Below are 57,671 nucleotides of genomic sequence, written 5' to 3' on the forward strand. Positions count from 1 at the left end.
GGGCTGACTGTGATGAATTCGCTGCTTGACTATCCGTACATGAGTACTAATCCACGGCATCAGGGACTAATTCTTCACAGCATTTACCACCAGCCAAACGGCTGGGATCATGTGCCGGCAAAACAGAAAATTGCCTGTGGTGAATCATCCATGTGGGGCGATTACCATGCCCGGGAAGCGGCTCTGTATTTGCAGCGCATAATTCACAACAAACCATATCTCACTTTTTGGGGATAAATAATTTCAAAATCGTTAAAACGAATCAATCGGGGGACAAACGTTTCCCGGAAAAAACCGTACAACTTTTTTGTTCTTCAACAAAAATTGCAAATAAAAATACTTTAATGGCAACTGCATTAACCGATTTATCAAAGCTTTGTGTACACACGCTAACCACCAAACCCTGGAATTTAAACCAGTGTATAAAACATTACAGCGAAGCCGGCATTCACGGAATTACAATCTGGCGAAATGTTTTGGAAGGGCAAGACCCGAGCAGCATCCGGACAATGTTAAACGACCAGGGAATGAATGTGGTATCAGTAGCTCGTGCCGGGTTTTTCCCATCGGTAAAAAAAGAAAAAAGGCAGGCAGCCATTGACGACAACCTGCAAGCAATTAGCGACGCATTTTTGGTGCAAGCCCAAATGCTGGTGCTGGTTTGCGGCGCAGACCCCGGCCAGTCTTTAGAAAAATCAAGGGAACAAATAAAAGAAGGAATAATCCGGATTCTGCCCGAAGCACAAAGCGCAGGCGTAAAACTGGCCATTGAGCCGCTGCACCCCATGTACGCCGGCGACCGTTCTGCCATTAATTCGCTGGAGCAGGCCAACCAGATGGCAGAGGAAATCAATTCTGAATTTGTAGGAGTAGCCGTGGATGTTTACCATTTGTGGTGGGACAACAACCTGCAACGCGAAATCAAGAGATGCGGAAAAAATAAAAATCTGTTTGCTTTTCATGTTTGCGACTGGAACGTGCCAACTACCGATTTTTTAAACGACCGCGGGTTAATGGGCGACGGGTGCATTAATGTTCCCCAAATAAGAAGCTGGGTGGAAGAGACCGGATTTTCAGGATACAACGAAGTGGAAATCTTTTCGGATAAATACTGGGCAATGGACCAAAAGGCGTATCTTGAAAAAATTAAAAATGCATACTTAAACCACACCTAAAGCCGAAAGCAAACGATGCAGGTTGGCTGAAGACAAAAGAATAAGAAAAGCAAAAACAACTGAAAAATTCATAGCATGATTCACAAAGTAGGGATTATTATGAACGGCGTAACCGGCCGTATGGGAACCAACCAACACCTGATGCGGTCGATTGTAGAAATAATAAAGCAGGGCGGCGTGCAAGTCAGTCCGTCCGAGTTCATTTTACCAGATCCGGTACTGGTTGGCAGAAACGAAATCAAGCTAAAAAAACTGGCAGAAATGTCGGGGGTTGAAAAATGGACAACCGATTTGGATTCTGTTCTGAATGATCCGTACTACTCCATTTATTTTGATGCACAAACAACAGGCCGCCGGGCCGATGCAGTAAAAAAGGCAGCCCGGGCCGGAAAACATATTTATTGTGAAAAACCGGTAGCAATCGACACCAAAACCGCACTGGACCTGTACCATATTTGCGAACAAGCCGGGGTGAAACACGGCGTTGTTCAGGATAAACTATGGCTGCCGGGACTAATCAAACTAAAACGCCTGATGGAAAACGGATTCTTCGGAAAAATTCTTTCCGTGCGCGGCGAGTTTGGATATTGGGTTTTTGAGGGGCATTCGATTCCGGCGCAACGCCCCAGTTGGAACTACCGAAAAGAAGACGACGGCGGAATTATTGTAGATATGCTTTGCCACTGGCGGTATGTCCTCGACAATCTTTTTGGAAACGTAAAAGGACTGTTTTGCATGGGCGCCACCCACATTCCCGAACGGGTGGATGAACAGGGACAACCCTACGTTTGCACTGCCGACGATGCAGCTTATGCTACGTTTGGGCTGGAAGGCGGAGTTATTGCCCATTTTAACTCTTCGTGGGTAACCCGCGTGCGCCGCGATGATTTGCTCACGCTGCAGGTAGACGGAACAAAAGGGTCAGCGGTGGCCGGCTTGCGGGAATGCTGGACACAACACTACGGAAATACGCCAAAGCCGGTATGGAATCCGGACATCAAACAACCCATCGATTTTTACGAAGGCTGGAACAGAGTACCTGAACAAGAGAATTACGATAATGCTTTTAAAGCACAATGGGAACTTTTTCTGAAGCACGTGGTAAAAAATGATCCTTTTCCGTGGAACCTGCTCGAAGGAGCAAAAGGCGTTCAACTGGCAGAAAAAGGACTGGAAAGCTGGGCAAAAAAAGCATGGGTGGAAGTACCCGAAATTTAACACACTAAAATCAGATAGCAGAAGCAAATAAAAGCAAGCATTAAAAAGATATGAGAAAAACAGCACTTGTCACCGGGGGTTCGCGCGGAATAGGACTGGGAATAGCCAACGAGTTGGCGAACGAAGGATTCAACCTGGTTATTAACGGAGTGAGGCCAGAAAACTCGGTTCAAAGCGTACTGGACGAGCTTTCCCGTTTTGGGACCAAAGTTATTTACGTGCAGGGAGACATCTCCCAAAAAGAGGATCGGCAAAAAGTGTTTCAGACGGTCACAAATAAGTTTGGAGCATTAAACGTACTGGTAAATAATGCCGGGGTTGCGCCCCGCGAACGAAAAGACATTCTTGAGGCTTCGGAAGAAATTTTTGACGAAGTACTGGGAATCAATCTCAGGGGACCATACTTTTTAACGCAATTATTTGCAAATCAGATGGCCGGCATCAAAAAAGAAAATCCCGATTTTGAATGCTGCATCATAAATGTTTCTTCAATTTCGGCAACTGTTGCTTCTGTTAACAGGGGAGAATATTGCATTTCCAAAGCAGGAATTGCAATGGCTACCAAGCTGTGGGCCGCCCGGCTGGGCGAATTTGACATCCCGGTTTACGAGATTCAGCCGGGAGTAATAGCAACAGACATGACTTCCGGAGTAACCGAAAAATACAACCAGCTTTTCGACCAGGGGCTGAGTATTCAAAAACGCTGGGGAATGCCCGGAGACGTTGGAAAAGTTGCTGCCGCAATGGCAACCGGAATGCTGCCTTATTCTACCGGCCAGGTTGTTATGGTGGATGGCGGAATGACGGTGCAAAGGTTGTAAAAAAATATTCTGCCAGCAATTTACTGAAGCGCAACAATCTGTAAAATGCAAACAAAGAAATAACTTCGCGGGATGTAATAAATGCGCCGACTGTTTGACCAATAACCCGATTTTGGAAAAGAAATTTTTACACATAATTGGAGAAAACCAGGGCATCATTCACAAGGTCTGCAATATGTATTGTGATGCAGAAGAAGATCGGCATGATCTTTTTCAGGAGATTGTTGCCCAGTTGTGGAAGTCTTTTCCAACATTCAGAAACGAATCGAAGGTAACAACCTGGATGTACAGGGTGGGATTAAATACCGCCATTACGACTTTCAAAAAAAGCAAACGGCGGCCCGACAGGAATTGGCTTTCCTACGAAAACTTTCAGGTAGCCGACGAAAACCACGAGGCAGAAACCGAAGAAAGCATAAAAATGTTGCATCGTGCTGTTGCCCAACTTACAGGCATTGAAAAATCGATTATTCTGCTGTTCCTCGAAAACAAAAAGTACGAAGAAATTGCAGAAATAACCGGCATCACCCAAAACTATGTGCGGGTAAAAATGAACCGAATCAAAAAGAAACTTAAAATTTTGATGGATAAGGAGGAATAAACGATATGGAACTTAATGAATTGAAAAAAACCTGGGAACAATTGTCGCCCCGCAAAGAGTTGGACGAAACCCAACTGAGGGAGATGTTGCGCCACAGAACGAGGAACCTGCTCGACCGCATTGAGCGAAACGTTCGCATTGGTTTTGTTTTGTTGTTTGTTCTGATTGCATTGTTTCTTCTCGACGACTTTGTGCTCACTCCCATGCTTATAAAAGAGATGAGCGTTAATATTGAAATACCTGTTTGGCTGACTTTTCTGAGCGCTTTTAGCAACGTGCTTATTTTTGCAACTTTCATCTATTTTATGGTACAATACTTTAAAATAAAAAAGCGGCACGACATTTCGGGGAACATGAAAGAAACCCTGGAAAAAATTATCAGTGCCATGCAGATTTATCAGAAGTTGTTTTACATGGCGCTTATAACACTTTCTTTTGCAATGGTTCTGCAATTTATTTCCGGAATGAGTTACGGCATTGAAAACCAGAATATAGATATTTCGCAAGTGCCACTTTACAAATGGATTTTTGCATTGGGGGTATTAATTTTTACGGTAGGAAGCATTTACCTGCTTTGGCGTTGGGGTTTTCGTAAACTGTACGGAAAATACATTGCAAAACTCAGGCAAACGTTACGGGAACTAAACGAAATCGATAATTAACACCAAAATAGACCCTACTCTCCCAATCGGTTATTACTTTTGTCAATTCATATTCAATCATAAAACAATGGCACTCATAAAGTCTATCTCAGGAATTCGTGGAACAATTGGCGGAAAACCGGGCGAAGGCCTCAGCCCGATCGATGTAGTTAAATTTACAGCCGGGTATGCCGCCTGGGCAAAACAGAACTCAGCAAATGATAAACTCAAAATAGTGGTTGGCCGCGACGCCCGTATTTCGGGAGAAATGGTAAGCTCACTGGTTATTGCCACATTGGTTGGCATGGGTTGCGACGTAACAAATATCGGGTTGGCAACCACTCCTACCACCGAAATAGCGGTAACAGAAGAAAATGCCGACGGCGGATTGATTTTAACAGCGAGCCACAACCCCAAACAATGGAATGCCCTGAAGTTGCTTAACTCAAAAGGAGAATTTTTAAATGCCCAGGAAGGCGCTTTGGTGCTCGATTTGGCAGAATCAGGAAACTTCACTTTTGCCGAGGTAGACGACCTTGGAACAGTTGTGAAAAAAGATTACACAGCTATTCACATTCAGAAAGTGCTTGACCTGAAACTGGTAGACAAAGCCGCCATCGAAGCAGCCGGCTTTTCGGTTGCCATAGATGCCGTTAACTCAGTTGGAGGAATTGCCATGCCCAAACTGCTGAACGCACTGGGTGTTAAAAATATTATTGAAATTAACTGCGAACCCACCGGCCACTTTGCACATACTCCCGAACCGTTGCCCGAAAATCTGGTGGAAACTTCGGAAATCATAAAAAAGAACAATGTAGATGTTGGCTTTGTGGTAGACCCCGACGTAGATCGGCTGGTGTTTATTAACGAAGACGGCAGCATGTTCAGCGAAGAATACACCTTGGCTGCGGTTAGTGATTATGTTCTGGGACAAACACCCGGCAACACAGTATCCAACCTTTCTTCGAGCAGGGTGCTGCGCGATGTAACGGAAAAACACGGGCAGAAATACAACGCTGCTGCAGTTGGCGAAGTAAACGTAGTTGCAAAAATGAAAGAGACCAACGCTGTAATTGGCGGCGAAGGAAACGGAGGAGTCATCTATCCGGCCAGCCATTACGGACGGGATGCACTTGTTGGTACCGCACTGTTCCTTACCTTTCTGGCAAAAAGCGGAAAAAAATGTTCGGAGCTGAGGAAAACTTATCCCGACTATTTCATGTCGAAAAATAAAATTCAGCTTACTCCCGAAATTAACGTAGACGGGCTTCTTCTCCAAATGAAAGAAAAGTATGCCAATGAGCAGGTTAATGATATTGACGGTGTAAAAATTGACTTCGCCGATTCATGGGTTCATCTACGAAAATCCAATACCGAACCCATTATTCGGATTTACTCAGAGGCCAAATCTCCGGAAGCTGCCAACCAGCTTGCGTTAAGAATTATTGACGAAATAAAGGGGTTGCTTTAAACAGCCCCTTAACTTACTTGTTTTCAGAAAACAACATTCTGTTGGGATGAAAGTAGGTTAAATAATCAATAAACCCGGTTCCGTTGTGTTGACCCCGCCATTCCCGACATGGGAATTAGAATATCTTTGTCTTTGAAAACAATTATTATTTCGCTATAAATTAGAGAAATAGAACTATTTTAAAAGCCATGAAACGAGCCGCACCAAAGTCATCAATAAACAAAACCAGACTGTTGCGGCAAGTTTAAATTGAAAAATGCCATTGCGCATAAATTATTTTCAAAAACAATTAAAAACACCCGACGATGAAAAAAAAGAAAAACATAGCCATTGTTGCACACGACAACCGGAAAAAAGATATTATTGAATGGGCTGAATTTAACTGGAAAGAGCTGATACAGCACAACCTGATTTGCACCGGCACCACAGGGAAACTGGTAGAAGACGCTCTGGCTGTCAAATGCCTGGAAGAAAGCGTGGTTCCGCCAACGGTATCCCGGCTGAAGTCTGGCCCGCTGGGAGGAGATCAGCAGCTGGGCGCCCTGATTGTTGAAGGCGCAGTAGATATTCTGATCTTTTTCTGGGACCCGATGCAGCCACAACCGCACGATGTTGACGTGAAAGCGTTGTTGCGAATAACTGTTTTGTACAATATTCCAACAGCTTCGAACCGCTCTACCGCAGACTTTCTGGTTTCGAGCTCGCTGTTTCACGAAAACTACCAGCCGATATTAAAAGATTACGAGCACTACATTAAACGAGACGTAAATTTGGACTAGCGTAATAGTCCGCGAATTACACAGGCAGCTTTCCACATCCGAACAGGAATTTAAAAATCGCAGATAAATTCCTACTTTTGCTGCCTGAAACAAATGTTGAATTCCCGCAGGTTCCATCACCCTGCGGCTAAAATTAAAAAAATGCAAAACGAATTATTATGGCTGGCCATGTTGCTGGCAAACTTCCTTTTCATTATTCTGGCGTACAGACTATTTGGCAAATGGGGCCTTATTATGTGGATTCCCGTTTCGGTAATTGTGGCCAACATTCAGGTTGTGCAAACGGTACAACTGTTTGGACTGGCGGCAACTCTGGGCAATATTGTGTACGCTACTTCATTTTTGGTAACTGATATTCTTTCGGAAAACTACGGAAAGCAAGAGGCAAAAAAAGCGGTCTGGATTGGCTTTTTCAGCCTTATTTCCATGACGCTGCTAATGAACCTTGCATTGTTTTTTCATCCGTTGGAAGGTGATGATTTTTCAACGGTCAGCCACGATGCACTGAGCACGATCTTTAAGTTGATGCCGCGAATTGCCTTGGCCAGCCTGGCAGCCTACATGCTTTCGCAACGGCACGACGTGTGGGCTTTCCATTTTTGGAAAAAACGGTTTTACAAAGAAAACCAGTTGTGGCTGCGCAACAACCTCAGCACAATGGTTTCGCAGCTAATCGACAGTTCTGTTTTTGTATTGATTGCCTTTTACGGCGTTTTTGAAACAGAAGTGCTTTTCGAAATTTTTATCACCACCTATTTTCTGAAATGGATTGTTGCTGCTGCCGACACGCCTTTTGTTTACTGGGCCCGGCGCATTCACAAAAACGAAAGCTTTCTGGTAAAATAAGTTACTATGTTAAAAATTGATATGGTCGGGATGAGGGCCAATCCTCTTATTATTATCCAACCTGTCGATTTTAGCCATGTCTTCATCGGTTAATTCAAAATCGAAAATGTCGGCATTCGAGACAATTCGTTCGGGGTTAACCGATTTTGGTATCGCCACCACTCCTTTTTGAATATCCCAGCGAAGCACAACCTGAACCGGCGTTTTCCCGTATTTTACTGCCAGCGCCTGCAATACAGGAATATCGTTTACTTTCCCTTTCATTATCGGGCTCCAGGCTTCGGTCTGAATTCCTTTTGTCTGGCAGTAATCCAACAACTCAGGCTGAATAAGCCCGGGATGAAATTCCACCTGGTTTACGGCCGGCACCAAATTGCACTCGGGTAAAAATTCCTTCAGGTGGTGCACCAAAAAGTTGCTTACGCCAATGGCTCGTATTGCACCTTTCCCGTAAAGTTCTTCCATGGCTTTCCACGTTTCAACCGAAAGCTTTCCCTTTGGCCAGTGAATCAGGTACAAATCCAGATAATCTGTTTGCAGCCGGTTAAGACTTTCCTCAAAGGCTTTCAACGTGGTTTTGTATCCCTGGTCGCTGTTCCACACTTTTGAGGTCAGAAAAATTTTATCGCGGGGGACACCACTATTTTTTATCCCTTCGCCAACACCCTTTTCGTTTTGGTAAACTGCTGCTGTGTCAATACTGCGGTATCCGTTTTGGAGTGCGGTAATAACCGCATTTTCTACTTCTTTCCCGTCTTCAGCCCTAAAAACGCCTAATCCGAGCCAGGGCATTTCCACGCCGTTATTCAATTTTACTGCAGATGAAATATTCATAGTTATTTGCTTTGAAGATCCTCCAATTTACTATTTTTTTACCAGATCACCAGAATCTGGTTATTGCTCTTAAAAGGTTCAGTAATATTTTTTTATTTTGCTGCAGTTAAAATTTAATAGAATGAAAGTTTTCAAGTTTGGTGGTGCTTCGGTTAAAGACCCCGCTGCGGTTCGTAATCTGGCCAAAATTATTTCAGGGTACAACGAAGATCTGGTTGTGGTTATTTCTGCCATGGGGAAAACCACCGATTTGCTGGAAACGCTGGCTAAAGCTTATTTTGAAAGGAAAGATAATATACAAGACATTTTTAGTCAGTTCAAAAACTACCATACCGATATTTGCAACGACCTTTTCGGTGCAGGAAATATTCCTCCAATTGTATCAGAACAGTTTGATGAATTGCTGGAGAAACTGGACAAGAAACCTTCGCTGGACTTTAATTTCGAATACGACCAGATTGTTTCTTTCGGTGAGCTGACGTCAACGTGTATTGTAAGCGAATTTTTGAACAAGGAGGGCAAAACCAACCGCTGGGTTGATGCACGTACCGTAATACGCACCGACGACATGTACCGCGACGCAACCATCGACTGGGTACTAACCGAAGAATTTTGCAAAGAGACATTCAAATTTAACGGCCACAATTTATATATCACACAAGGTTTTATCGGATCTACACCGGCCAACTTAACCACAACTCTCGGGCGGGAAGGTTCGGACTTTACTGCCGCCATTATCGGGAATGTGCTAAATGCCGAAAGCGTTTCTTTCTGGAAAGATGTTCCGGGAGTTTTAAGTGCCGACCCAAAAAAGATGGAAGGGACAACAAAAATTGATTTGCTCTCCTATCGCGAAGCAGTGGAAATGACCCACTCGGGTGCGAAAATTATCCATCCGAAAACCATGAAACCTCTGCACAACAAGCAGATTCCATTGTACGTAAAATCATTTCTGGCTCCCGACAATTCAGGAACGGTTATTCACGAGATTGACCATAAAATTCTGCTCCCTCCAATTTTTATTTTCCGCGAAAACCTGGTCTTGATCACGTTGTCGCCCAAAGATTTTTCATTCATCAGCATCGAAGACATCGAACGCGTGGTAAATTTTCTGGCCGAAAACAGAGTTAAAGTCACATTAATGCAGCAGTCGGCCATCGACCTCAACCTGGTACTCGACGCAAAAGATGCCGACTGGGACTGGCTCATGGACGAACTTTCTCCCTACTATACAATTCGATACAACACCGGGCTTACCCTAATAACAATCAGGCACTACACCGAAGAGGTGCTCGACTGGATGGTTAAAGAAAAAGACATTTACCTGGAACAACACAGCAGGCTCACAGCACGAATGCTGGTAAAAGAGTAAAATATTTTTTTTGGGTTCAGGTCTAAATCTTTGTCCGTAACCGGATTCAAATTGTTTTTCTTTAGTGTAATTTTAGGGTGATATACTTTACCAATGAAGCAAAATTGCCTGACATGAAAAAGAACAGAATGCTGCCGCTAGCTATTGTATTGCTGGTAGTTATTATTGCCCTGCTTGTTGTGGGGAAAAAAGCCGGCTGGATTGGGAAAGAACTAGCCATTAGTGTTGCCACGCAGAAAGTGGAGAGCAAAACAATAACGGAATACATTAATGCCAACGGGAAAATACAACCCGAAACCGAAGTAAAAATTAGTCCTGACGTTTCGGGAGAAATTATAGAGCTGTACGTTGCAGAAGGAGATCAGGTGAATGCAGGCGACCCGCTGTGTGTTATAAAACCCGACATATATATTTCTGCGCTAAACCGTGCCGAAGCAGCTCTCAATTCATCCAAAGCAAGGCAGGCGCAAGCCGAGGCGCAGCAAATTGAGCGAGAACTGGCATTTAAACGAGCTCAGCAACTTTACCAAACCAACACCATTCCGGTTTCCGAATTTGAAACCGCCGAAGCAGCCTTTAAAGTAGCGGAGGCCGAGGTTCGGGCAGCCCGGTTTTCGGTAAAAAGCGCAGAGGCGTCTGTTGCAGAAGCGCAGGAACAACTTACAAAAACCCGTATTTATGCGCCCATTACAGGAACCATTTCTTCTTTAAATGTAGAAAAAGGAGAAAGAGTTGTGGGAACCAGCATGATGGTGGGAACCGAAATGATGGTAGTTGCCGACCTGGATAAAATGGAAGTTCAGGCCGAAGTAAATGAAAATGACATTGTAAAAGTTTCGCTGAACGACACCGCGCTCATCGAAGTGGATGCTTACCTCAACAGAAAATTCAAAGGAGTGGTTACCGAAATTGCAAATTCGGCAAAAGTATCGGGAACCACAACCGACCAGGTTACCAATTTCGATGTCAAAGTTTTGCTATTGCACGATTCGTATGCAGACTTAATCGATTCTACGGCAAGAAAACTTTATCCGTTCAGACCCGGCATGTCGGCAACGGTAGATATTCGCACCAACACCCGCGAGGATGTAATTTCTGTTCCCATCGCGTCTGTTACAACCCGCATTTTTAAAGACGACAAAACAGAAGAAACCACTGATTCGGACAAGGAAGTAAAAGCAAATGAAAAGCGGAACGAAGTGGTTTTTTTGCACAAAGACGGCCGTGCAAAACAGGTGAAAGTAAAAACCGGAATTCAAGACAATGTAAGCATTGAAATTGTTGACGGACTGGAAACAGGCGACGAGGTAATTATTGCGCCCTACAACGCCATTAGCAAAACCTTAAACGACAGCATGGCGGTTAAAGTGGTTTCCGAAGAAGAACTATTTAAAGGAGAAAAATAAATTATTCGACAAAATAATCTCTTGTGGCAATCTCTTTTATCCCGGTTGTCTGCACCTGATCAACCGTCAATTGCGACGCTTCCTCCACTTTTTTCCCGTTAAACAGGTAAGTTTTATTTAGCTGAAATGATTCCGGTTTTAGTTTAGAATAGGTCATTTCAAAACTATAGGAAACATCTTTAAAATAATGGGTATTCAAATTTCCTACTGCCAGTGATTTCCCTTGTCTGTTCTGCTTGTCAGAAGTTGCCATTCCTTCAATTTTTTTAACGGAATAATCATCTTTTGCAATGGTAATTTTTCCTTCGAAAGAGGTGGCATGAAAATCCTGAGAACCGCCAACAGTAGGCTCATCCTGACTAAATGCAATTACCCAATATGAGGCGCCGTCAATTTCCGGCTCATCTTCCAACGCCAAATTCAACCGCCACAAAATACCTGGATTCAAAACAGAAGTAGCAGACCGAACCCAGTCGAGTTCAAGCAGCTCATCAAAATTGGTGATGCCAGACGAGAAACTGTAATCGGGCTTATCTTTTGTTATCTCATATTTTCGCATTTTAAATGCGTCAGTTTTCGAAGGCTGTTTGTAACCGGTTCTGTCGTAAATAAGAACTTTGGCATTTTTCGTTGTTTTTAACGTGTCGTCGGTTACTTTTTCATTTTTGTAGGTACACACCAGATTGAATGGTCCTCCAAGGAAATTGTACGGAGTATTCTCAGAAGCCATCCTTAAAATTCGTAACAAAACCTTCGATTGAGCTTCAATATCAACGTCTCCAATATCGTACGACTGGGGCTCAAGTTTAACAACTACAAACTCTTTTTCGAACAGCTTTTGTACCGGAAACGTATCGTTTTTAAAACTCAACGCAGAAAAATATATTTGTCCGGAAGCCATCTCCACGGGAATTTTAAGCTCAAAATTTCCGTCTGCATCGCTGGCTGTGCCATACAAAGTGCCTTCAATTCCAATATTGGTGTACGCCACCGGTTCGTTTGTTAAATCATTGATTACTTTCCCTTTGATGCTTTGTGCAATTCCTGTTTCTGTTTGAGAAAAAGCATTGTACGAAAAGAATAGAGTCAGCAATATTATCAGATATTTGTTCATTGTTTTCAAATTTTGCAATAAAAGTAGTAAAATGATATGAACCTCTTCAATAATAACGTTACAATACCGTTTTATTATTTGTTATATTTGCTCAAAATCAAAAAGTATGGTCAAAAAACAATTCATATTCATTTTTTCTCTTTCACTGGTAATTTTTTCTTCTTGTGTTTCTAAAAAGAAATTTGTGGAAATGCAGGACGGACGACTGCGTGCCGAGGAGCAGGTGAGGCAACTTACTGCGGAAAACAATGCGCGTGCCGCACGGATTCAGACAATGATTGACGACTTTAAAAGCATGAAAAACGAGCTGATGGAAAGCAATGCCGTAAAAGACCAATACATTGATAATCTGAACAAAGAAATTGCCGGCCTAAATGAAAAACTGAACGAGCAGAAACAATCGTTGCAGGAACGAAACTTTACTTTTGGTTTTGAACGTGAGCGGCTTTCGGAAACCCTTGGAGAAAAGGACAGTAAAATCCAATCGCTCGAAAGACGAATTGCAGAAATGGACAAAGAACTGTCTGGCCAGAGTTCTACCCTCAGCGACAGGAACATTCGCATTACCGCGTTAACCGACCAAATAACTGCAATGGAAACAGAAAGAGGGAGAGCCGAAAAACAACGCGCCGAACTGGAACAGCAACTTCAGAAAATAAGGGAAGAAACCAATGCGTTGAAAGGCCAGTTGCAGGAAAAAGATGAAACAATAAAAAGGTTGCAAAACAACGTAACCCTGTTGAAAAAAGAGCTGGGAGGAGGAAACTAATTTTTCATTAATATTTATCTGAATATGAACAAGTTTATATTTTTTTTACTGGTAGTTTTTGGCAGCTTCTCCGTATCTGCCGGAAATGGTGGCTGGAAATCGTTATTTAACGGCAAAAACCTGGATGGCTGGAAAATTCACGGAACCGAAAAATGGTTTGTGGAAGACGAGCTTTTAGTATGCGAAAGCGGCCCCGACGAAGAGTACGGATATCTTTCCACAGAAAAATTTTATGACGATTTTGAACTCAAAGTAGAGTTTTTGCAGGAAGCCGACGGAAACAGCGGCGTATTTTTCCGCTCTACTTTCGAAGGCACAAAAGTAAGCGGCTGGCAGGTAGAAGTTGCTCCTCCAAACCATGACACAGGCGGTATTTACGAATCATACGGACGGGGCTGGCTGGTACAGATTCCAGACGAAAAAGAGAACATTCTGAAAATGGGCGAATGGAACAAAATGAAAATCCGCGCTGTTGGCGGGCACATTACAACATGGCTTAACGGACAGCAGATGGTTGACATTGAAGACGAAAAAATTGGGGAAGGAAAAGGTTCTATTGCTTTGCAAATCCATTCAGGAGGCGGCATCAGAGTAAAATGGAAAAATTTGAAAATTAAAGAATTATAAAATACTGTTGCTGGCTTTCAGCAAACAAAACAGAATACAAATACCGGGGACGACTTCTCCGGTATTTTTGATTTATAAAGTTTATAAGAAAGTCCGGACTAGAAAAACTATATTTGTTGTAAAAATTCAGTTATGGCTCCTGTTGCTTTTCGCGGGATGAAACCGTTTCCCCAATTGATGTTTTCAGCGTTTATCATTCTGGTCAGTTTTCTGGCTTTTATGCTAGTCTCCATGCTGTTGGCAATTCCAATTTTTGGTTTGTCCTCTATTCTCGACATCCCGAATATTAATGATTTAACCGACTCTTCGGGCATTAACGTACTTAAATATTTCCAGGTAATACAATCAATAGGTTTGTTTATTATTCCTCCGATAATTCTGGCGTGGCTTTTTCAGGGCCAAATATCCGACTACCTTCTTCTGAACAGGAAATCCAATTCGAAATCCATTTTTCTTGTGATGATTTTGGTGCTGTCGTCGTTGCCGCTAATCAACTTTATTGGAGAATGGAATGCGCAGATGCAGCTTCCCGGATGGCTTTCGGGAATGGAAAGCTGGATGAAAAATGCCGAAGAAAATGCCGCAGTTCTTACCGAGGCGTTTTTAAAAGTTGATAACATTGGCGGTTTGCTTTTCAACCTGTTTATGATTGCTTTGCTTCCGGCAATTGGCGAAGAGCTGCTGTTTCGCGGGGTGATTCAGCGCATTTTTTGTAACTGGACTAAAAGCCATCACTGGGGCATCTGGATTTCGGCAATTCTGTTTAGCGCGCTACACATTCAGTTTTACGGATTTGTGCCGCGCATGTTGCTGGGAGTTTTATTCGGATACCTGCTGGTTTGGAGCGGCTCGATGTGGCTCCCTGTTGTTGCCCATTTTTTCAACAACGGTTTTGCCGTAGTCGCTATGTATTTAATCGATAAAAACATTTTAAACCCGGGCGTAGAAGAAGTTGGTGCCACTCCGGAAAGCCGTTACTCAGCCATTATCAGCCTCATCTTGGTGTTCCTGTTAATGTTTCTGATAAAAAGGGAAAACCGCAACAATGAATTGCAGCTCGAAGAAACAACCGAATGAATAAAAACCGGCCTTTGTCTGGCATTTCTAAAAGAATGTGTCAAAAACACTTTCCCCGAAGAAAAACAGTGGCATAAATTACAACGCTAACTGAACTCAAAAAGAAGGTCTACCTGCATTCCCTGCGCGCGTAATTTCTTCTTTTCATTACGGCGAAATACATACACAAGACCGTACTCCTGGGCACGCTGCCTTTTCTGTTCAGGCGAACCATCACCTACATTTTCTTCAATTTCTGTCCACAACTGACTTATAAAATCATTGGTAGTTTTGCGTAACTGCTGCATTTTTTCGTACGAACGCAACGTATTCCGTTTCAGATTCTGTTGAAAAATAGCAGCTTCCCGAAAATCTTCCACCTTCACTTTCACCAGCGCAATAGACGGGTTATAAATAGGGCTTCCGCCGCGTTGCATCCGCTTTTGCTCTCCGTCAATTATCCGGTTGCCCCACTCCAAAACCTCCTGCTCGGCATTCAACAACGGAATTTTTCCATCCAAATCAGAAAGGCCATAATAAGACAGCACATCCTCTTTTAATTCTTCCCGTTCGATATTCATGTACAGCACTTGAATAAAATGGGAAACATACAAGCGGGCTTTTTCAAAAGCAAATTTGTACTGGCCGCTTTTCTCTGATTCGGTTTTTAAATCAAACTCATATTGTTTGAGGTGATTTTCAAAATTCGATTTGATATTTTTGAGATCAAACAACTGACTTTTTGAGAATGCCAGCTTCCCGGAGTCGCGGTCTTCAGTAGCATTCAGAGCGGCATCCATTGCACGAAGCCGTGCTTTGTCTGTGGTTGGCAATCGACGATACGGCATAATTCTTCCTTTTGTGTTATGCGAAGTTATTAAATACAAAATTCTATTTAACGTATTCGCACAAATAATTATACACAATAAATTGTGAATAAAGAGTATGACACCCGGAAAAAACAAGTTTCGCGTTAAATGCACATAAAATTTTGCCCTGCTGAGGGCGCCCTTTTATACCGGCACAACAACTTGAAAACAAAATGACCACTGAAAAAGCTAAGCACAGGGAAGGAATTTTTGTCTACTTTTGCCACAAACGAATCAAATATGAAATTAGTTTTTGCCACAAACAATCAACACAAACTGGAAGAATTACAAACCATTCTTGGCAATACGTTCGAGTTGCTCAGTCTGAAAGATATCGGTTGTTACGAAGACATTCCCGAAGAACAACCAACCATTTCAGGAAATGCAAGACAAAAATCGTTTTACGTGTTTGAGAAATACGGATATTCATGTTTTGCCGACGACACAGGATTAGAGACTGAAGCCTTGAACAGCGAGCCGGGAGTTTATTCGGCACGGTATGCAGGAGAATCCAAAAATTCTCAGGCTAACATGGAGAAGCTGTTAAAAAAGCTAGAGAATATCGACAATCGCAAAGCGCAATTCCGGACTGTAATTTCACTGGTAGAGAACGGAGAAGAGAAACAATTTGAAGGAATTGTGGAAGGTGAAATCACCAAAGAAAAACGCGGTGATTCAGGATTTGGTTACGATCCCGTTTTCCTGCCAACCGGGTACAAAAAAACATTTGCAGAAATGACTTTGGCAGAAAAAAACAAAATTAGCCATCGGGCAAGGGCAGTAGAAAAACTCGTGGAATATTTAAAAACGCAAAAAAAGGGAAACAGCTGACAGATAACCGACTCCTTAATTTCAGAGGAGCTCCTGCGTACTCATAAATAGTACAAAATGACTGATTTCATAAAAAAGCAACGGCCATTTCTTTTTATACTCATTGTTGTCATTATTGGATACTGGCAGGTTTCGTTGCTTTTTTATGCACTGAAATGGGATTTAATCGACGTTGTTTTTCCTTTTCGTTTCTATTTCTCTGAATGCTTCCGCTCCGGGCATTTCCCATTCTGGAATCCGTATCTGCAAACCGGAACACCGTTCTTTGCCGACCTGCAGGCGCCAGTTTATTACCCTGAATTGCCGCTCATCAGCTTGTTCGGCGGCTATGGAATTTACACCATGCACCTGCTGTTTATTGCATACCTTTTTATCGCGGCTCTGGGTATGTACCAACTGTCCTTCTTTTTTAATCGAAACAGGCTGGCTTCATTAATGGCAGGAATTGCTTATGCCTTCAGCGGATATGTAGTCAGCCACGGGCAGCATTTCTTTTTGTTGGTTGGAGCTGCGTGGATTCCTTTTGTTGTAAAAAACTATATTCAGCTTTTACAGGAAGGAGGAACCAAACGAACGCTGAAAACAGCAGTCTTCGTTTTTCTGATGGTTTCGGGAGCATACCAGGCATTATCAATAGCACTGTTTTATCTGCTGGTACTTTTGCTTGTTCTTTTTATTGCAAAAGAAATTGCACAAAAAAACCCGAAGAAAATTTTCAAAGCAATCAAATCAAACCTGTTCCTGTTTTTCGTGGTTCTGACTTTATTATTGCCGCTTATTGCAGCCACCCTCGAAATAATTGGCTCGGTTAACCGGCTTTCCGACGGAATAAGCCCGGAAAAAATAAGTCATTACGGACAAAGCCTAAAAACACTGGCTTCTTTTCTGCTGCCATTTTCAACATTAAAACACGAATACTTTGGAGATATCGACACCAGTTTGATAAACCACTATTTCGGGCTTATCCCCCTGCTTTTTTTCAGTCTTTCGCTTACAAAAAAACACACTGCTCCCGAGTACCTGATTCTTGCATGGGGACTGGTAATATTCGCGTCGTCTTTCCGGGAGCTTCCGGTCAGAGAATTTATGTTCTTGCATGTTCCGCTCATGAATCTTTTTAAATACGCAGCCTACATCAGCATTTTCGGATTACTGGCATTTATTTTACTGGCTGCCAATTATTTTTCTTTCGTTCAGCAAAATTTTGAACGAGAAAAAAATAAAATTCTGATTACCGGAGTTTTGCTGTGGAGCGTGTTGCTTTTCGCCATTGTTTTTTCATACAGCAAAACCTCAATTACCGAAATTAGAAATATACTCAGCCTAAACAGCTGGAATGAATTTATAGCTACAACAACTATTTCTCAAACCGTTCTGCTGCAAGCCATTTTGCAGTTTTTCATTGTCGGAATTTTTCTTGCAATTGTAATTTGGCGAAAACAAATCAAGTTCCCTTTTCACCTGATGGTTGCGGTGGTAATTTTTGACATGATGGCGTCAGCACAGTTAAACATGACTGTTTCGGTAGTTGACACCAGCCACAAACCATCGCACATGAAGAAAGACCTGGCTCTTTCTCCCAGATATTTTCCCGTTCCGGTTGACGACAAAATAATTTTCAACGACAAGCGGAGTGCTTTTTTCGCTCCATTCTGGAGAAACACTTATATTTTCTCGAAACAAATTTCTTTCGATGCTTTTTCGTCATTCGAATTGGATTCTTTTAATAAACTTGACGACGACTACCCCAACCTGAAAGAAGCCACAATAAACAACCACCTGTTCTATTTTTCCGATACAATTTTGCCATTGAGTCTGTTCGACGACAACAAAATAGACAAGCAAAAAAGTTCAAAATGGCTCTATCTTTCTGACGATGACTACGATTTACTTTCAAAAGAAGCAACGAATACAGACAGTACCAACACGGTTACCATTAAAGCTTTTTCTCCCAATAAAGTAATTGCAGAAACAACCACGCAAAGCGACTGTTTTCTGACCATGCTGCAAACCAATTACAAAGGATGGAAAGCATATATTGACAATACTCCGGCGCACATTTACACGTCGAACTTCAACTACAGAACCATCTTTCTGCCCAAGGGGAATCACTCGGTTAAGTTTGAATATAAAAACAACAAGGTTCTCATTCTTTATTATATTTCCAACCTGGCATTCATTTTAATTGTACTGTTTCTGGTCGGTCATTCTATGAAAAACAGAAATTATCCTCCCGGATTATTTTGGGGAATTCCTCTCGCTGTGACACTCCTGCTTGCCGTATTTATACCGATACAGTTTTCAGGCAGTCGCGAAAGCAAAAACGCTTCGGAAATTCATCACGGAATCAAAGAAAAAAAGGAAGCTGTTTATAACGAACAGAAAATATCAAAAGGAGAAGCGGCACACATCAAGCCAAGCGATGAATACTTTCCGATTGCAACAATCGAGAATCAAAAACTTCAGCTAAAAAAAGGCACATTGGTAATTACCGCCAAGGTATTTTCAGAATCATACCCCAGAGCACTAATTGTGAGCGACATCTCCCAAAAAGATGGCAAAAACTGGCAGGCAGCAAAAATAGAACGACAAATAGAAGGACTAAACACATGGAACGAGATTACATATTTTAGAAACTTTTACGATTTAAAAGATGAAGACATTATCAGCGTTTATTTGTGGAACCTGAATAAATGCAGTTTCACAATTAAAGACATTGAAGTAAGTTTATACCCTTAAACAATTTTTCTGGTTTGCTTTTCCTGTTTTCTGCCCCAACAAATCAGTAGAAAATACAAAATAGCAATGAGTGTATAATTTTTTACTTTTACCGGGAAATAGATAAAAATTCGTTCCGGTTTTTTATAACGCATTTTTTTTGTGGATACAACAGGGATTACCTGCTAAAATAAATAAAAAGGAGCAACGTTTAATTACTGAATTCAACAAGGCGATTATGCATAAAATTGTACTTACAATTACACTGTTACTTTGGACTCTAACCTCTTTCTCGCAGCGAGAGAAAGGCAGTTGGCAGGATTACCTCTCGTTTTCCGATGCCACAAAAATTGCTGTTAGCCCTACAAAAGTTTATTGCGCCACCACGGGCGGACTCATGTACTACGATTTGGAAGACAACAGCGTTAACAGATTCTCAGGAGCTATGCAACTCTCTGATTTTGGGATAAAAACCATTGCGTACAACAACGAAAATAATGTGTTGGTAATTGCGTACAACAACTGCAACATCGACCTGGTTTACAACAATAAAGTTCAGAACCTGCCGGATATCAAACGGAAACAAATTGCCGGAAAAAACATCAACAACATCTCTTTTTATGAAAACGAAGCCTACCTCTCTTGTAGTTTTGGAATTGTTGCACTGAACCTGCAAAAAATGGAAGTAAAGGACACCTACATTATTGGTGAAAACGGAGCTTTTTTGAACGTGAACGACACTGATTCTGATGCAGATTATTTATATGCTGCCACCAACACAGGAGTCTTTCGAGCCGACAAAAACAACTCAAATTTGTTGGATTACAACAGTTGGTCACCCATTGAAAACATTCCGAGAAACACGGAAAAGTTCAATCTGCTGGTAAACCACGGAGGTAAAATTATTGCCAATTATACGCCCGAGCAGTGGTACTCTGACGAAATGTACATGCTAAACGGAGACGTATGGGAACCTCATCCCGCGCAAATCAGATATGCTTTTGACATGCAAAGCAACGGACAATTTCTTGTTATTGCAAGCAGGGAAGCAGTTTTCGTTGTAGACAACAACAATAGAGTAGCAACAAAAATAGACAGCTATCAACTTGGTGATCAGTTAATCTCCCCCATCAACCCGAGAAGCGCTGGCATCACTAACGACGGTTCGGTGTGGATTGCCGACAGTAAGAACTCGCTGATTAAAGTTTCCGGAGGAAAATTTGAAGCCGTAAAACTCCCGGGCCCCTTGGATAACAAAGTCTACTCTCTTCTTCAAAACAAATCGGATTTGTGGGTTGCCCCCGGGAATCAAAGAAGCTGGGAGCGCCCTACTTTTCAGCGGTACAGGAACAACACCTGGCAACATTTCACAAAAAATGAAATTCCTGAACTGGATGGCTTTTTCAACATTCTTTCCATTGCGGTAAACCCAGCCGATGAAAACCATTTCTACGTTGCCAGCTGGGGCGGAGGTCTTCTTGAATTTAAAAACGACGCCTTTGTTGAAAGGTACACCAACCACAACAGCCCGCTGGAAACAGCTTTACCACAAGAACCCGACGAACCTTACGTCAGAATTGGAGGAATGGATTTCGACTCTGAAGGTAACCTTTGGATAACAAACTCTGAAGTAGCCAAAGTTTTGTTAAAACTCACTCCCGAAGGAAAGTGGGAGACTTTTTCGCTGCCGGATGTTGCCAATAGATTTAACATCGGAGAAGTACTGGTTACGCAAAACGACGACAAATGGGTTGTCGTTCCAAGAGGAAACGACGCGTATGTTGTTGATAAATCGGGAACTGCAAAAAAACGGCTGTTGGTAACTTCGTACTTCAATAACGGGCAACAGGAAATTTTTAATCGCATGAACGATATTTATTCGATTGCAGAAGATCTGGACGGTGCAATCTGGATGGGCACGTCAATGGGGGTTGCGGTATACAATAATCCTCACCGAATCTGGGATTCTGAAACGTTTTATGCAACTCAGCCCAGTCTCGATTTAGGTGACGGGCTCTACCACCCGCTCCTTGAATCCGAAACTGTAACAGCAATTGCTGTTGACGGCGCCAACCGCAAATGGTTGGGTACAAGCAACTCGGGCGTTTACCTGGTTTCAAAAAGCGGAGAAAAAGAAGTGCTGCATTTCACCACAGAAAACAGCCCGCTGATTTCTAACAACATTACCGATATTGCCATCAACCAGAATACCGGTGAAGTATTCTTCGGAACCAGCGAAGGGCTCATCTCATACCAAGGCGAAGCAATCAGCGGGAAAAAAGCATTTACCGACGTTTATGTTTACCCTAACCCAGTGCGCGAAACCTGGGACGGACCGGTTACCATAACCGGATTGATGGAAGACACCGACGTTAAAATTACTGACATCAGCGGCAACCTCGTACACCAGGGCACCTCGCTGGGCGGACAGGCAGTGTGGGATGGTAAAAACCTTAACGGAAACCGTGTAAGAACCGGTGTTTACCTGATTTTCTGTTCCGATAAATATGGCGAGAATACGCACATCGAAAAGCTTCTATTCATTCACTAATCATGCTTGCAGCAACCGAAGGAATAATTTTGCAATCCATAAAATACGGCGAAAACTCAGTTATTGTTAACATGTACACCCGGGAGTTTGGCCGTCAGGCATACTTTGTAAATATTACACGAGGCAAAAAGTCGAAAAATAAAACCGGAATTTTACAGCCTCTTTTTCTGGTCAGCCTTGTTACCTATCAAAAAGATTCGCGCGAGGTGCAGCGAATTAAAGAGATTAAAAACCAGCCTGTTTACCAAAACCTTCCGTTTGATGTAACCAAATCGGCACAAGCACTTTTTATTGCTGAAATACTTACAAAAACCCTCAGGGAGCAGGAAAGTGCACCAGAGCTGTTTCTGTTTATACAAAATTCGCTGCTGTTTCTGGATCTGGCAGAAAAGGGAGTCGCTAACTTTCATTTGTGGTTTCTGTTCAGGCTGACGGAATATCTGGGTTTTTTACCCAACACCGAGAAAACCGGATTCGAAGGCTGGTTCGACATGCGAAAAGGCGCAGTAACACCACACGAACCTCCTCATCCGTTCTTCTTTCATAAAGAAGCAACCGAAAAACTCTGCGAGCTTTCTTCGCTAAAAATTCAGGATCTAGGCCTGCTAAAACTTTCCCGGGAAATGCGTGCTTACCTTACATCAAAACTGACGGAATATTATCAATTGCATTTTGAAAGTCTGGGCGAAATCAGGTCGCTGAGCGTTTTGCACGAAATATTTACCCCCTGAAAACAAATGCTTCGTAAATAAAAACATCTGCCTTTTTCCATCCGCTCCAGCCCAGCCCGGCCTTGTCGCGTGAGCAGTGCCCGAGAAACTCGTCCAGAGTCCACCCGGTTTTTTGTGCAACCTGCGGAAGAAACGTGCCCGATTGTATTCCGTGTTTTATAAGAATGCCATGTTTCCCAAGCTCAATTTCGTCAATGCTTTCAATTTTCTTAAGGGTAGACAGCACTGAAATTTCAAGTTCCATATCATTTATCTCATCAGCCTCTATCTGTTCAAAACGAAAATCGCATGCTGCCGAAACCGCCATTCGCTGCACCAGATCATTCAGTATTTCATTTTTGGCAAAACTCCCGATACATCCACGCAATTCATTTCTTATATAAACACTTACAAATACTCCTGCCTGCTGAGCCAAAGCTCCGTTAACACCAGAAAGTTCCAAAACTTCACGCCTCCCGGTTTTCACAAAGCGAAAAATTGCATTCCGCGCCTTTTCGAGTAGCTCTTTCTGATCTTCTTTCGAAATATTAAATGAACCTTTTTCGTCACAAACTCCAATCGACCAATACCCAACTACACGATCTTTATCTCCATACATTTCGGCATCTCCCGAGTTTCTATACGCAATTTTCTGGTAGCGCACCTTTTCATTACGAGTTAAATACATCAATGTAAGAACTGAAGTCCAGCCACAAAGAGACGTTGCCAAATGGCCAATTTCTTTTCGTCTATTTTCGTCCAGAACCTCTAACAGCTTTAGCGGATTATTGCTGCAAATTGCCTCTGCTGTTCGCAAGTCATTTTCCACGGCATCGTTATATTGAGGATAATGCGAAAAGTCGGTGCTCACAACAAACAGGTTTTCGCTGCAAAACCAGGTAGCCAGTGCTTTCGCAATTTTCTCGCAATCAGAAATATTGTTTGTTCCTAAAACAATGGGAACCAATTTCAAGCCATCCCCAAAAAGATACTGAAGAAACGGCAATTGTACCTCAAGACTGTGTTCCTGTTCATGCGCCTCCGGGTTGCGGCAAAAAACATCACCGCTCTCCAGCAACATCCGGGCAACCTCTTTATCCACTGTGATTTCGCCCAGCGGAGTTTCGTAATTTCCGGAATCGAAAACAGCCGCTCCTCCAAATAAAAACTGATGGCTCGAAGCCAACACAAAAACGCGCTTAAATGATGCAGGTGAAGAAATCCGGGCATAAGCAGCAGCTACCACTTCGCCGCTAAAGATGTAGCCGGCATGGGGGACAATAACGGCACGAGTGTTTTCTCTACCCGAGTCCGATCCTGCCTGCAAAAAAAGTTCTGATAACTGTTTAAATAAAGCTGCTTTTGTTCCCGGGTAAAATTTGCCGGCAAACCGGGGTTCTCTGTTTTGACGTTTTTCTTCCCCTGAGTTTTTCATCACAAAAACTAATTTTCTGAAAAGGACTTTCCATTTAGCGGAAGCGTAAACCAAACAGTTGTGCCTTTATCCGGGACACTATCTATCCCAATCTTTCCTCCGTGAAACGAAACAAACTCTTTACACAAAATAAGCCCGAGCCCGTTCCCCTGTTCGTTATTGGTTCCCGGAGTAGTTATCCGGTTATCGACTTTAAAAAGCTTGCTTATTTTTTTCGAATCCATTCCCACCCCTGAATCTGCGACGGAAATTTTTACTGCACCATCAGATAATTCTGAGCCCACAGAAACGGTTCCTCCGCCGGGGGTAAATTTTATTGCATTGGATACAAGGTTCCGCAAAATGAGCAGCAGCATATTCTTATCGGCATAAATTTCCTGCACATCTGTAGAGGAACTCAAAGCGATGTTTTTAGTTCTTGCAATATCTGACGATGTGCGAATGGTCTCATCAACCAAATCTTCAAGTTCCAGTTTTACCGGGTTAAAACCAATCTTTCCGGTTTGCGACCGGGCCCACTCCAACAGGTTTTCGAGCAGTCCCATTGTATTTTTCGTGGTACTTTCAATGTCATCAAGCAATTCATTTGTTTCCCCGGAGGTAAGGCTGTCTCTGTTATTCTGCAACAGTTGTACAAAACTCAGGATTATTCCGAAACTTCCTCTCAGGTCGTGAGATATTATGGAAAAAAATTTATTTTTTGTGCCTATTTCTTCTTCCAGGCTTTCCTTCATTTCTTTGAGTGCGAGGTGAGTTTTAACACGCGCAATCAGTTCGCTGCCAATAAATGGTTTGGTAATGTAATCAACAGCCCCGAGATCAAACCCGGTAATAATGTCGTCAGCTTCTGATTTTGCCGAAAGAAAAATAACCGGAATATCTTTCGTTTCTACATTCTTCTTCAGCCTGCGGCACACCTCGTGCCCATCCATCCCGGGCATCATAATATCAAGAAGAATCAAGTCGGGCTTAACTTTAGCTATTGTTTTCAGCGCCTGTTCTCCACTCATGGCAACAGCCAGCTCGCATTCAAATTTTCTCAACAAAATTCCCAGAACCTGAATATTCTTTGGAACATCATCCACAATCAGAATTATTGGCATCTCTTTTTTCATCAGCTCGTAACGTTTCTTCCTCATTTGCGTGTCTGTTTGAAATTAGAAAATTTTCAGTTTAAAGTAAAAAAGCAATCTTCCTTTTTTGTCAGTCAAAGTCAAAGAATATTCGCATTCCAAAGCCGGTTAACTTTCTAAAAAAACCAATTCAAAGAAATGCTCTTTTTTTTGCAGGGGTACACTTTTTGCCGAAATTACTCTTTTACGTTAGTTCTTGCCAGTTATTTTCCACACAAATATAACAATCGCATTCGTTATCCGGCATAAAATGCACGTTCTATTTTGCCTCTTAGAATTTCATTTTCAACCATTTTTGAATTAATTTAGATGATAACTTTTAAAATCTCGTCTCATGAGTACCAAAAAACGTTCAATTTACCTTTTGCTCTTTATTGCCGTTTGGATTTTTGCTGCGGGTTGCGCCACACAAAATCCTGAACAGAATTTAAATCCTCCGGGATTTTGGAAAGGATTGCTTCACGGGTTTATCATCCTTTTCAGCTTTATCGCGAGCCTTTTTACCGACTACAGAATTTACGCTTTTCCTAATGCCGGTGGTTGGTACGACTTCGGATTTCTGTTTGGAGCCATGATCTTTTTTGGCGGTGGAGGGGCTTCATCGAAAAGATAAAAATTATTAACCACCACCCCCTGTTGCAAACAGTGCGCTGTGCAAAACTTACCCTTAAAAACGGGTGATAAAGCATTGGTTTTACATATATTTGCCACAGCATTTAATAAAAACACCTGAATTTTTCAGGCTTTTACAAAATGTTTTATCTGATAAACAGATAAGTACACCAGAAAATTAGAAATTAAGTACGATTAAAAATTAGAAAAGATGAAGCGGATAATATTAGCTGCAATTGTTTTAGGTTTGGCTTTTGCCTCATGTAAGTCGAAAAAAGAATTGGCTCAATCGCCATATACAACCGATCCTGCAACACAGCCAAAAGTGTTTACCGTGCCTGCAAGTGATACTCAAACGCAAGCACAACCGCAACCGCAGGCAAAACCAGAACCTGTGGCAGCAAGCAACGAACATGTTGCCATGCGTAAAGAACAGGTTTCTTTTACCAACCAGGAAGACAAAGTAAAAAACGAATCCAATAACTTTTTTGTTATTATCGGATCTTTCAGCCAGCTTAGCAACGCAAAAAACTATCGCGAAACACTTTTAAACAAAGGGTTCACCCCTATAATTTTACATAGTGAAACAGGTTACTACCGTGTATGCGTAAACTCGTATCAAAACGAGAGCGACGCTCGTACCCGGGTAGCACAAGTCCGCCAGACTTATCCGGAGTATTCGGATGTTTGGTTGTTGATTAAAGATTAATTCTAAAAAAATTATTGGAAAGCCGCATTAATGCGGCTTTTTTTTGCGCTCAACTTTCGCCTCATCCTTGAAAATGAACATTTTTTAGAAAATGAGTATTACATTTGTAACCCAATAAATAATTGGACGACCAATATTTTAGTATCAGTAAAATGAAAAACGAACAAAAGCAAAAATTACTGGATCAGCGCTACCTAAAAATGGCAATGATTTGGGCACAAAATTCATACTGCCAACGCAGAAAAGTAGGTGCGTTAATCGTAAAAGATAAAATGATAATTTCTGACGGCTACAACGGAACGCCGTCGGGTTTTGAAAACGTGTGTGAAGACGAAGACAATAAAACAAAACCCTACGTTCTTCATGCCGAAGCAAATGCGATAACAAAAGTTGCAAAATCGGGAAATAGCAGCGAAGGCTCAACCCTCTACGTTACTTCCTCTCCCTGCCTCGAATGTTCGAAACTCATTATTCAGGCTGGAATTAAACGCGTTATTTTTACTGAAAGTTATCGTTTGGAAGACGGAATAAACTTATTGAAAAGAGCAGATATCGAGGTTAAGCAAGTGAAACTGGACACATTAGAAGACGATTAAATGAATAAAAAAACCATCATTATAATTCCGCTTCTTGTTGCGATTTCTGTAGCGGCAGGAATTGTAATCGGAAATTTATTAAAGCAAAACAGCCAGCCGATTTTCAACCCCATCGGGCACTCAAAACCCAACAAGCTCACCTCCATTCTTCGGCTTATCGAGAGCGGATACGTCGATAGTGTGGACATGAACGAAATTATTGAAAATACCATTCCCGAGGTGCTGGAAAATCTCGACCCGCACACTGCTTACATTCCGGCTCGAAACATGCAGGAAGTACAGGAAGAAATGCGCGGAAACTTTTCCGGAATCGGCGTTCAGTTTTCCATTCAGGAAGATACCGTACGGGTTATTGAAGTGATTTCCGGAGGGCCGTCGAGCAAAGTCGGTATTTTGCCCGGAGACCGGATTGTTACTGTTAATGATTCGCTTATTGCCGGTGTTGATGTTCAAAATTCGACGGTACTGAAACTGCTGCGCGGAGAGAAAAACTCTTCGGTAAAAGTAGGAGTTGTAAGAAAAGGTTATAAAGACAATCTGGAATTTGAGATTACACGCGACGATATTCCACTTATTAGCGTGGATGTTTCGTACATGATTAACGATGAAACAGGTTTTATTAAAGTCACCCGCTTTGCTGAAACCACATACGACGAGTTTATGCAAGGCGTACAAAAGCTTCAACAATCGGGAGCAGAAAAGCTGATTGTTGATTTGCGCCAAAACCCCGGAGGTTCGCTCTCCAGTGTTTTGCAAATTGTAGACGAGTTTCTGAAAAAAGGCGAGCCTATTCTGTACACCGAAGGGCTGAACCAACCCCGGAAAACCTACAATGCATCAGGAAGAAACACCTGGGAGGCACTGAAAGTATATGTGCTGATTGACGAATTTTCTGCCTCGGCCAGTGAAATTTTTGCCGGTGCCATGCAGGACAACGACCGAGGACTGGTAATTGGCCGGCGTTCGTTTGGAAAAGGACTGGTACAGGAACAAATTCCGCTGATGGATGGCTCTGCGCTCCGGCTCACGGTTGCACGGTTTTATACCCCCAGCGGACGATGCATTCAAAAGTCGTACGAAAACGGCAACGACGAATATTACCACGACCTTTATTCCCGTTTCAGCCATCAGGAACAATTGTTTGCCGACAGCATCCACCTGAACGATTCACTGAAATACCAGACAAGTGCAGGCCGAACCGTTTATGGAGGAGGAGGAATTATGCCTGACATTTTTGTTCCGCTGGACACAACCGGGAACTCAGAATATTTTGACAAAATTTATCGGAAAGGGCTCATTTATACCTTTGCCTACGCTTATGCCGATAAAAACCGCGAAAAGCTTTCTCAACTTGAGACAGCTGACGATTTTGACATGTACCTCGACAAACAGAATATTCTGAACGAATTTGTTAATTACGCCCGAGAAAAAGGAATTCCGCGCGATGCAAAAGGATTAAAACTTTCGGAAAAAGTCATAAAAACCCAACTGAAAGCATACATTGCTCGAAATATTATTGGCGAAGAAGGGTACTACCCAATTATCAGGCAACTGGATAACACGTTGCAAAGAGCCATTGAAATTTCAACGCAAAACCTGCTGGTAGAAAGCGTAAGACGCGACAGTATCGATTCAAACGATTAAGCTAAGCATTCGAATAAAGTTCTGTGCTAAAGATTTTAAGAATACTCCACTCCAAAAACGGGTGGAGTTTTTTTGTGGAAACTATTCGCGTTAAAAAGAGGTGTCAATATTTAAATCGTACTTTTCTAAAAGGCCGGCGATACCACGCACTGAGAATTTTGCTTTTCTAACCCGGTTATTTTCCGGATCAATGGAATAATTGTACGAGGTACGAAAATCCGCTTTTTCAATAACAGTGCGCTCAAAAGTTGCTCTTGCCAGGTCGCAATTATCAAACAGCGAACCAGTCAAATCAGATGCAGTAAAATCAACTTCCTGCAACTGGGTATTCTTAAAAATTGTTTTCTTAATTTTTATTCCAAATAACGAAGAATGGTTCAGAATACAATCCTCAAAACTGAACGCCAAACCAAACGGATTGCAGTCATCAAATCGCAATCCCAACATTTTGCACTCTTTAAATTTCGCATCCCTGAATGTGGTGGTTGTCAGTTTGGCCAGACTTAGGTTACACCCCAAAAATTCGCAGTCAACAAAAATACAATCAGACAGGTCGCCGTTTGAAAAATCACAGTCTAGAAACCGGCAATCCTCGTACTCCCCTTTTAAAGGGTGACTGTTTTCAAAATCATCATTTTTAAACGTCTTCCCTTCAGTGTAATCCTTTTCCATTCTCTGTAATTTCTAAAAATTTCATTTCTGCTGCCTTCCCAATTTATAAGTCAGCCCTACTCTTATTCCTTCGTCCCACGTACGTTGATGGTATTTCTCCGGAGAAAAAGAGATAAGCGAATGTTCTTTGAAATACGGATTGGCATAAACTGAAAAGCCGGGACCAAAATCAAAATTGAGCCCCAGCCCCATCAAAAATCCGATCCCGGTGTGGTCGTCAATCGAATTGGCACCGGAAACATCAAAGTCAAGAAGTCCGCCTCCATTCACAAAAAAATACCGCAAAAAATTAATTCTCAAAGTAAGCGGGACTGAAATCAGGTTCATCTTTTCTTTGCGCGGAGAGTTGTTGTATTCTTCTCCAATAAACGGGGGATTAAAAATAGTATGATGCACGGAATACTCCAGACCTGTTTCGAACTCAAGCCAACTTTTTATCCCGTAAATGTAATTCACTCCAACAGAAAAAGAGCCGTCGTTATCGTATCCTCCGGTTCCATCCAAACCGGAAGGCCAATACACGAGGTTTTTACCAAACGGAGAAACATAAACCCCTATTTTTCCAACAGGAGATACTTCTGTATTTTCTTGCGCATTTAAAGGGAGACAAAAAAGCATAACTACAAACACCACCAAACATGAAGCAATCGTTTTTTTCATTTGTTTCAGATTAAATTTTGAATGCCTAAAAATGGAATTAGCATGAAACTAAAGTCATCTCGCCCGATGTAAACTCCATGCTGATACCACAGTCCTGTTTTTCAAATTTAGTTTTTACAAAAGATGCAATTCCCTCAAAAAGGTTGCGCAGCCCAAATGCCCTAGAAAAAGAAAAGTAATTGGCACAGTATTCTGTCTCCTGAAAAGAGGGTTCAAAAAAACACAACTCCGATTACACGATTCGAATAACTTCTCCCTCAACTTCAATTTCGTCGCCCGGCCTTAACTTTGCTCGTTTCCTGAGTTCAGGCACTCCGTTTAGAAAAACTTCGCCGCTTTCCACCAACATTTTGGCATAACCACCGGTTTCGGCAATTCTGATTAGTTTAAGCAGTTTAACAAGTTCAATATATTCTGATTCCAGAACAAATTCTTTCATTTTACAAATCTAATTTTTGTCGGATTCTTCTGGGAATAGCGTTTTTATGAACCATTATGGCCACTGTTTTCAGGCGGACATAATCTTCGGTGAGATTTAGGTACCCGCCAAATTCGTTACTTTCGGCACCCCACGAGTTTTTTGTATAGAAACCGGTTTTCCCGTTTTCGCCTTCCGAAAGGCCAACAATGTGCATTAAATGGTCGTCGGTTGTGGTGCGGTTATAAAAAGTTTTTTGGCGCAGTTTCTGGGTTACTTTACCCTGCTGTTTTTCGGGCAAATCGGCAATTCCCTTATTGTGCATAAATGTTTTTTCACTGGTATCGCCATCCCAGCAAACCGTATAATCGTTTTCCAATGCGCTCACCATTACCTGCACCAGTTCGTCGATGGGCAAATTGTAGTACAACGCGTGCGACCAGTTATCCGGGACTTCAAGTACAAAAGGCTGATAAAAGGGATGGTGCGAGTAGGAAGTCAACTCAACAAAGTCGTCAGGATCAATATCGAACTCTTCGCGGTATTTAACCGGAGAAAACCGGCCGTCCGCAGTTTTCACTTTTTTAGGCAATTTTCCCAGGTGTTTTTCCAGAACAGAATTGAGCTTTTCTACGTCTTCAACATCAAATTTATTCTGGTTATCATTCAACCTTTCAACCTTATTAAGCATTGTTTTCGCGAGCGCTCTGTGCTGAAAACGCCCGTCTTCCATTTTTCCGGGAAAAGCATCATTGGTAACCATCCCATGCACACGCAACACATCCATTACATCGTGCGCCTGGCCACCCTGTCCAAAATTATTGTTGCCGTGGTAAAGCAGGTATTTCTCCGCTTTATTCAGGTATGTATGGTATACAAAAAACATCTCCGAAAGGTCGGTTTCAGGAAATCCTTTTCGCATGATTTCCGACTCCAGAAAACTGGTAGCCGTAAAACTCCAGCATGTTCCGGTACTCCCCTGGCTAATAACCGGCGAATGAGCCACCACTTTCCGAAGGGTAAAACCTCCTGCCCCATCGTTTGCAGAAACAGAAAAACAATTTAGTACGGCCAGAAAAAGTAACGTTAAAAACAATCTCATAATCTTCAAAATTTACACATTATTAAGTTCTTCCCTAATTTTCTTAGGCAATTTAGATACAATTAATTTATACGAATCGTCAATTAGCTGTTTAATCATTTCATCTGAAACCGAATCATCAATTGAAACCGTATTCCAATGTTGTTTATTCATATGATATCCGGGCTTAATGGCAGGATATTGCTCCCGCAATTCCTGGTTCTTCTCCGGTTCGTTTTTCAAATTCACAAATAAATCTCCTTCCAAATCGGTGAGGCAAAACATTTTGCCGGCCACTTTAAAAACCAGCGTAGTTTCATCAAACGGAAAACTCTCGGTTACTCCCTTTTTCCCCACGCAATATTCTCTCAGTTCTTCAATATTCATAATCCAAATTTTTTCTGAACAAAAATAGTTTTCTCAACTAAAAATCCATCCCCGGCAAAAACTCAGGTTGTTGTTTTACAGGGTTGGATAAAAAGCATCTTTAAAGTGTTCCAGTTCGTGGCCTGATTTGAAAAAAATAATGGTAATCACATCAAAACGGGTTTCAAAATGAAGGTCTTTTTCTAAAATATAGGCCTCGGTTGCTTCCACAATTCGTTTCATTTTTGCTGTGGTAACGGCTTCTGAAGGGTGTTCATACCGAATTCCGTTTCGCGATTTCACCTCCACAACTACCAACTGCTTTCCGTCCTGCGCAATAATATCCAGCTCCAGGTGGCCAAAATGCCAGTTGATATCCAGAATTTTATAGCCCAGTTGCAAAACGTATTCCTGTGCAAACCTTTCGCCTAATTCCCCTATTTCTTTTGTTGAAACCAAATTGAACGTTGAAAATTTCTACTGATCTGCCGGGCACTTAAAAACCGACTCCTGCCCGGTTACGTTAAGCTCCCACTTTTTACCAAAAACAAGCGCCAGATTTTTCTGTTCATGTCCTGCCGGAAAATCGAAGCACACCGGAAAATCGTACTCTGCCACTGCTTCCAGAATTATCTCGGAAATTGTTTTTCCGAAGGGCGAATCGTTGTCTTTCATGTCGGTAAAATTTCCAAGCACAAGCCCCGCCATCTTTTCAAATTTACCGCTCAGTTTTAGTTGCAGCATCATTCGGTCAACGTGGTACAGAAATTCATTAATATCTTCCAGAAACAAAATTTTGCCATCGGTATTCAATTCGTAACCGGTTCCCTGCAATCCCGAAATAATGGAAAGGTTTCCTCCCACCAGCTCTCCGGTTGCCTGTCCCTGCCTGTTGCCGGCAGATGCAGGCACAGCGTACGATGCCCCACCGCCAGCCAATATTTGCATGAGCGACTGCAGACTTTCACCGGGCAGCCCGTCCGAATTTAAAAAGTAACGCGGCATAACTCCGTGCACCGAAGCCATCCGATTGCGGTTTAAGCCGGCGTGCAAAACGGTAATATCACTAAACCCCACAAGCCATTTCGGGTGCCTGAACAACCCGTCGTATTCCAGCTTATTGAATATGCGCACCGTTCCGTAACCGCCACGGGAACAAATTACTGCAGAAGTTTCAGAATCGTCGAGGGCTGTCTGTAAATCTTCCAGACGCTGCTGGTCCGTACCTGCAAACTGAAAATGACTATCGAAAACATGCCTTCCCAACTCAACACGGTATCCTTTGTCCAAAAGCCACTCAACAGCCGGAAGCACGAACTCTTCTTTCACTTTTCCGGCAGGGGAAACAATGCGAATTTTATCTCCGGGATTTAGATACGGTGGTATTATCATTGCTTGTTTTTCTTTCAAAATTAGGCATTTAATATAGTAAAAAGATCTTCAATACTTTCTGCCCAAAAATCAGGGTTTGCTTTTTCCAGATCCTCCCGCTTGCCAAAGCCGTAGGTTACAGCAACGGTGGAAAGGCCGTTTTCTTTCCCGCCGTCAATGTCAAAAACAGTATCTCCCACCATCACAATTTCCTTAGAGGAAGACACTTGCCGCGACTGAAGTAAATGAGAAATAATCGTACTTTTTGTTGCATTTTCGCCCTTATAGTCGGCACCTTTTAGCTGAGTTATATATTTATCAAACCCAAAATGTTCGCAAATCTGCAACGCAAATTTCTCCAGTTTAGCGGTGGCAATAAAAAGCTGCTTCCCCGAAAAATAAAGTTCTTCCAGCATTTCGGAAACACCGGGATAAGGATCGTTCTCAAGCAACCCGTGAACCGAGTAGTATTCTCTAAAATACTCAACGGCCAACTTTGTGTTGCGTTCATTTAATCCGAACTGTTCTTTGAAGCCCTGTTGCAGAGGCGGCCCCACAAAACCGGCGGGCAGTGTCCCGTCAAAACCATCTACCTGCATTTTATCCAGTGCATATTTTACAGAACTTGCAATGCCTCTTGTATTATCGGTAAGCGTTCCGTCCAAATCAAATATTATATGGGAAAAACTATTCATTGTATTCTCTCTTTTCCACAAAGGTAAATGAAATGAAGTTCCCGGCCAGTACCGTCCCGTTGCAACACAGAAAAGAGTAAAATTGGTAACATTGAGGTTCAGTGTTTTCCCTCAATTCCACTATCTTTGTGCCCTCAATCAAAAAGAACCATTTTTCAAGAAAAAGAAATTCGATATGGGTAAATTTAAACGGACTTTAATAACTACTGCGTTGCCTTACGCCAACGGCCCAATCCACATCGGGCACCTGGCAGGGGTTTACGTTCCTGCCGATATATACGCACGCTACCTGCGTCTGAAAAACGAAGATGTGCTTCTCATTGGCGGCTCTGACGAACACGGTGTCCCCATTACATTAAAAGCTAAAAACGAAGGAATTACACCGCAAGATGTAGTTGACAAGTTTCATAAAATAATAAAAGAATCATTCAAAACATTTGGCATCTCATTCGATGTGTATTCACGCACCAGTTCTGAGATTCACCATAAAACGGCTTCTGAATTTTTCAAAAAAATGTACGAACGCGGACAGTTTATTGAAAAAACTTCGGAACAATATTACGACGAAGAAAACCAACAGTTTTTGGCAGACCGTTACATCATCGGCACCTGCCCGAAATGCGGTTTCGAAAAAGCGTATGGCGACCAGTGCGAAAGCTGCGGAACATCACTCAGCCCTACCGAACTGATTAACCCCACATCAATGATTAGCGGAAACCAGCCGGTACTGAAAGAAACCAAACACTGGTACCTTCCTCTCGACCAGTACGAACCGTGGCTGCGCGAGTGGATTCTGGAAGAACATAAAGAATGGAAACCCAATGTTTACGGACAATGCAAATCATGGATAGACAGCGGATTACAGCCGCGAGCCGTTACCCGCGACCTCAACTGGGGAGTGCCTGTACCGGTAGAAGGAGCAGAAGGGAAAGTGCTTTATGTGTGGTTTGATGCTCCCATCGGGTACATTTCGGCCACCCGCGAACTTACGCCAGACTGGGAAAAATACTGGAAAGACCCGGAAACCCGTCTGCTGCATTTCATTGGGAAAGACAACATTGTTTTCCACTGTATTATTTTCCCAAGCATGTTGAAAGCCGAAGGCACATACAACCTGCCAGACAACGTGCCGGCCAACGAGTTTCTGAACCTTGAAAATGATAAAATATCCACATCACGAAACTGGGCTGTGTGGTTGCACGAATACCTGGAAGATTTTCCCGGAAAGGAAGATGTACTGAAATACGTACTTACCGCCAATGCTCCGGAAACCAAAGACAACGATTTTACCTGGAAAGATTTTCAGGCACGAAATAACAACGAGCTGGTTGCCATCCTCGGTAATTTTGTAAACCGGGCGCTGGTGCTTACCAACAAATATTTTGGCGGCAAAGTTCCGGAAAGAGGAACGCTTACCGACTACGACAAAGAAACGCTGGCATCTATTAAAACAATTAAAGCAGAAACCGAAAAAAGCCTGGACAGCTTCAGGTTTCGCGAAGCGTTGAAAAATGCAATGGATCTGGCACGCCTCGGAAATAAGTACCTGGCAGACGAAGAACCCTGGAAAGTTTTCAAAACCGACCCGAAACGTGTGGAAACGATTCTGAATGTGTGCCTGCAAATTACAGCCAATCTGACCATTTGCCTGGAGCCATTCCTTCCGTTTAGCATGGAAAAACTGCGTGGCTTCCTCAACATGGAAAAACTGGACTGGGAAAAACTGGGCAACACAGACTTGCTTCTTGCCGGCCACCAGGTAAGCACTCCGGAGTTGCTGTTCGAAAAAATTGACGACAGCGTAATTGAAGCACAGCTACAGAAACTTCTGGACACTAAAAAAGCCAACGAACTATCGGAAGCCAAAGCCAATCCGGCAAAAGAGAGCATCGAGTTCGACGATTTCGGAAAAATGGATATTCGTGTAGGAACTGTAGTTGAAGCAGAAAAAGTTGCCAAAACAAAAAAACTGCTGAAACTTAAAATTGATACAGGAATTGACAAACGAACAGTAGTTTCAGGCATTGCAGAATATTACCAGCCGGAAGATCTGATTGGCAAACAGGTTTCCATTCTGGTAAACCTGGAGCCCAAAAAATTAAAAGGCATTGAGTCGCAAGGCATGATCTTGTGCGCAGAAAATGCCGACGGAACATTATCAATTGTTACGCCGGATCAAAAAGTTAAAAACGGTTCGGAAGTAAAATAACAGGGAAACCCGGAAGTATCATCAACAGATACTCTTCAAAATAAAACAGAAAAGTGCCGGAGGCAAAAAACTTCCGGCACTTTTTAATTTGCCGAAAAACACAAATCGTATTTTGACAGAAAACACACTTCCCAAAATCCATCCTTTAACGTATTTTCCTTTACCTTTGCCCGAAATTGCCGGATATGGAATTCAAAAACTACACATACCTGTTACTGATGCTGGGATTGCTGGTTATATCGCTGGCTTTCAGCTTCGAAAAAAAAGTACGTTTTTACACCAAACTGCGGCATCTTGTCCCTGCTATCCTTTTTTCCGGCGCTATTTTTATTTTGTGGGACATCCGTTTTGAAAAACTGGGAATCTGGAGTTTTAACCCCGACTATTTGCTTGGGATTTACATTTTAAATTTACCCCTCGAAGAGTGGTTATTCTACCTGGTTGTTCCCTACTTCAGCATTCTCGTTTACGAAGTGCTGACTGTCAGATTTGCGAAATTTGAAAAACCCAACCTGTTCCTGGCCATCAGCCTTGTTTTACTGGCTGCATTCGCCCTGGCTGCATACTTTTTCCGCCCCAAAGTGTATACTTTTTTCACATTTTTCCTGCTCGCAATCTATTTTGGATACACCATTTTCCGCAACAAATTCAAACAACATTACACCAAATTTTATCTAACCTGGCTCATTTTGTTGATTCCTTTCGCTATAATTTACAGCACGCTAACCGCACTTCCGATAGTTGAATACAACGACACATACAATCTGGGCGTTAGAATTTTCACCATCCCAATCGAAAATTTCTTCTGCTTTTTTCTGCTTTTATTAATGAATACCACCATTTACGAATACATGAAAAAGCAACACTTCTTTTTGTAATTTTCATAGAATAACACGTAAAAGAAAATGAAATTTCTCTATAAAACAGGCATCTTTTTCTACTCGGTTTCTGCAAAAATTGCGGCGCTGTTTAATACAAAAGCCAAACAGTTTGTAACAGGCAGAAAAAGCTGGACAAAAAACCTCGCATCAAAAATTGAAACCAACGCCCGCTACGTTTGGGTGCACTGCGCATCGCTGGGCGAATTTGAGCAAGGCCGGCCATTGATTGAAGAGATAAGGAAACAATTTCCGGAGTACCGGATTCTGCTCACCTTTTTCTCTCCTTCGGGATACGAAATCAGAAAAAACTACGAGCTGGCAGATATAATAATGTACCTTCCGGTTGACACCCGCAATAATGCACGCAAACTCATCAGGCTGGTGCAACCCGAAAAAGTGTTTTTTATAAAATACGAATACTGGCACTTTTATATTGATGAACTGAAAAAGAAAAACATTCCGCTGTACATTGTTTCTGCCATTTTCAGAAAGGACCAGCAGTTTTTCAAAAACAGCATGTGGGGCAGGTGGTACCGGCAATTGTTAAAAAAAGTGGAGCACTTTTTCGTTCAAAACGAAGAATCAAAAAAGCTGCTTCAATCCATCGGGCTGAATAATTCTACAGTTACCGGCGACACCCGTTTCGACAGGGTTGCGGCCATTGCCCGCGGAGCAAAAGAAATTCCGATTGTTGAAAAGTTTAAGGGCAACAATTTACTGCTGATTGCCGGAAGCACCTGGAAGCCCGACGAAGAGCTGCTTGCAGCGTTTATTAACAAACACCCCCAACTGAGAGTAGTAATTGCCCCCCACGAGGTAACAGAAACAAATATGAACAGATTGGAGCAATTGTTGAAAACCTCGCACATTAGGTTAAGTAAAGCTGAAGAAAAAGAGATAAACAATTACCAGGTGTTAATAATTGATTCGGTTGGATTATTATCATCGCTTTACCGCTACGGAAACCTCGCATATATCGGAGGCGGGTTTGGCGTTGGAATCCACAATATTTTAGAAGCCGCTACATTCGGGCTTCCTGTAATGTTTGGCCCCAATTACAAAAAATTTAAAGAAGCGGTAGAATTAAAAGAACGCGGCGGAGCATATCCCATCAAAAATTTTGAGCAATTAAAATCGGTTCTCGGCACATTTTTGGAGACCCCCGCCGAGATGACAGAAGCATCAACTGTTTGCAAAAATTACGTAGAAGAAAACGTGGGAGCGACAAACTTTATCATAAAAAAAGTTTTTAACAACTAGAACTGTTTTGCACATATTTTGTTACTAAATCAATCCCTAAAAAATTAGTTTTTCCCAACCGAAAATTCGATAAAAAAATATACTTCATAACCAAGTGAAGTTTTCGGTTTTGGTGAACTTTTTCACCAAAGTAACAGGCCAATACACTAACACACAATACTATAACAACAGCAAGTTGATAACTTTTAAATAATTTGATATAAAAAGTATCCCAAGTATTTTGTTTCTGTCTTATCTTGCATTACGCAATTTCGAAGATGATATCTTCCACCAAAAAAAAATAAAAAAAACATTAAAAGAAATAAATAGAAACTGGACATTATGGCATTTGATGAAGTATCTTTAAAAACTACAACCGGTAAAAAAATCTATTCGCAGGAAGAAGCGATAAGTGCCTCCTTGGAATATTTCAAGGGAGACGATTTAGCAGCCAGGGTCTGGGTAAATAAATACGCCCTCAAAGACTCTTTCGGAAATATTTTCGAACGCACACCCGACGATATGCACCGCAGACTTGCAAAAGAAATTGCAAGGATTGAAAAACGATACCCGAACCCGCTAACCGAAGATGAAGTTTTCAAAGTATTGAAAGACTTTAAATACATCGTACCCCAGGGCGGCCCCATGACGGGAATCGGAAATGACTACCAGGTAGCATCGCTTTCCAACTGTTTTGTGGTAGGTAACGATGGCAATTCCGACTCTTACGGCGGAATTATGAAAATTGACCAAGAGCAGGTGCAATTAATGAAACGCCGGGGCGGCGTGGGACACGACTTGTCTCACATCAGGCCCAAAGGATCGCCGGTAAAAAATTCGGCTCTTACGTCTACCGGCATTGTTCCGTTTATGGAACGTTACTCTAACTCCACCCGCGAAGTAGCGCAGGACGGACGACGTGGTGCACTCATGCTTTCGGTTTCCATAAAACACCCCGACTCAGAAAGCTTCATCGATGCCAAACTCGAACAAGGAAAAGTTACCGGCGCCAACGTTTCTGTAAAAATTGAAGATGACTTCATGAAAGCGGTAGAAGCTGGCAAAACATACGAACAAGCCTACCCGATTAACGCTGAAAAACCAGTTTATAAAAAAGAAATTGACGCAGGAAGACTGTGGGGAAAGATTGTGAAAAATGCCTGGCAATCTGCCGAACCCGGCATTCTTTTCTGGGACACCATCATAAAAGAATCAGTGCCTGACTGTTATGCCGATTTGGGCTACCGCACCGTATCCACCAACCCGTGTGGCGAAATTCCGCTTTGCCCATACGACAGTTGCCGTCTGCTGGCCATCAACCTCTACTCCTACGTTGAAAATCCTTTTACAACAAAGGCTAATTTCAACTTCACACTTTTTAAAGAGCATGTTCATTATGCCCAGCGAATTATGGACGACATCATCGACCTGGAGCTGGAAAAAATTGACGCTATTCTGGCAAAAGTAAATGCTGACCCCGAAGGCGAAGAAATAAAAGCAGTTGAAAAAAGGTTGTGGGAAAACATCAGGAAAAAAGCAAAAGAAGGTCGTCGTACAGGAATCGGTATCACTGCCGAAGGCGACATGCTTGCTGCTCTTGGCCTTGGATACGGCAGCGATATTGCGACTGATTTTTCTGAAGAAATTCACAAAACAGTAGCAGTAGAATCTTATCGTTCATCTGTATACTTAGCAAAAGACCGCGGATCGTTTACCATTTTCAATGCTGAACGAGAGAAAAACAACCCGTTCATCAACAGAATAAAAGAAGCAGACCCGAGCATTTACGAAGACATGACCAAGTACGGTCGTCGGAACATCGCTTTGCTCACCATTGCACCAACCGGCACCACCAGTCTGATGACTCAAACCACTTCGGGAATTGAACCGGTTTTCATGCCTGTTTACAAACGCCGCAGAAAAGTAAATCCAAACGACAAAGATGTTCGGGTTGACTTTGTTGACGAAGTAGGCGACCACTGGGAAGAATACACCGTTTTTCACCACAAGTTTAAAACATGGATGGAAATTAACGGATACGATATCAACCGTGAGTATTCACAGGAAGAACTGGACGAGCTGGTTAAAAAATCGCCCTACTACAAATCAACTTCCAACGATGTGGACTGGCTGTCGAAAGTACGCATGCAGGGAAGAATTCAAAAATGGGTAGATCACTCCATCAGCGTTACCATCAACCTGCCGTCGAATGTTTCGGAAGAATTAGTAGGACAACTTTATTTTGAAGCATGGAAAAGCGGATGCAAAGGCGTAACTGTTTACCGCGACGGATCGCGCTCGGGCGTGTTGATTTCAAATAATGGTGGCACAGAAAAGAAGAAAACAGGATTCCCGACCAAACGTCCTGAAAAACTAAATGCAGACGTGGTCAGGTTTCAGAACAACAAAGAAAAATGGATTGCCTTTATCGGCTTGATGGACAACAAACCGTACGAAATTTTCACCGGTTTGCTGGACGATGAAGATGGCATTTTGCTGCCACGTTCCATAACCAACGGATACATTATTAAAAGTTACGACAGCGACGGAAACTCGCGTTACGATTTTCAGTACTCCAACAAAAGAGGTTACAAAACCACAATCGAAGGGCTTTCGTATAAATTTAACCCGGTGTTCTGGAATTATGCAAAACTTATTTCAGGTACGCTGCGCCACGGAATGCCAATCCACAAAGTAGTGGAACTGGTAACCAGCCTGCAACTCGACAACGAAACCATTAACTCATGGAAAGCCGGAGTTGCCAGAGCGTTGAAAAAATACATTCCCGACGGAACACTGGCAGAAGATGCCTTGTGCGGAGAGTGTGGATCAGACGAAGTAGTTTACCAGGAAGGCTGTCTCACCTGCCTTTCATGCGGATCATCAAAATGCGGATGATAATTTATTTCCATAATAGACACCAGCGTTAAATACAAAAAGCCAGGCTTGAATTTCAAACCTGGCTTTTTTATTCTATTCAAAAAAAGAATAGAAAAATATATAAAACCTTACTGTTAGGCCTCAATCATTTTTTCATAATCCTCTGCAGAAAGAAGACTTTCGAGTTGTGATGAATCATTCATTTTCAGTTTAATCATCCACCCTTTTCCGTAAGGATCTTTGTTTACCAACTCCGGTTCATCGGCAAGTGCTTCATTTACTTCCACAACTTCGCCACCAACCGGCATAAAAAGATCAGACACTGTTTTTACAGCTTCAACTGTTCCGAAAGTTTCACCTTTATCCAATTCTTCGCCTTCGGTTTCAATTTCAACAAACACCACATCGCCCAATTCTCCCTGGGCAAAATCTGTAATGCCAACCACAACTGTTTCGCCTTCAATACGAACCCACTCGTGGTCTTCGGTGTATTTCAATTCTGCTGGTACTTTCATTGTTTCAACATTTTAAGTTTTGGTCAAAATTAACACTTTTTACTGAAATGAAAATTGTTATCCTCTTTCAAAACCCTGATTTATGTCTCATTTTTATAAACCACGCCTCCCAACCAAAAGTTTCATTTTGTAATATTGCAGTCTGAAAACTAATTTTTCAGAAAAAAGTCAAATACCGGCAAAACAAATAAAATATGTATTCAGAAAAAGTTACCTCAATAAAAGACCTTGGCAACGCAGCCAAAAAACTCATCGCACAGTTTCCCGACCAGCGCGTGTTTGCATTTTACGGGAAAATGGGAGCCGGAAAAACAACTTTCATCCAGGCCATTTGCAAGGCACTGGGAACTTCGGATAACGTAACCAGCCCAACATTTGCGCTGATTAACGAATACGAAACACAAAACGGCAGTTCCCTTTTTCACTTCGATTTTTACCGCATAAAAGACATCGAAGAAGCATTTGACATGGGCTACGAAGATTACTTTTACAGCAACAACTACTGCCTGATTGAATGGCCCGAAAAAGTAGAGGCACTCCTTCCGCAGAAATATGTGGAAGTAAAAATTGATGTTCAGGAAAACGGCGACCGCCTTATTTCGGCAAAATTTTGAAAATTTCGCGATACAACGTAACTTGCTAAACCATTTTATCGCTTAAATCCAATTGCTCATGACTACCCGTGAAGGAACAAAAGAGAACATTCCGGTTTCGAAAACCATGCTGATGCCCCAGGAAGAAATGCTTGAAATAAAAAGCAAGGGGCAGAAAATAAAAATCGGCATTCCGTCTGACATTTCGAAAGTGGAATACCGGGTTCCGCTCACACCACAGGCAGTGGATTTGCTCACATCGTACGGACACGAAATTCTGATTGAAAAAGGTGCCGGTAAAATGGCCAGTTATTCCGATAAAGAATACCGGGAAGCCGGCGCACAGATTGTAGAAAAAAAAGAAGAAACCTTTCAGTGCGACATAATCTTAAGAGTGGCTCCGTTCGACTGCGACGAAATTGACCAGCTTCGCGGAAACCAGACAATCCTGTCGAACATGCAGATTCAGGCACATTGCAGCGAATCCATTCAAAAACTGATAAAAAAAAGGGTAACTTCCGTTGCCTTTGAAAATATTGAAAACGAAAAAGGTTTCTCTCCTTTTGTTCACCAAATGAGCCAGATAGCCGGAGTAACTTCCATTACTCTGGCCAGCGAGTACCTCAGCAATACCCGAAACGGGAAAGGTGTTCTGTTTGGAGAAGTTACCGGAATTACTCCTGCCGAACTGGTAATAATTGGCACAAGCACAGCAGCAGAATACGCTGCCCGCGCAGCACTCAGCCTGGGCATTCTGGTAAAAGTTTTTGACACATCAATTTACGACCTCACAAAGCTGGAAGACAAACTGAACCAGCGAATTTTTACTTCGGTTTTTTACCCGAAAGTACTGCGGAAAGCGCTTATTTCGGCAGATGCCGTAATTGGCGCCATGCAATTTAATACCACGCCCAAATTTAAAGTTTCTGAAAACCTGGTGAAACAAATGAAAGAGGGCTCGGTAATTATTGACCTGAATGCCAGCCAGGGAGGATGTTTTGAGACCACCAGGTGCACCGATTTAACCAACCCTACCTACACAAAACACGGCGTTGTGCACTACTGTGTTCCCAACTCGCCGTCGATTGTTTCCCGAACAGCTTCCATTTCGTTGAGCAATATTCTGATTCCGATTTTGCTTGCAGTTGGCGACAGCGGCGGAATCGATAATTACATTAAGCACTCAAGAGGTTTCAGAAAAGGAGTTTACATTTACCACGGCATTTTAACCAACCCCGAAATTGGCCGGCTATTCAACCTTCCGGCAAAAGACATTGATTTACTGCTTGCCGTTTTTTAACCCTCTGTTTTTACAAGAATAGTCATCGAAACAGGGGTCAAAACAACTTCTTTGGACACAACTTCGCCCTGGCTCTCTTCGAAAAATTCATCGCCGTTCACCATTATTCTGAATTTTCCGTCTGGAAGAGAATGCGAAACCTCTTTCCGGCTTCCGTTAAAAAGCACAACAATATTTTTCCAGAAATCGCCAACTTCATCCCCGTTTAAACAGTAACTTACCGTACCGATTTTATATTCGGTGCAAAAACTAAGGTTTTCCTGAATCCTGCTCGTGTCAGTCATTCTGAATGCCGGGTGCTGTTTCCGCAACTGAATCAATTTCTGAAAATATTCAAAAACATCGTAATATTCCTTTTTACGGCTCCAGTCGATCTGATTCACAGAATCAGGCGATTTGTAAGAGTTGTGATGCCCGCCCTTGGTCCGGCAAAACTCCATCCCCGAATGAAGGAACGGAATTCCCTGAGAAGTAAGCAAAAGTGCTCCGGCCAGCTTAACCATTTTCCTCATCTCCTCGTCCGAAGATTTGGGGCAACTCAGTTTCAGCTTATCCCACAACGTATAATTATCGTGGCAGGCCACATAGTTAATGCACTGCGCAGGCTGCCCCGCCCAGGCTACGTGAGAACTCTCCACATAATCGTAAACAATCTGCGGGTGATGCACTGCCGCCGCCACACCAAATTTCACTGCTTCTTCGTGCAAATCGAGGCCGCTCACAAAACCTTTGCTCTTTTTACTTCCGTGGTCTCCCTTTAACGCATCGCGAAAATCGTCGTTAAACGCAGCTATTCCGGGCAACTTCGAAATGTTCTTTTTCACAGCCCTGAACTCTTCTGCCATGGGGCTGGAATCGGCAGTCCACCCTTCTCCGTAGAGCAACAAACCGGGCAGTTCATTTCTTATGGCACGCATGGTTTCCAAATCGCAAACACCCATTAAATCAAACCGAAACCCGTCAACATGAAATTCTTCGGCCCAGTATTTCAGCGAATCCACAATGTATTTACGCACCATGAAACGCTCGGTTGCCAGTTCGTTTCCGCAACCCGAAGCGTTTGCAAACGACCCGTCAGGTTTTTGCCGGTAAAAATATCCGGGCACCGATTGGTTAAAAACCGATTCTTTGGCAAAATAAGTATGATTGTAAACCACATCAAGCACCACCCCAATTTCTGCGGAATGCAGCGCCTGCACCAACTTTTTAAACTCTTTTATTCGGACGGCCCCGTTGTATGGATCTGTTGCGTACGAACCTTCCAACGAATTGTAATGAAGAGGATCGTACCCCCAGTTGTATTTCTCGGACGGTTTTTCCTCGTCAACCGTAAAAAAATCGTTAACCGGGAGCAGGTGAACATGTGTAATTCCCAGCTCTTTTAAATGAGACAACCCCGTAAATAAACCTTCCGGCGACCGGGCTCCTTCTTCGGTCATTCCCAAAAACTTCGCTTTATTCTGAATTCCTGAAGATTCGGAAACGGAAAAATCACGAACGTGGGTTTCGTATATCACCGCATTGGTAAAATGCGTCAACTTTGGTTGAGAGTCGTTCTCCCATCCATCGGGGTTAGTTTTTTCCGGACTGAAAACCATTCCCCGCAAACCATTCACGCCAACACACCGGGCATAAATATCAGGAGTTTCGTCCAGCCATTCTCCGTCGTTAATACGAAGCGTATAAAACTTACCTTCGTAATCGCCGGTTAACACGGTTGACCAGGTTCCATCGCCGTTTGCCAGCAGTTGCGTTTTGTAGAACGCTTCTCCGGATTCACCGTCTTTATACAACCTGAACTCCACTATTTTGGCCGTAGGGGCCCAAATCTTCACCGAAGTTTTTTCCGGTGTCCAGAAAACACCCAAATCGCTTCCGGTGTAATCAGGATAAGTTGAAAAATCGATATGATTAAATTTCCAGTCTCTCATTTAAACATTAAATAACGTCTTGCGTAACAAAACTTTTCTGTGCCCCAGGCTTTTTCCGGTTACCTCAGAAACCCTTATTTTAACCCGCGGTGCTCGCTTCAGCGTTTTATCAAAACCGTAAAAACGATTCAAGTCGATGTTTAGTTTGTGCTCCTGTCCCACGCCAAGGTACAACGGGTAAAAACGGTTGTTATTGGTTCCTTTCAGTCTGAATTTGCGGCTATACCATAAACTACTAAATATTAACAGCGGAGCGTCAAGATCAACGTCAACATTTCCCGTGTTGGTAACCGTAAGCTCGAGTGCATCCGGATAATAGAGCCGGTCTTTGTACAGTTCCACCCTCACTTTTTTTCGCTTAAATAACGGCTTACCAAAATGCAGACTTCCGCTTTTTGCCTTCATTAATGCAAAAGCCAATAATCCGGCAACTGCGATAACAACCGCAACCCAAACCAACTTGTGCCCTTCCGGACCAATTTCGTTTTGAGCAAAAGCCGGCATAATAAAAGCCGGCACAAAAAGTATTGTTAACGCTCTTCTCATTTTTGAAATTTATGCAAAAGTAGCAGATTTTTCGGGTTGAATGGTTTTAAATTACATGTTGGAAAAAACCATACCAATGAGGTTGTTCTGTTTATTCTTCAGGATGCTTTTTTCGGGATACCATAAACAGACATCCATTTCCTGTTAATTAATTGTAAGGAAATTAGATCTTTCCGTCATTATTCAAGACAAAATACTTTTTTGTATTTATTTTGTCGACATTAATCGGTTTATAACTTAAATTTCGTTACTGATGAAACAGCTAATTTGTCCGATTTCAAACGAAATGGTAAACGAACGTCTTACCAGACTGAATGCTCTTCTCACCATTCTAGTGATAACAGCCGGATTCGTATTTAACTCGATGCTGTTTCCGTTATTTTTACTTGCCGATTTTTTCATCCGGGCGTTTGCCAATTCCAGGTACAGCCCGCTGAGCATTGCCAGCGCCGGGCTGGTGCAATTAATGAACTTAAGCAAGAAGCCCATTGACAAAGCGCCAAAAGTTTTTGCAGCACGGCTGGGATTCATTATGACACTGGCAATTGCAATCCTTTTTATTTTGAAACTCCACACCGTTGCGATGGTAGTGGCCGGCGTCCTCGTATTGTTCGCCACGCTCGAGTTCGCTTTTAGTTTTTGTGTGGGGTGCATCATTTACACCTACTTTGTTTTACCATTATACAAAATGAAATAATGCCATGACAAAAGACTCCCTGCTGGGGGTTTCTCTTTAACTACCTTAAAAAAGCAAATTTAACAAACAGCCCGGGGCAGTGCTCCGGGTTGTGCTTTTTGTACAACCAGTGAAAAGTAGCGCACATCAATTTCAGCACAAAACAAAACGCCAACAGCTGTTTTTAATTTCTGAAGGCCGTTCGTTTTCAACGCAATCTCGTTTTAATCATGAACTTTTGTGCCTGAAATTGCCCCCCTCGTTTCATATATTTTGTATGTTTGAAATATCTAAATCAATACCGTTTCTCCATGAAATTATCAAACTTTCTTTTCCTCCTCCTTTTTACCGGTCTGCTGTTCTCGTGCAATTCCTCTTTTATTCGAAAAAAGGGCACAGATCCTTCGTTAACGCTGAAGTACGACAAACCTGCAGATGAATGGACAGAAGCACTCCCCCTGGGAAACGGGCGAATTGGCGCCATGATCTACGGCGGAACTAAAGCCGAGACCATACAATTTAATGAAGAAACGCTTTGGAGCGGACAGCCTCACGACTACGCCCATAAAGGTGCATACAACTACTTCGAAAAACTCAGGCAACTGCTTTGGGCCGGGAAACAGGCCGAAGCACATGAATTGGGTAACAAGCATTTTATGTCGGAACCCTTCGGGCAGTTGAGTTACCTTCCCTTTGGAAATATTCGTTTAAACTTTCCGGGGCATGAAAAAGCAACTGGATACCAGAGAACACTTGATCTGGGAAATGCAGTTTCATCGGTTTCTTACGAAGTTGAAGGAGTAGATTTTAAGCGGGAAATTTTTGCATCGTCGCCCGACCAGGCACTGATTCTTCGGATCGAATCTTCGGAAAATAAAGCGCTCAATTTCAATGTAGGGCTTGACTCCCCCCACGCTGATTACAAGGTTTTTGTTGAAGGAGACGAAATAGTTTTGACAGGGAAAGCCAATAATTATCATGAAAAGCTGGGACGAGACGGCAACCCCTACCCCAACAGCAAACTCACTTTTGAAGCACGGCTGAAAGTAGAAAATCAGGGCGGAGGGCTGGTTCAGAACGACAGCTCTATTGCCGTGGTGAATGCGCGCGCTGCAACACTTTACCTTGTTGCTGCCACCAGCTTTGTTGATTATAAAAACATTGATGCAAATCCGACAGCGCGCTGCAATGAATACCTTTCCCGACTCGATGGAAAGCCTTTTCAAACCATAAAAGAAGAACACATTAGCGATTACCACGCTCTGTTTAACCGCGTGAGTTTAGACCTTGGAACATCAGAAATATCCAACCGCCCAACCAACGAGCGATTGGAATCATTTTACGAAGACGAAGACCCCAGCCTGGTGGCCCTGCTCTACCAGTACGGACGCTACTTACTTATTTCATCATCGCGACCGGGAACACAACCCGCCAACCTGCAGGGAATATGGAACGACCGGCTGGCACCGCCGTGGGACAGCAAGTACACCATCAACATTAACACCGAAATGAATTACTGGCCGGCAGAAATGACCAACCTCAGCGAATGTGCTGAGCCACTGTTTTCCATGGTGGAAGACCTCTCTGTTACCGGACAACATGTAGCCAGAGAGCATTACAATTTAAACGGTTGGGTAACTCACCATAACACTGATTTATGGCGGGGAGCAGCACCTATCAACAATGCCAATCACGGCATCTGGCCAACCGGTGGCGCCTGGTTGAGCCAGCATTTGTGGTGGCACTACGAATACACCGGCAACAAAAACTTTCTAAAAACCCGCGCGTATCCGGTGTTAAAAGAAGCCTCACGCTTTTTTGCAGACTACCTCACGCCGTATCCCCAAAAGCCTGAATGGCTGGTAAGCGGCCCCAGCAACAGTCCTGAGCTGGGGGGCCTCGTTATGGGGCCAACCATGGATCACCAAATTATCCGCAACCTGTTTGTAAACACAATAGAAGCGGCAAAAATTCTAGAAGTTGATAAAGAATTTTCCGCTGAACTTGAGACCAGGCTCAAAAAAATTGCGCCAAATCAAATCGGGCAGCACGGGCAACTTCAGGAGTGGCTCGAAGATGTGGACGACCCCAACGATCAGCACCGGCATGTTTCTCATCTCTGGGGATTGCACCCGGGAAACGAAATTCATCCGCTCACCACACCCCAACTGGCCGAGGCCTGCAAAGTAACGTTATCGCACCGGGGCGACGGCGGGACAGGTTGGTCGCGTGCCTGGAAAATTAATTTTTGGGCTCGCCTGCTTGATGGCGACCATGCTTTTTTGCTGTTAAAAAACCTGATGGTGCCTTCAAAAAGTGAAGCAACCGATTACAAAGACAAAGGCGGACTCTATTTTAACCTTTTCGATGCGCATCCGCCATTTCAGATTGATGGGAATTTTGGGGCAACTTCGGGCATTACAGAAATGTTGCTGCAATCTCATTTACGCGACAGCGACGGGAACTACTTTCAGGATTTACTGCCGGCGCTCCCAAAAAAACTGAAAGACGGAAAAATTTCAGGAATCAAAGGACGCGGAGGGTTTGAACTCGACATCACGTGGGAACACGGAAAGCTGGTCACCGTAAAAGTTAAGTCGTTACTAGGAAACAAGCTCCTTTTAAGATACAAAGGGAAAACCATTGCAAATGAAACTGACGCCGGAAAAACCTATTTATTTGGCCCGGGAGATTTTATATAAATGCAAAAAACACATTTTTTTACCTTCATCTTTTTTACCGGAACCTGAAACTATGACAAACTTTACGCAAAAAAAAGACAAGGAAGAGCTTTTTGATGAACTGATTGAAGTGAAGCTTTTATACAAAACCAAAGAGAAAACCTGGAAACACACGGCCGGGGAAAATCCTGATTCTGAAAAAACAAAGAATGAGCTTTCGGCACTAAAGGAACGGATAAAAAATATCGAAGCCAGCATTTCAAAATTTGGCGACAGCTTTTTCGATGTGTATGATTCAGAACTTGGAACTCCGCTGAGAGAAACAGACATTCTCACATTGCGCGATGAAATTAAGGAAGTACGCCACTCGCTTGAAATTATGGGAGAATAAAAATACTACCTCCCTTTTCGACGCGCTGCTTTCTCTTTTCAATTTAAATAATACAAAAACGGTCAGGCCAGGAAAATAAAGTCTTCCCCTTCGGCAAACTTCTTTTCCAGCAAAAACTCCCGGATTTTATCGCGCACGCCATAGTTTCCCACCATTGGCACAATAAACATTTCTGCAGACGGGGTAATTTGCGAATAGTGCAGCGTAATTTTTTTAGTGGTTTTTCCTGCCACAACATCAATATATCCGTTTATCACCAGGCCTTCATCGGCAAGCAACCGGGCTCGCTGCCGGGTTTTACGTCCGGCACCCCAAACCCAGATATTGGGATGAAACCGATTATTTTGTTCCGACCACTTTCTGAAGTACTTTGCTTTTATCCGGAAGAATGCTTCATCGGTGTAGCGCTCGTTTGTGCGGGTTAAACGGGTTGAAAAATCGTGCCATTCCAAAAGCTGATCAGGCAGTTTTGCCATTTTTACGCCAGCCTCCAGATACCGCAATTGCATTTCGTAATCTTCCGGAAAATCTCCCGACCTACAACCGCCAAACTTTTCAAACAGTTCTCTGCGAAACAGGATGGTTGGGTTCACCACCGGAATTTCAACAAACCGGTACCGGTCAATTTCTTCAAGCGCATAAAACGAGTTTGTCCACTTCACAAACCTCCGGAAACCCGCAACCCGGCTGTTATGCGGAACATATTTCACTGCCGATCCCACCAGACCAATTTCCGAATTCTTCTTCAAAAAACACACTTGCTTTTCCAACCTCTGCGGCAAAGCAAAATCATCGGCATCCATTCGGGCAATCAACCGGCCGCGGGCATGGTCGAGTCCGCAGTTCATGGCACAATCAACGCCCTGCCGGGGTTCGTGCAAAAGGCGTACACGGGAATCCTTCCGGACAAAAGCATCAGCAATTGACAAACTTTTATCGGTAGAATTATTATCTACCAACACAATTTCAAAAGAAGAAAAAGTCTGCTCCAAAATGCTCTCAACAGCTTTCTCCAAAGTGTTCTCTGCATTAAAAAAGGGAAGTATTACCGAAACATCAGGCGTCATTTCCCCGGGTTAACTGATGGAAAACGCTTTCCAGATTCTGTTGCTTTTGAACTAATGTAAGCAGTATGAGTTCATTTTCCACAGCAAAGCGAAAAATATCCGGACGGACATCCTGTTTCCCAACAGATTCGATCTCCCATTGTCCGTCAATCAATACAGCACTTTTTACATTTTTCACAGCAAGAAGCTTCTCTTGTTCAACAGGCCTGTCAAACGCCACCACAACCGTCTGCGACGATTTCAACTTTCCATTCCGGATTTGTGAAATACTGCCGTCTGCCACAATTTTCCCTTTATTAATAATAACAACCCGGCTGCAAACAGCCTCAACTTCCTGCATAATATGCGATGAAAGAATAACTGTTTTTTCGCGGCTTATGGTTTTTACCAGGCTACGAATATCTTCCAGCTGATTGGGGTCCAGCCCGGTGGTTGGTTCATCAAGAATAAGAATCTGCGGATCGTGAATAAGAGCCTGCGCCAGACCTACCCGCTGCCGGTAGCCTTTCGAAAGAGCACCAATCTTTTTGTGCTGCTCGTCTCCTAGTCCGGTCAGCTCCACCATTTGAGCAACCCTGCTTTTCTTGTTGTCCATCTTATAAAATCCTGCCGCAATTTCCAGGTATTCCTTCACAAAAAGATCGGGATACAGAGGGTTGTGTTCCGGCAAATAACCAATATTCTTCCGAAGAGTGGTATTGGCAACCGAAATTTTCCGGTTATCTATCCGGACCTCGCCCGAATTAACAGGCAAAAATCCGGTAACAATTTTCATCAAAGTAGACTTCCCTGCTCCATTCGGGCCAAGGAAACCGAGCAACTCACCTTTGCCAACCGAAAAACTGACATCGTCCAGAGCTTTCTGCGTTCCAAACAATTTTGTTACATTATTGATTTTTAGGTCCATGTATTTATAATGAAGAACAAAAATAAAGGAAACTTTTTAAATTGAAACCATTAGCTTAAATTTGCAACTCAGCTTAACAGATTATCATGGAAGATCGTCATTTCAATTATGTTAAAGACATAACCCGGTACGAGAGGCAGGAGACGCGGGAAGTTAAAATTGGGGGAGTAAGCGTTGGGGGGAATAACCCTATTCGCATTCAGTCGATGACTGATACCGACACCAAAGAAACAGAACCCACTGTTGAACAGATTATTGCGTTGACAAAGGCCGGAGCCGATTATGTACGTTGCACAGTGAAAGGCATTTACGATGCTGAAAATCTACAAAACATTGTGGATGAACTGCGTAAACGGGGATACACTACTCCGTTGGTTGCTGACATCCATTTTAATCCGCGGCTGGCAGATATTGCTGCCAAATATTTCGATAAGGTGCGCATCAACCCCGGTAATTTTTACGACAAACGGGCGCGTTTCGAAGCGAAAATTTACTCAGACGACGAATACAAAGAAGAGCTTCAAAAAATTGAAGAACAGTTTATTCCTTTCCTGAAATTATTGAAAGAGAATAACACAGCTCTCCGTATTGGCGCTAATCACGGTTCGTTGTCCGACAGGGTAATGAGCCGCTACGGCGATTCTCCATCCGGAATGGCCGAATCGGTGCTGGAATTTCTACGCATCTGCAAAAAAGCAGATTTTAACGATGTGGTAGTTTCCATTAAGTCGAGCAATACGCGCATGATGGTTTACACCGTTCGCCTGCTCAACTACAAAATGAACCTGGAAGACATGAAATTCCCCATTCACCTTGGAGTTACCGAAGCCGGCGAAGGAGAAGACGGAAGGATAAAATCGGCAGTTGGCGTTGGTGCCCTGCTTGCAGACGGCATTGGCGACACCATCAGGGTTTCGCTTACCGAAGACCCGGTTAACGAAGTTCCGGTTGCTCAAAAACTGGTAGATCACTTTAAATCATACCGCGATCACGAGCCCATCACGGCTTCACTGATTGCCCAGACCAACCCGTTTGAATACGAAAGGCGCTCAACCCGTCCGGTACTTGACATGGGAGGAGATAACCTGCCGGTTGTAGTTGCAGACCTTGGAGAACGCAGTCTGAACGAAATGCTTCCGATACGCGGGAAGCTGGTTCCAGATTATTTCCTTTCCGGGAATAAAATAATGGATATCAACGGCGAAAGCTATCCTATTATATCACTCGAAGAATACCTTTTTGAAAGCACCCGTTGGGGAAGGATGAAGTTCATCCGCACAAATAAAATGGAATTCGACCAGTTTATGTCCAGAAATCCGGAAATTATAATGAAACTGAAACAGACCCGTAAAACGGTACTTATTCTCGAAAGTTTCAACAAAAACCCGATGGCAGAACTCAGGGCATTTTTCACCACACTTGAGTCGCACATTTGGAAAGTGCCGGTAATTCTGTACGGAAGATACAATGAAAGAAAGCTCGAAGATTTGCAAATAAAAGCCGCTGCCGATATGGGCGGGTTGCTTATCGACGGATACGGCGACGGACTGTGCCTCTCGAACGATAACGAGCGGATTACTTTTACAGAACTAAAAGATTTAAGTTTCGGCATTTTGCAGGCCAGCCGCATGCGCATGACCAAAACCGAATTTATTTCCTGCCCCGGCTGTGGAAGAACCCTTTACAACCTGCAGGAAACCGCAAAAAAAATTAAAGAGCACTTTAAACACCTCGACCATTTGAAAATCGGAATAATGGGATGCGTGGTAAACGGCCCGGGAGAAATGGGCGATGTGGACTACGGATTTGTAGGGGTTAGCCAGGGGAAAGTAACGCTTTACAAAGGACTGAAACCGGTAAAAAGGCACATTCAGTTTGAACACGCTGTTGATGAGCTCGAACAATTGATTAGAGAAAACGGCGACTGGAAAGATCCCGTGGAATAAAACTCACATCATTTTATGGCAAAAGCGAACTGGAAACCGGGAACCATGATTTACCCCCTGCCCGCAGTAATGGTAAGTTGCGGGCATACTCCCGAAGAGTACAATATTATTACTATTGCGTGGACCGGAACAATTAACAGCGAACCGCCCATGTGCTCTATTTCCGTGCGCCCGGGAAGACATTCTTACGAAATTATAAAACGCACCGGAGAGTTTGTTATTAACCTTACAACAGAAGAACTGGCCAAAGCTACCGATTGGTGCGGATGCCGCTCCGGCCGAAAATACAACAAGTGGAAGGAAATGAACCTGACCCCGGCGCCTGCTAAAATTGTAAAAGCGCCGGTTATTGACGAGTCGCCGGTAAATATCGAATGTGTAGTAAAAGAAATTAAGGAGCTAGGATCGCACCACATGTTTATTGCCGAAGTGGTTAATGTATCGGTTGACGAACAATACGTAAACGATGAAAATGCCTTTAGTTTTGCAAAGGCCCGGCCTCTGGTATACAGCCACGGGCACTACTTTGGCCTGGGCAAAAAAATCGGCAAGTTTGGATGGTCTGTTCAAAAGAAAAAAAAGAAGGCCAAAAAGCCCGGCAACAAATCGCTTTAAAAGTACACCCCTTTCCAACGGTTAAATACTGTTTTATGCACAATCCGGTAATGCCGCTGGTAAGTTTCGTTGTAATAATCGCTGTGGTGCATTACATATTCGCCTTTCGAAAGTATTTCTTCAATTGCCTTTTTATCTGATTCGAAATCGACCAGCCCGAGATTCATTTTTTGAATAACGTCCATCGCAACTGCCCACTCTTTTTTCCATACATCGATACCCGGCTTGCGCGCTAACACAGCGCTTTCCACCATCGCTTCCAACAAAACCGAACGGGGTAAAACACCCTGCTTCACCAACAGCAAATTAATACGGTAATAATCGTTAGCCGGACCAATTGCCTGCCACTTTAATGTATCGCCAATGGGCTGGCTCAACTCGTAATTCAGGTATTTACCGGCGTGCAGCGTGTCCGGAATTAAGTGCCCGGGACCAAAAGCGTCCTGAAAAAAATTCTTGTAAATATCTCTCAGCCTCGCTTCCGGAAAATACTTCAATTCATCGGCAACCGCCTCTTCAATTTTCGAATTCTGCCCCACTTCAGGCATAACAAAAAGAGAGACAAGCACAAAAAATAAATGCCACATCTGTTTTCAGTTTTAATCGTTGGTGCCTAAAATTAAAAAATTGTTCGGGATAACTAAAATGATTGTACTTTTGCCTGTTCCGAAAACAAAATTGGGAACGCCAAACGGTGAACCAATTCCGAAATTTTCAGTTTAACTAGCAACAAAAAGTTATATATATGAATAAATTTAAAGTAACAACATTATTTCTTATTTTATCAGTTATGGTAAATGCACAAACAAATCCACTTTTAGGAGAATTTAAAACACCTCATCAAACAGCACCTTTTTCAGAAATAAAAAACGAACATTTTATTCCTGCTTTTCAGGAGGCAGTTAAAGCGGGCGAAGCCGAAGTAAAGGCAGTAGCCGAAAACAAAGCTGAACCGACTTTCGAAAACACAATAGTGGCTCTTGAGCGCTCGGGCAAATTACTAGGCCGCACCGCCGGGATATTTTTCAACCTTACAGGCTCGGAAACCAACGACGAGCTGCAACAAATTGCACAGGAAGTTTCGCCGTTGCTTACTAAGTTTCAGAACGACATCACACTGAATCCGGTACTTTTTAAACGGATAAAAAAAGTTTACAGCGAAAAAGAAAACCTGAATCTGAATGCGGAACAACAGACTCTGCTCGAAAACACGTACCTGAATTTTGTACGCAGGGGAGCCAACCTGTCTGATTCCGACAAAGAAAAGTTCAGAGAAATAAGTACTGAGTTGTCAAAACTCTCGCTCAAGTTTAGCGAAAATGTGCTAAAAGAAACCAACAGTTTCGAAATGCACATTACCGACAAAAGCAAACTGGACGGGTTACCAGAAAGCGTTCTCGAAGCTGCAGCAGTTACGGCAAAAGGCAAGGAAAAAGAAGGCTGGGTTTTCGATATTACCATGCCCAGTTACCTGCCATTTATGAAATATGCCAACAACCGAGAGTTACGCGAAAAGATGTATTTGGCGTACATGTCGAAAGCTTTCAAAGGCAACGAATTCGACAACCAGGAAAATGTGCGCAAAATTGTAAACCTGCGGCTCGAGATGGCAAATCTGCTCGGGTACAAAACTTATGCTGACTACGCGCTGGAACAACGAATGGCAATGAATGCCGATGGGGTTTACAAATTGCTTGACGATTTATATAAAGCATCGTTTGATGTTGCAGTAAAAGAAAAAGAAGAGATAAAAAACTTTGCTGAAAAGTCTGGTTTTTCAGGCGAAATTATGCCCTGGGACTGGACCTACTACGGAGAAAAACTGAAAGAAGAAAAATTCGATTTGAACGATGAAATGCTGAAACCATATTTTGAACTCAACAAAGTTGTGGATGGCGTTTTTGGCCTGGCAACCGAATTGTACGGCATCACGTTCAAAGCCAACAAAAACATTCCGGTATATAACAATGAAGTGGTACCATACGAAGTTTACGATGCCGACGGTACATTCCTTTCTGTTCTTTACACCGACTTTCACCCGCGCGCCGGCAAACAGGGTGGCGCCTGGATGAACGACTTTAAAGCGCAGTGGAAAGAAAACGGAGTAGACTCGCGGCCGCATGTTACCATCGTTATGAATTTTACCCGGCCAACCGAAACCAAGCCGGCGCTGCTTACTTTTTCGGAAGTAGAAACTTTCCTGCACGAATTCGGGCACGCGCTTCACGGAATGCTTGCCAACACAACCTACCCAAGCCTTTCGGGAACCAATGTTTACCGCGACTTTGTGGAACTGCCTTCACAGATTATGGAAAACTGGGCGGTTGAAAAAGACTTTCTGGATCGGTTTGCAATACATTACCAAACCGGAGAAAAAATACCGGCTGAACTGGTTGAAAAAATCAAAGCTTCTGAAAATTTCCTTGCCGGATACCTTTCTATTCGTCAGTTGAGTTTTGGATACCTGGACATGGCGTGGCATACGCTGGAAAAACCTTTCGATGGCAATGTAAAAGAGTTTGAAGAAAAAGCCTGGAAGAAAACCCAGATTTTCCCGGTAATTGAGCAAGCCTGCATGAGCACCCAGTTTGGGCATCTTTTTTCAGGTGGTTACGCAGCCGGGTACTACAGCTACAAATGGGCAGAAGTGCTCGATGCCGATGCATTCAGCGTTTTCAAACAAAAGGGGCTGTTTAATAAAACAGTTGCAGGGGCATTCCGCAAAAATATTTTGGAAAAAGGCGGAACCGAACATCCCATGATTCTATATAAAAGATTCCGAGGACAGGAACCAACAGTAGATGCATTGCTGGAACGGAGCGGTTTAAAATAATTCCCTCCCTCCCTTAAAAAAGAGACTCCCGGGGGCTGGCAACCTGAGAGTCTCTTTTTGCTTTTCACCACCAATTCATTACTTTTGATTTTCTAATAGAAACCTAACTTACTTTGGAAGAACAGTATCTCATAAACGGGTTGCAAAACAGGAATAAAGTCGTTTTCGATTTCATTTTCCACTACTACTATTCCGGGTTATGCGCTTACTGCGAGAGAATTACCAAAAGCCAACAGATTGCAGAAGATATTGTGCAGGATCTGTTTGTTACGCTGTGGATAAAACATGAGCAGATTCAAATAAGTTCGTCGTTAAAAAATTACCTGTTTACGGCAGTAAAAAATCGTTCGCTCGACCACCTCAGGCAGGAACAAAAAAAAGCGCAGAAGCTATCAATTCAGCATGAAAAAGAGGAACTTCCTGTAAATCTCTCGTCGGGGTGGTTTGCAGAATCTGAACTAAATTCCATTATTGAAGAAAGCATGGCGAAGCTCCCGCCCCGTTGCCGGGAAATTTTCAAAATGAGCCGGTTCGAAGACCTCAAAAACCAGGAAATTGCAGACAAGCTGGGCCTCTCAAAACGAACGGTAGAGCTTCAAATCAGCACGGCACTTAAACAGCTTCGCAACGATCTAAAAAATTACCTCCCTCTGTTTTTGC

55 protein-coding genes (2 of these 55 running past the window's edge) are annotated in these 57,671 nt (G+C 42.9%); 35 read left to right on the forward strand and 20 right to left on the reverse strand.

Features of this window, described 5'->3' with window-relative positions; genetic code table 11:
• The 9 genes from BUB08_RS11495 to BUB08_RS11535 all read left to right on the forward strand — a co-directional run.
• Positions 1-237, forward strand: the end of a protein-coding gene (locus BUB08_RS11495) for a glycoside hydrolase family 88 protein (protein WP_073001912.1). 1,137 nt of this gene lie to the left of the window's left edge; 237 of the gene's 1,374 nt are visible here — the last part of the coding sequence; its start codon lies beyond the left edge, outside the window; its stop codon occupies positions 235-237.
• 107 nt (positions 238-344) lie between these two features.
• The gene (locus BUB08_RS11500; RefSeq protein WP_073002262.1) at positions 345-1,175 is read left to right on the forward strand and encodes a sugar phosphate isomerase/epimerase family protein; all 831 of its coding nucleotides are present in this window, start codon (positions 345-347) and stop codon (positions 1,173-1,175) included.
• A gap of 75 nt (positions 1,176-1,250) precedes the next feature.
• Positions 1,251-2,393 (forward strand): Gfo/Idh/MocA family protein, encoded by a 1,143-nt coding sequence (locus BUB08_RS11505; RefSeq protein WP_073001914.1) that lies wholly within the window; start codon positions 1,251-1,253, stop codon positions 2,391-2,393.
• A 50-nt stretch (positions 2,394-2,443) separates the two neighbouring features.
• Entirely contained in the window at positions 2,444-3,214 is a 771-nt protein-coding gene (locus tag BUB08_RS11510) for a 3-ketoacyl-ACP reductase (protein WP_073001916.1), read from the forward strand.
• 112 nt (positions 3,215-3,326) lie between these two features.
• Entirely contained in the window at positions 3,327-3,815 is a 489-nt protein-coding gene (locus BUB08_RS11515; protein ID WP_073002263.1) for an RNA polymerase sigma factor, read from the forward strand.
• A 5-nt stretch (positions 3,816-3,820) separates the two neighbouring features.
• Positions 3,821-4,477, forward strand: a complete 657-nt coding sequence (locus BUB08_RS11520) for a hypothetical protein (protein ID WP_073001917.1) — start codon at positions 3,821-3,823, stop codon at positions 4,475-4,477.
• Between the two features lie 67 nt (positions 4,478-4,544).
• Positions 4,545-5,927: a phosphoglucosamine mutase gene (gene glmM / locus BUB08_RS11525; protein ID WP_073001919.1), complete on the forward strand. Its 1,383-nt coding sequence runs from the start codon at positions 4,545-4,547 to the stop codon at positions 5,925-5,927.
• A gap of 305 nt (positions 5,928-6,232) precedes the next feature.
• Positions 6,233-6,706, forward strand: a complete 474-nt coding sequence (locus tag BUB08_RS11530; protein WP_073001921.1) for a methylglyoxal synthase — start codon at positions 6,233-6,235, stop codon at positions 6,704-6,706.
• A gap of 141 nt (positions 6,707-6,847) precedes the next feature.
• Entirely contained in the window at positions 6,848-7,552 is a 705-nt protein-coding gene (locus BUB08_RS11535) for a queuosine precursor transporter (protein WP_073002264.1), read from the forward strand.
• Between the two features lie 9 nt (positions 7,553-7,561).
• Here BUB08_RS11535 and BUB08_RS11540 read toward each other — a convergent pair whose 3' ends face one another.
• Positions 7,562-8,386, reverse strand: coding sequence for an aldo/keto reductase (locus BUB08_RS11540; RefSeq protein ID WP_073001922.1), 825 nt, complete (start codon positions 8,384-8,386; stop codon positions 7,562-7,564).
• A 121-nt stretch (positions 8,387-8,507) separates the two neighbouring features.
• Here BUB08_RS11540 and BUB08_RS11545 point away from each other — a divergent pair, with 121 nt between their 5' ends.
• Positions 8,508-9,758, forward strand: coding sequence for an aspartate kinase (locus BUB08_RS11545; protein WP_073001924.1), 1,251 nt, complete (start codon positions 8,508-8,510; stop codon positions 9,756-9,758).
• A gap of 113 nt (positions 9,759-9,871) precedes the next feature.
• Positions 9,872-11,164, forward strand: coding sequence for an efflux RND transporter periplasmic adaptor subunit (locus tag BUB08_RS11550; RefSeq protein ID WP_073002265.1), 1,293 nt, complete (start codon positions 9,872-9,874; stop codon positions 11,162-11,164).
• Position 11,165: 1 nt separating this feature from the next.
• Here BUB08_RS11550 and BUB08_RS11555 read toward each other — a convergent pair whose 3' ends face one another.
• Positions 11,166-12,278 carry a carboxypeptidase-like regulatory domain-containing protein gene (locus BUB08_RS11555; RefSeq protein WP_073001926.1) on the reverse strand — a complete coding sequence of 371 codons (1,113 nt, stop codon included), beginning with the start codon at positions 12,276-12,278 and terminating at the stop codon, positions 11,166-11,168.
• Between the two features lie 106 nt (positions 12,279-12,384).
• Here BUB08_RS11555 and BUB08_RS11560 point away from each other — a divergent pair, with 106 nt between their 5' ends.
• From BUB08_RS11560 to BUB08_RS11570, 3 genes are all read left to right on the forward strand, one after another.
• A complete protein-coding gene (locus BUB08_RS11560; protein WP_073001928.1) occupies positions 12,385-13,047 on the forward strand; it encodes a GumC domain-containing protein in 663 nt (220 codons plus the stop codon).
• Between the two features lie 24 nt (positions 13,048-13,071).
• Positions 13,072-13,674 (forward strand): 3-keto-disaccharide hydrolase, encoded by a 603-nt coding sequence (locus tag BUB08_RS11565; RefSeq protein WP_083570728.1) that lies wholly within the window; start codon positions 13,072-13,074, stop codon positions 13,672-13,674.
• Positions 13,675-13,806: 132 nt separating this feature from the next.
• Entirely contained in the window at positions 13,807-14,751 is a 945-nt protein-coding gene (locus BUB08_RS11570) for a CPBP family intramembrane glutamic endopeptidase (protein WP_073001930.1), read from the forward strand.
• A gap of 86 nt (positions 14,752-14,837) precedes the next feature.
• Here the strand turns inward: BUB08_RS11570 and BUB08_RS11575 are convergent, their stop codons facing one another.
• Positions 14,838-15,578, reverse strand: a complete 741-nt coding sequence (locus tag BUB08_RS11575; protein WP_073002267.1) for a hypothetical protein — start codon at positions 15,576-15,578, stop codon at positions 14,838-14,840.
• A 261-nt stretch (positions 15,579-15,839) separates the two neighbouring features.
• Here BUB08_RS11575 and BUB08_RS11580 point away from each other — a divergent pair, with 261 nt between their 5' ends.
• The 4 genes from BUB08_RS11580 (at position 15,840) to recO (ending at position 22,430) form a co-directional block, all read left to right on the forward strand.
• A complete protein-coding gene (locus BUB08_RS11580) occupies positions 15,840-16,430 on the forward strand; it encodes a non-canonical purine NTP diphosphatase (protein ID WP_073001932.1) in 591 nt (196 codons plus the stop codon).
• A gap of 57 nt (positions 16,431-16,487) precedes the next feature.
• Positions 16,488-19,169, forward strand: coding sequence for a glycosyltransferase family protein (locus tag BUB08_RS11585; protein ID WP_073001934.1), 2,682 nt, complete (start codon positions 16,488-16,490; stop codon positions 19,167-19,169).
• Between the two features lie 217 nt (positions 19,170-19,386).
• Positions 19,387-21,699 carry a type IX secretion system anionic LPS delivery protein PorZ gene (gene porZ / locus BUB08_RS11590; RefSeq protein ID WP_139249685.1) on the forward strand — a complete coding sequence of 771 codons (2,313 nt, stop codon included), beginning with the start codon at positions 19,387-19,389 and terminating at the stop codon, positions 21,697-21,699.
• A gap of 2 nt (positions 21,700-21,701) precedes the next feature.
• Positions 21,702-22,430 (forward strand): DNA repair protein RecO, encoded by a 729-nt coding sequence (gene recO / locus BUB08_RS11595; RefSeq protein WP_073001938.1) that lies wholly within the window; start codon positions 21,702-21,704, stop codon positions 22,428-22,430.
• Here recO and amrB read toward each other — a convergent pair.
• Both amrB and BUB08_RS11605 read right to left on the reverse strand, forming a co-directional pair.
• A complete protein-coding gene (gene amrB, locus BUB08_RS11600) occupies positions 22,420-23,844 on the reverse strand; it encodes an AmmeMemoRadiSam system protein B (RefSeq protein ID WP_073001940.1) in 1,425 nt (474 codons plus the stop codon). The genes recO and amrB overlap by 11 nt on opposite strands.
• A gap of 8 nt (positions 23,845-23,852) precedes the next feature.
• A complete protein-coding gene (locus BUB08_RS11605; protein WP_083570730.1) occupies positions 23,853-24,983 on the reverse strand; it encodes a hybrid sensor histidine kinase/response regulator in 1,131 nt (376 codons plus the stop codon).
• Between the two features lie 328 nt (positions 24,984-25,311).
• Here BUB08_RS11605 and BUB08_RS11610 point away from each other — a divergent pair, with 328 nt between their 5' ends.
• From BUB08_RS11610 to BUB08_RS11625, 4 genes are all read left to right on the forward strand, one after another.
• Positions 25,312-25,590: a hypothetical protein gene (locus tag BUB08_RS11610; RefSeq protein WP_073001942.1), complete on the forward strand. Its 279-nt coding sequence runs from the start codon at positions 25,312-25,314 to the stop codon at positions 25,588-25,590.
• A gap of 210 nt (positions 25,591-25,800) precedes the next feature.
• Positions 25,801-26,298, forward strand: a complete 498-nt coding sequence (locus BUB08_RS11615) for an SPOR domain-containing protein (protein ID WP_073001944.1) — start codon at positions 25,801-25,803, stop codon at positions 26,296-26,298.
• A gap of 152 nt (positions 26,299-26,450) precedes the next feature.
• Positions 26,451-26,894, forward strand: coding sequence for a deoxycytidylate deaminase (locus BUB08_RS11620; protein WP_073001946.1), 444 nt, complete (start codon positions 26,451-26,453; stop codon positions 26,892-26,894).
• On the forward strand, positions 26,895-28,538 hold the full coding sequence (locus BUB08_RS11625; protein ID WP_073001948.1) for a S41 family peptidase: 1,644 nt from the start codon (positions 26,895-26,897) through the stop codon (positions 28,536-28,538).
• Between the two features lie 90 nt (positions 28,539-28,628).
• Here the strand turns inward: BUB08_RS11625 and BUB08_RS11630 are convergent, their stop codons facing one another.
• The 8 genes from BUB08_RS11630 to BUB08_RS11670 form a co-directional block, all read right to left on the reverse strand.
• Complete coding sequence (locus tag BUB08_RS11630; protein ID WP_073001950.1) at positions 28,629-29,210, reverse strand: pentapeptide repeat-containing protein; 582 nt, start codon at positions 29,208-29,210, stop codon at positions 28,629-28,631.
• 21 nt (positions 29,211-29,231) lie between these two features.
• Positions 29,232-29,870 carry an outer membrane beta-barrel protein gene (locus BUB08_RS11635; protein ID WP_073001952.1) on the reverse strand — a complete coding sequence of 213 codons (639 nt, stop codon included), beginning with the start codon at positions 29,868-29,870 and terminating at the stop codon, positions 29,232-29,234.
• Positions 29,871-30,102: 232 nt separating this feature from the next.
• Complete coding sequence (locus tag BUB08_RS11645) at positions 30,103-30,309, reverse strand: RNA-binding S4 domain-containing protein (RefSeq protein WP_073001956.1); 207 nt, start codon at positions 30,307-30,309, stop codon at positions 30,103-30,105.
• Position 30,310: 1 nt separating this feature from the next.
• On the reverse strand, positions 30,311-31,390 hold the full coding sequence (locus BUB08_RS11650; RefSeq protein ID WP_073001958.1) for a C1 family peptidase: 1,080 nt from the start codon (positions 31,388-31,390) through the stop codon (positions 30,311-30,313).
• A 12-nt stretch (positions 31,391-31,402) separates the two neighbouring features.
• Entirely contained in the window at positions 31,403-31,756 is a 354-nt protein-coding gene (locus tag BUB08_RS11655; protein WP_073001960.1) for an MmcQ/YjbR family DNA-binding protein, read from the reverse strand.
• 75 nt (positions 31,757-31,831) lie between these two features.
• Positions 31,832-32,194 (reverse strand): YraN family protein, encoded by a 363-nt coding sequence (locus BUB08_RS11660; RefSeq protein WP_073001962.1) that lies wholly within the window; start codon positions 32,192-32,194, stop codon positions 31,832-31,834.
• Positions 32,195-32,212: 18 nt separating this feature from the next.
• Entirely contained in the window at positions 32,213-33,145 is a 933-nt protein-coding gene (locus tag BUB08_RS11665; RefSeq protein ID WP_083570731.1) for a S66 peptidase family protein, read from the reverse strand.
• Between the two features lie 2 nt (positions 33,146-33,147).
• A complete protein-coding gene (locus BUB08_RS11670; protein WP_073001964.1) occupies positions 33,148-33,801 on the reverse strand; it encodes an HAD hydrolase-like protein in 654 nt (217 codons plus the stop codon).
• Positions 33,802-33,892: 91 nt separating this feature from the next.
• Here BUB08_RS11670 and metG point away from each other — a divergent pair, with 91 nt between their 5' ends.
• The 4 genes from metG to BUB08_RS11690 all read left to right on the forward strand — a co-directional run bounded on the left by metG (position 33,893) and on the right by BUB08_RS11690 (position 41,028).
• Positions 33,893-36,010: a methionine--tRNA ligase gene (gene metG / locus BUB08_RS11675; protein ID WP_262493950.1), complete on the forward strand. Its 2,118-nt coding sequence runs from the start codon at positions 33,893-33,895 to the stop codon at positions 36,008-36,010.
• Between the two features lie 185 nt (positions 36,011-36,195).
• A complete protein-coding gene (locus BUB08_RS11680) occupies positions 36,196-36,888 on the forward strand; it encodes a lycopene cyclase domain-containing protein (RefSeq protein WP_073001968.1) in 693 nt (230 codons plus the stop codon).
• 27 nt (positions 36,889-36,915) lie between these two features.
• A complete protein-coding gene (locus BUB08_RS11685) occupies positions 36,916-38,151 on the forward strand; it encodes a 3-deoxy-D-manno-octulosonic acid transferase (RefSeq protein ID WP_073001970.1) in 1,236 nt (411 codons plus the stop codon).
• Between the two features lie 321 nt (positions 38,152-38,472).
• On the forward strand, positions 38,473-41,028 hold the full coding sequence (locus BUB08_RS11690; protein ID WP_073001972.1) for an adenosylcobalamin-dependent ribonucleoside-diphosphate reductase: 2,556 nt from the start codon (positions 38,473-38,475) through the stop codon (positions 41,026-41,028).
• Positions 41,029-41,144: 116 nt separating this feature from the next.
• On the opposite strand, the gene gcvH is transcribed toward BUB08_RS11690, so the two are convergent.
• Positions 41,145-41,525: a glycine cleavage system protein GcvH gene (gcvH, locus tag BUB08_RS11695; RefSeq protein WP_073001974.1), complete on the reverse strand. Its 381-nt coding sequence runs from the start codon at positions 41,523-41,525 to the stop codon at positions 41,145-41,147.
• Positions 41,526-41,719: 194 nt separating this feature from the next.
• On the opposite strand from gcvH, the gene tsaE reads away from it, so the two are divergent.
• Both tsaE and BUB08_RS11705 read left to right on the forward strand, forming a co-directional pair.
• A complete protein-coding gene (gene tsaE, locus BUB08_RS11700) occupies positions 41,720-42,139 on the forward strand; it encodes a tRNA (adenosine(37)-N6)-threonylcarbamoyltransferase complex ATPase subunit type 1 TsaE (RefSeq protein WP_073001976.1) in 420 nt (139 codons plus the stop codon).
• Positions 42,140-42,197: 58 nt separating this feature from the next.
• A complete protein-coding gene (locus tag BUB08_RS11705) occupies positions 42,198-43,418 on the forward strand; it encodes an alanine dehydrogenase (RefSeq protein ID WP_073001978.1) in 1,221 nt (406 codons plus the stop codon).
• Here the strand turns inward: BUB08_RS11705 and pulA are convergent.
• Both pulA and BUB08_RS11715 read right to left on the reverse strand, forming a co-directional pair.
• The gene (pulA, locus tag BUB08_RS11710) at positions 43,415-45,349 is read right to left on the reverse strand and encodes a type I pullulanase (protein ID WP_073001980.1); all 1,935 of its coding nucleotides are present in this window, start codon (positions 45,347-45,349) and stop codon (positions 43,415-43,417) included. The two genes, BUB08_RS11705 and pulA, sit on opposite strands and share 4 nt — an antisense overlap.
• Positions 45,350-45,895, reverse strand: a complete 546-nt coding sequence (locus BUB08_RS11715) for a hypothetical protein (protein WP_073001982.1) — start codon at positions 45,893-45,895, stop codon at positions 45,350-45,352.
• A gap of 253 nt (positions 45,896-46,148) precedes the next feature.
• Between BUB08_RS11715 and BUB08_RS11720 the strand changes: the two genes are divergently transcribed.
• Positions 46,149-46,592: a DUF4395 domain-containing protein gene (locus BUB08_RS11720; RefSeq protein WP_083570732.1), complete on the forward strand. Its 444-nt coding sequence runs from the start codon at positions 46,149-46,151 to the stop codon at positions 46,590-46,592.
• 59 nt (positions 46,593-46,651) lie between these two features.
• On the opposite strand, the gene BUB08_RS20695 is transcribed toward BUB08_RS11720, so the two are convergent.
• Complete coding sequence (locus BUB08_RS20695; protein ID WP_262493951.1) at positions 46,652-46,783, reverse strand: hypothetical protein; 132 nt, start codon at positions 46,781-46,783, stop codon at positions 46,652-46,654.
• 99 nt (positions 46,784-46,882) lie between these two features.
• Between BUB08_RS20695 and BUB08_RS11725 the strand changes: the two genes are divergently transcribed.
• Positions 46,883-49,273, forward strand: coding sequence for a glycoside hydrolase family 95 protein (locus tag BUB08_RS11725; RefSeq protein WP_073001986.1), 2,391 nt, complete (start codon positions 46,883-46,885; stop codon positions 49,271-49,273).
• A gap of 52 nt (positions 49,274-49,325) precedes the next feature.
• The gene (locus BUB08_RS11730; protein ID WP_139249686.1) at positions 49,326-49,643 is read left to right on the forward strand and encodes a hypothetical protein; all 318 of its coding nucleotides are present in this window, start codon (positions 49,326-49,328) and stop codon (positions 49,641-49,643) included.
• A 62-nt stretch (positions 49,644-49,705) separates the two neighbouring features.
• Here the strand turns inward: BUB08_RS11730 and BUB08_RS11735 are convergent, their stop codons facing one another.
• Positions 49,706-50,710, reverse strand: a complete 1,005-nt coding sequence (locus BUB08_RS11735) for a glycosyltransferase family 2 protein (protein WP_073001990.1) — start codon at positions 50,708-50,710, stop codon at positions 49,706-49,708.
• Positions 50,700-51,617 carry a gliding motility-associated ABC transporter ATP-binding subunit GldA gene (gldA, locus tag BUB08_RS11740; protein WP_073001992.1) on the reverse strand — a complete coding sequence of 306 codons (918 nt, stop codon included), beginning with the start codon at positions 51,615-51,617 and terminating at the stop codon, positions 50,700-50,702. The genes BUB08_RS11735 and gldA overlap by 11 nt, the downstream gene beginning before the upstream one ends.
• 86 nt (positions 51,618-51,703) lie before the next feature.
• Between gldA and ispG the strand changes: the two genes are divergently transcribed.
• Both ispG and BUB08_RS11750 read left to right on the forward strand, forming a co-directional pair.
• Positions 51,704-53,563 (forward strand): (E)-4-hydroxy-3-methylbut-2-enyl-diphosphate synthase, encoded by a 1,860-nt coding sequence (gene ispG, locus BUB08_RS11745; protein ID WP_073001996.1) that lies wholly within the window; start codon positions 51,704-51,706, stop codon positions 53,561-53,563.
• A 15-nt stretch (positions 53,564-53,578) separates the two neighbouring features.
• Positions 53,579-54,178: a flavin reductase family protein gene (locus BUB08_RS11750; RefSeq protein WP_073001998.1), complete on the forward strand. Its 600-nt coding sequence runs from the start codon at positions 53,579-53,581 to the stop codon at positions 54,176-54,178.
• Here the strand turns inward: BUB08_RS11750 and BUB08_RS20080 are convergent.
• Positions 54,175-54,765 carry a hypothetical protein gene (locus tag BUB08_RS20080; protein WP_083570733.1) on the reverse strand — a complete coding sequence of 197 codons (591 nt, stop codon included), beginning with the start codon at positions 54,763-54,765 and terminating at the stop codon, positions 54,175-54,177. The two genes, BUB08_RS11750 and BUB08_RS20080, sit on opposite strands and share 4 nt — an antisense overlap.
• A gap of 158 nt (positions 54,766-54,923) precedes the next feature.
• On the opposite strand from BUB08_RS20080, the gene BUB08_RS11760 reads away from it, so the two are divergent.
• Positions 54,924-57,011 carry a M3 family metallopeptidase gene (locus tag BUB08_RS11760; RefSeq protein ID WP_245820198.1) on the forward strand — a complete coding sequence of 696 codons (2,088 nt, stop codon included), beginning with the start codon at positions 54,924-54,926 and terminating at the stop codon, positions 57,009-57,011.
• A gap of 113 nt (positions 57,012-57,124) precedes the next feature.
• Positions 57,125-57,671 carry the 5' portion of an RNA polymerase sigma-70 factor gene (locus BUB08_RS11765; RefSeq protein WP_083570734.1) on the forward strand. It continues 20 nt past the right edge of the window, so only the first 547 of its 567 coding nucleotides appear in the window; the start codon lies at positions 57,125-57,127; the stop codon falls past the right edge of the window.

Origin of the sequence: Mariniphaga anaerophila (assembly GCF_900129025.1) — a bacterium.
Taxonomy (GTDB): domain Bacteria; phylum Bacteroidota; class Bacteroidia; order Bacteroidales; family Prolixibacteraceae; genus Mariniphaga; species Mariniphaga anaerophila.

What these genes read in the sequence shown, in the direction of transcription:
- BUB08_RS11500 (WP_073002262.1), top strand. Translation starts at nt 345, where the DNA reads ATGGCAACTGCATTAACCGATTTATCAAAGCTTTGTGTACACACGCTA.
- BUB08_RS11505 (WP_073001914.1), top strand. Translation starts at nt 1,251, where the DNA reads ATGATTCACAAAGTAGGGATTATTATGAACGGCGTAACCGGCCGTATG.
- BUB08_RS11510 (WP_073001916.1), top strand. Translation starts at nt 2,444, where the DNA reads ATGAGAAAAACAGCACTTGTCACCGGGGGTTCGCGCGGAATAGGACTG.
- BUB08_RS11520 (WP_073001917.1), top strand. Translation starts at nt 3,821, where the DNA reads ATGGAACTTAATGAATTGAAAAAAACCTGGGAACAATTGTCGCCCCGC.
- glmM (WP_073001919.1), top strand. Translation starts at nt 4,545, where the DNA reads ATGGCACTCATAAAGTCTATCTCAGGAATTCGTGGAACAATTGGCGGA.
- BUB08_RS11530 (WP_073001921.1), top strand. Translation starts at nt 6,233, where the DNA reads ATGAAAAAAAAGAAAAACATAGCCATTGTTGCACACGACAACCGGAAA.
- BUB08_RS11535 (WP_073002264.1), top strand. Translation starts at nt 6,848, where the DNA reads ATGCAAAACGAATTATTATGGCTGGCCATGTTGCTGGCAAACTTCCTT.
- BUB08_RS11540 (WP_073001922.1), bottom strand. Translation starts at nt 8,386, where the DNA reads ATGAATATTTCATCTGCAGTAAAATTGAATAACGGCGTGGAAATGCCC.
- BUB08_RS11545 (WP_073001924.1), top strand. Translation starts at nt 8,508, where the DNA reads ATGAAAGTTTTCAAGTTTGGTGGTGCTTCGGTTAAAGACCCCGCTGCG.
- BUB08_RS11550 (WP_073002265.1), top strand. Translation starts at nt 9,872, where the DNA reads ATGAAAAAGAACAGAATGCTGCCGCTAGCTATTGTATTGCTGGTAGTT.
- BUB08_RS11555 (WP_073001926.1), bottom strand. Translation starts at nt 12,278, where the DNA reads ATGAACAAATATCTGATAATATTGCTGACTCTATTCTTTTCGTACAAT.
- BUB08_RS11560 (WP_073001928.1), top strand. Translation starts at nt 12,385, where the DNA reads ATGGTCAAAAAACAATTCATATTCATTTTTTCTCTTTCACTGGTAATT.
- BUB08_RS11565 (WP_083570728.1), top strand. Translation starts at nt 13,072, where the DNA reads ATGAACAAGTTTATATTTTTTTTACTGGTAGTTTTTGGCAGCTTCTCC.
- BUB08_RS11570 (WP_073001930.1), top strand. Translation starts at nt 13,807, where the DNA reads ATGGCTCCTGTTGCTTTTCGCGGGATGAAACCGTTTCCCCAATTGATG.
- BUB08_RS11575 (WP_073002267.1), bottom strand. Translation starts at nt 15,578, where the DNA reads ATGCCGTATCGTCGATTGCCAACCACAGACAAAGCACGGCTTCGTGCA.
- BUB08_RS11580 (WP_073001932.1), top strand. Translation starts at nt 15,840, where the DNA reads ATGAAATTAGTTTTTGCCACAAACAATCAACACAAACTGGAAGAATTA.
- BUB08_RS11585 (WP_073001934.1), top strand. Translation starts at nt 16,488, where the DNA reads ATGACTGATTTCATAAAAAAGCAACGGCCATTTCTTTTTATACTCATT.
- porZ (WP_139249685.1), top strand. Translation starts at nt 19,387, where the DNA reads ATGCATAAAATTGTACTTACAATTACACTGTTACTTTGGACTCTAACC.
- recO (WP_073001938.1), top strand. Translation starts at nt 21,702, where the DNA reads ATGCTTGCAGCAACCGAAGGAATAATTTTGCAATCCATAAAATACGGC.
- amrB (WP_073001940.1), bottom strand. Translation starts at nt 23,844, where the DNA reads ATGAAAAACTCAGGGGAAGAAAAACGTCAAAACAGAGAACCCCGGTTT.
- BUB08_RS11605 (WP_083570730.1), bottom strand. Translation starts at nt 24,983, where the DNA reads ATGAGGAAGAAACGTTACGAGCTGATGAAAAAAGAGATGCCAATAATT.
- BUB08_RS11610 (WP_073001942.1), top strand. Translation starts at nt 25,312, where the DNA reads ATGAGTACCAAAAAACGTTCAATTTACCTTTTGCTCTTTATTGCCGTT.
- BUB08_RS11615 (WP_073001944.1), top strand. Translation starts at nt 25,801, where the DNA reads ATGAAGCGGATAATATTAGCTGCAATTGTTTTAGGTTTGGCTTTTGCC.
- BUB08_RS11620 (WP_073001946.1), top strand. Translation starts at nt 26,451, where the DNA reads ATGAAAAACGAACAAAAGCAAAAATTACTGGATCAGCGCTACCTAAAA.
- BUB08_RS11625 (WP_073001948.1), top strand. Translation starts at nt 26,895, where the DNA reads ATGAATAAAAAAACCATCATTATAATTCCGCTTCTTGTTGCGATTTCT.
- BUB08_RS11630 (WP_073001950.1), bottom strand. Translation starts at nt 29,210, where the DNA reads ATGGAAAAGGATTACACTGAAGGGAAGACGTTTAAAAATGATGATTTT.
- BUB08_RS11635 (WP_073001952.1), bottom strand. Translation starts at nt 29,870, where the DNA reads ATGAAAAAAACGATTGCTTCATGTTTGGTGGTGTTTGTAGTTATGCTT.
- BUB08_RS11645 (WP_073001956.1), bottom strand. Translation starts at nt 30,309, where the DNA reads ATGAAAGAATTTGTTCTGGAATCAGAATATATTGAACTTGTTAAACTG.
- BUB08_RS11650 (WP_073001958.1), bottom strand. Translation starts at nt 31,390, where the DNA reads ATGAGATTGTTTTTAACGTTACTTTTTCTGGCCGTACTAAATTGTTTT.
- BUB08_RS11655 (WP_073001960.1), bottom strand. Translation starts at nt 31,756, where the DNA reads ATGAATATTGAAGAACTGAGAGAATATTGCGTGGGGAAAAAGGGAGTA.
- BUB08_RS11670 (WP_073001964.1), bottom strand. Translation starts at nt 33,801, where the DNA reads ATGAATAGTTTTTCCCATATAATATTTGATTTGGACGGAACGCTTACC.
- BUB08_RS11680 (WP_073001968.1), top strand. Translation starts at nt 36,196, where the DNA reads ATGGAATTCAAAAACTACACATACCTGTTACTGATGCTGGGATTGCTG.
- BUB08_RS11685 (WP_073001970.1), top strand. Translation starts at nt 36,916, where the DNA reads ATGAAATTTCTCTATAAAACAGGCATCTTTTTCTACTCGGTTTCTGCA.
- BUB08_RS11690 (WP_073001972.1), top strand. Translation starts at nt 38,473, where the DNA reads ATGGCATTTGATGAAGTATCTTTAAAAACTACAACCGGTAAAAAAATC.
- gcvH (WP_073001974.1), bottom strand. Translation starts at nt 41,525, where the DNA reads ATGAAAGTACCAGCAGAATTGAAATACACCGAAGACCACGAGTGGGTT.
- tsaE (WP_073001976.1), top strand. Translation starts at nt 41,720, where the DNA reads ATGTATTCAGAAAAAGTTACCTCAATAAAAGACCTTGGCAACGCAGCC.
- BUB08_RS11705 (WP_073001978.1), top strand. Translation starts at nt 42,198, where the DNA reads ATGACTACCCGTGAAGGAACAAAAGAGAACATTCCGGTTTCGAAAACC.
- pulA (WP_073001980.1), bottom strand. Translation starts at nt 45,349, where the DNA reads ATGAGAGACTGGAAATTTAATCATATCGATTTTTCAACTTATCCTGAT.
- BUB08_RS11715 (WP_073001982.1), bottom strand. Translation starts at nt 45,895, where the DNA reads ATGAGAAGAGCGTTAACAATACTTTTTGTGCCGGCTTTTATTATGCCG.
- BUB08_RS11720 (WP_083570732.1), top strand. Translation starts at nt 46,149, where the DNA reads ATGAAACAGCTAATTTGTCCGATTTCAAACGAAATGGTAAACGAACGT.
- BUB08_RS11725 (WP_073001986.1), top strand. Translation starts at nt 46,883, where the DNA reads ATGAAATTATCAAACTTTCTTTTCCTCCTCCTTTTTACCGGTCTGCTG.
- BUB08_RS11730 (WP_139249686.1), top strand. Translation starts at nt 49,326, where the DNA reads ATGACAAACTTTACGCAAAAAAAAGACAAGGAAGAGCTTTTTGATGAA.
- BUB08_RS11735 (WP_073001990.1), bottom strand. Translation starts at nt 50,710, where the DNA reads ATGACGCCTGATGTTTCGGTAATACTTCCCTTTTTTAATGCAGAGAAC.
- gldA (WP_073001992.1), bottom strand. Translation starts at nt 51,617, where the DNA reads ATGGACCTAAAAATCAATAATGTAACAAAATTGTTTGGAACGCAGAAA.
- ispG (WP_073001996.1), top strand. Translation starts at nt 51,704, where the DNA reads ATGGAAGATCGTCATTTCAATTATGTTAAAGACATAACCCGGTACGAG.
- BUB08_RS11750 (WP_073001998.1), top strand. Translation starts at nt 53,579, where the DNA reads ATGGCAAAAGCGAACTGGAAACCGGGAACCATGATTTACCCCCTGCCC.
- BUB08_RS20080 (WP_083570733.1), bottom strand. Translation starts at nt 54,765, where the DNA reads ATGTGGCATTTATTTTTTGTGCTTGTCTCTCTTTTTGTTATGCCTGAA.
- BUB08_RS11760 (WP_245820198.1), top strand. Translation starts at nt 54,924, where the DNA reads ATGAATAAATTTAAAGTAACAACATTATTTCTTATTTTATCAGTTATG.